At 65.8% G+C, this 56883-nt stretch carries 55 protein-coding genes and 1 tRNA gene (2 of these 56 running past the window's edge); 18 read left to right on the forward strand and 38 right to left on the reverse strand.

Features of this window, described 5'->3' with window-relative positions; translation table 11 throughout:
- Nucleotides 1-104, reverse strand: partial view of an ROK family glucokinase gene (locus tag NGB94_RS07385; RefSeq protein ID WP_418910619.1) — the 5' portion only. It extends 967 nt beyond the left edge of the window; 104 of the gene's 1071 nt are visible here — the first part of the coding sequence; its start codon is at nt 102-104; its stop codon lies beyond the left edge, outside the window.
- A gap of 140 nt (nt 105-244) precedes the next feature.
- Here NGB94_RS07385 and NGB94_RS07390 point away from each other — a divergent pair, with 140 nt between their 5' ends.
- Entirely contained in the window at nt 245-2053 is a 1809-nt protein-coding gene (locus tag NGB94_RS07390; protein ID WP_325789965.1) for an AMP-dependent synthetase/ligase, read from the forward strand.
- An 82-nt stretch (nt 2054-2135) separates the two neighbouring features.
- Here NGB94_RS07390 and NGB94_RS07395 read toward each other — a convergent pair whose 3' ends face one another.
- Both NGB94_RS07395 and NGB94_RS07400 read right to left on the reverse strand, forming a co-directional pair.
- Complete coding sequence (locus NGB94_RS07395; RefSeq protein ID WP_325789966.1) at nt 2136-3563, reverse strand: mycothione reductase; 1428 nt, start codon at nt 3561-3563, stop codon at nt 2136-2138.
- Between the two features lie 53 nt (nt 3564-3616).
- Nucleotides 3617-7015: a pyruvate carboxylase gene (locus NGB94_RS07400; RefSeq protein ID WP_325789967.1), complete on the reverse strand. Its 3399-nt coding sequence runs from the start codon at nt 7013-7015 to the stop codon at nt 3617-3619.
- Nucleotides 7016-7260: 245 nt separating this feature from the next.
- Here NGB94_RS07400 and NGB94_RS07405 point away from each other — a divergent pair, with 245 nt between their 5' ends.
- Nucleotides 7261-8103: a ParA family protein gene (locus tag NGB94_RS07405; protein WP_325789968.1), complete on the forward strand. Its 843-nt coding sequence runs from the start codon at nt 7261-7263 to the stop codon at nt 8101-8103.
- A 63-nt stretch (nt 8104-8166) separates the two neighbouring features.
- On the opposite strand, the gene NGB94_RS07410 is transcribed toward NGB94_RS07405, so the two are convergent.
- The 6 genes from NGB94_RS07410 to NGB94_RS07435 all read right to left on the reverse strand — a co-directional run bounded on the left by NGB94_RS07410 (nt 8167) and on the right by NGB94_RS07435 (nt 11890).
- Nucleotides 8167-8757, reverse strand: coding sequence for a MerR family transcriptional regulator (locus NGB94_RS07410; protein WP_055241833.1), 591 nt, complete (start codon nt 8755-8757; stop codon nt 8167-8169).
- A 232-nt stretch (nt 8758-8989) separates the two neighbouring features.
- Nucleotides 8990-9487: a bifunctional nuclease family protein gene (locus NGB94_RS07415; protein ID WP_325789969.1), complete on the reverse strand. Its 498-nt coding sequence runs from the start codon at nt 9485-9487 to the stop codon at nt 8990-8992.
- Between the two features lie 5 nt (nt 9488-9492).
- Entirely contained in the window at nt 9493-10248 is a 756-nt protein-coding gene (locus NGB94_RS07420; protein WP_325789970.1) for a MerR family transcriptional regulator, read from the reverse strand.
- 12 nt (nt 10249-10260) lie between these two features.
- Nucleotides 10261-10731, reverse strand: a complete 471-nt coding sequence (locus tag NGB94_RS07425) for an FHA domain-containing protein (RefSeq protein ID WP_325789971.1) — start codon at nt 10729-10731, stop codon at nt 10261-10263.
- A gap of 205 nt (nt 10732-10936) precedes the next feature.
- On the reverse strand, nt 10937-11320 hold the full coding sequence (locus NGB94_RS07430) for a VOC family protein (RefSeq protein WP_325789972.1): 384 nt from the start codon (nt 11318-11320) through the stop codon (nt 10937-10939).
- Nucleotides 11321-11389: 69 nt separating this feature from the next.
- Complete coding sequence (locus NGB94_RS07435; RefSeq protein ID WP_325789973.1) at nt 11390-11890, reverse strand: helix-turn-helix domain-containing protein; 501 nt, start codon at nt 11888-11890, stop codon at nt 11390-11392.
- A 148-nt stretch (nt 11891-12038) separates the two neighbouring features.
- On the opposite strand from NGB94_RS07435, the gene NGB94_RS07440 reads away from it, so the two are divergent.
- The gene (locus NGB94_RS07440; RefSeq protein ID WP_418910621.1) at nt 12039-12776 is read left to right on the forward strand and encodes a thioesterase family protein; all 738 of its coding nucleotides are present in this window, start codon (nt 12039-12041) and stop codon (nt 12774-12776) included.
- Between the two features lie 31 nt (nt 12777-12807).
- Here NGB94_RS07440 and NGB94_RS07445 read toward each other — a convergent pair whose 3' ends face one another.
- From NGB94_RS07445 to NGB94_RS07460, 4 genes are all read right to left on the reverse strand, one after another.
- Entirely contained in the window at nt 12808-14295 is a 1488-nt protein-coding gene (locus tag NGB94_RS07445; protein WP_325789975.1) for an FAD-dependent monooxygenase, read from the reverse strand.
- Between the two features lie 79 nt (nt 14296-14374).
- Nucleotides 14375-15457 carry a PQQ-dependent sugar dehydrogenase gene (locus tag NGB94_RS07450; RefSeq protein ID WP_325789976.1) on the reverse strand — a complete coding sequence of 361 codons (1083 nt, stop codon included), beginning with the start codon at nt 15455-15457 and terminating at the stop codon, nt 14375-14377.
- 70 nt (nt 15458-15527) lie between these two features.
- Entirely contained in the window at nt 15528-16394 is an 867-nt protein-coding gene (locus tag NGB94_RS07455; RefSeq protein WP_325789977.1) for a hypothetical protein, read from the reverse strand.
- Between the two features lie 215 nt (nt 16395-16609).
- Complete coding sequence (locus NGB94_RS07460; RefSeq protein ID WP_325789978.1) at nt 16610-17374, reverse strand: SDR family oxidoreductase; 765 nt, start codon at nt 17372-17374, stop codon at nt 16610-16612.
- A gap of 208 nt (nt 17375-17582) precedes the next feature.
- On the opposite strand from NGB94_RS07460, the gene NGB94_RS07465 reads away from it, so the two are divergent.
- Complete coding sequence (locus NGB94_RS07465; RefSeq protein WP_325789979.1) at nt 17583-18095, forward strand: alpha/beta fold hydrolase; 513 nt, start codon at nt 17583-17585, stop codon at nt 18093-18095.
- 6 nt (nt 18096-18101) lie between these two features.
- Here the strand turns inward: NGB94_RS07465 and NGB94_RS07470 are convergent, their stop codons facing one another.
- Nucleotides 18102-18662: a small multidrug efflux protein gene (locus NGB94_RS07470; RefSeq protein WP_325789980.1), complete on the reverse strand. Its 561-nt coding sequence runs from the start codon at nt 18660-18662 to the stop codon at nt 18102-18104.
- 245 nt (nt 18663-18907) lie between these two features.
- On the opposite strand from NGB94_RS07470, the gene bsh reads away from it, so the two are divergent.
- Both bsh and NGB94_RS07480 read left to right on the forward strand, forming a co-directional pair.
- On the forward strand, nt 18908-19855 hold the full coding sequence (gene bsh, locus NGB94_RS07475) for a choloylglycine hydrolase (protein WP_325789981.1): 948 nt from the start codon (nt 18908-18910) through the stop codon (nt 19853-19855).
- A 131-nt stretch (nt 19856-19986) separates the two neighbouring features.
- Nucleotides 19987-20622 carry a hypothetical protein gene (locus NGB94_RS07480; protein ID WP_325789982.1) on the forward strand — a complete coding sequence of 212 codons (636 nt, stop codon included), beginning with the start codon at nt 19987-19989 and terminating at the stop codon, nt 20620-20622.
- A gap of 25 nt (nt 20623-20647) precedes the next feature.
- Here NGB94_RS07480 and NGB94_RS07485 read toward each other — a convergent pair whose 3' ends face one another.
- From NGB94_RS07485 to NGB94_RS07495, 3 genes are all read right to left on the reverse strand, one after another.
- Entirely contained in the window at nt 20648-21415 is a 768-nt protein-coding gene (locus NGB94_RS07485; RefSeq protein WP_325789983.1) for a MerR family transcriptional regulator, read from the reverse strand.
- A gap of 73 nt (nt 21416-21488) precedes the next feature.
- The gene (locus NGB94_RS07490) at nt 21489-22775 is read right to left on the reverse strand and encodes a glutaminase (RefSeq protein WP_325789984.1); all 1287 of its coding nucleotides are present in this window, start codon (nt 22773-22775) and stop codon (nt 21489-21491) included.
- Between the two features lie 34 nt (nt 22776-22809).
- Entirely contained in the window at nt 22810-23199 is a 390-nt protein-coding gene (locus NGB94_RS07495) for a GNAT family N-acetyltransferase (protein ID WP_325789985.1), read from the reverse strand.
- Between the two features lie 144 nt (nt 23200-23343).
- Between NGB94_RS07495 and NGB94_RS07500 the strand changes: the two genes are divergently transcribed.
- Both NGB94_RS07500 and NGB94_RS07505 read left to right on the forward strand, forming a co-directional pair.
- Nucleotides 23344-23817 carry a MarR family winged helix-turn-helix transcriptional regulator gene (locus NGB94_RS07500; RefSeq protein ID WP_325789986.1) on the forward strand — a complete coding sequence of 158 codons (474 nt, stop codon included), beginning with the start codon at nt 23344-23346 and terminating at the stop codon, nt 23815-23817.
- Nucleotides 23818-23907: 90 nt separating this feature from the next.
- Nucleotides 23908-25038 (forward strand): NAD(P)-binding domain-containing protein, encoded by a 1131-nt coding sequence (locus NGB94_RS07505; protein WP_325789987.1) that lies wholly within the window; start codon nt 23908-23910, stop codon nt 25036-25038.
- 181 nt (nt 25039-25219) lie between these two features.
- Here the strand turns inward: NGB94_RS07505 and NGB94_RS07510 are convergent, their stop codons facing one another.
- The 10 genes from NGB94_RS07510 to NGB94_RS07555 all read right to left on the reverse strand — a co-directional run bounded on the left by NGB94_RS07510 (nt 25220) and on the right by NGB94_RS07555 (nt 35585).
- Nucleotides 25220-27061 carry an ATP-binding protein gene (locus tag NGB94_RS07510; protein WP_325789988.1) on the reverse strand — a complete coding sequence of 614 codons (1842 nt, stop codon included), beginning with the start codon at nt 27059-27061 and terminating at the stop codon, nt 25220-25222.
- Between the two features lie 327 nt (nt 27062-27388).
- Complete coding sequence (locus NGB94_RS07515; protein WP_325789989.1) at nt 27389-28135, reverse strand: SDR family oxidoreductase; 747 nt, start codon at nt 28133-28135, stop codon at nt 27389-27391.
- Nucleotides 28136-28288: 153 nt separating this feature from the next.
- Nucleotides 28289-28362 (reverse strand) — tRNA-Pro (locus tag NGB94_RS07520).
- A gap of 128 nt (nt 28363-28490) precedes the next feature.
- On the reverse strand, nt 28491-30035 hold the full coding sequence (der, locus tag NGB94_RS07525; RefSeq protein WP_325789990.1) for a ribosome biogenesis GTPase Der: 1545 nt from the start codon (nt 30033-30035) through the stop codon (nt 28491-28493).
- 184 nt (nt 30036-30219) lie between these two features.
- Nucleotides 30220-30918: a (d)CMP kinase gene (cmk, locus tag NGB94_RS07530; RefSeq protein ID WP_325789991.1), complete on the reverse strand. Its 699-nt coding sequence runs from the start codon at nt 30916-30918 to the stop codon at nt 30220-30222.
- The gene (locus NGB94_RS07535) at nt 30918-32027 is read right to left on the reverse strand and encodes a prephenate dehydrogenase (RefSeq protein WP_325789992.1); all 1110 of its coding nucleotides are present in this window, start codon (nt 32025-32027) and stop codon (nt 30918-30920) included. The genes cmk and NGB94_RS07535 overlap by 1 nt, the downstream gene beginning before the upstream one ends.
- A 4-nt stretch (nt 32028-32031) precedes the next feature.
- Nucleotides 32032-33171, reverse strand: a complete 1140-nt coding sequence (locus NGB94_RS07540; protein WP_325789993.1) for a pseudouridine synthase — start codon at nt 33169-33171, stop codon at nt 32032-32034.
- Nucleotides 33172-33195: 24 nt separating this feature from the next.
- The gene (gene scpB / locus NGB94_RS07545) at nt 33196-33852 is read right to left on the reverse strand and encodes an SMC-Scp complex subunit ScpB (protein ID WP_325789994.1); all 657 of its coding nucleotides are present in this window, start codon (nt 33850-33852) and stop codon (nt 33196-33198) included.
- Nucleotides 33821-34708, reverse strand: a complete 888-nt coding sequence (locus NGB94_RS07550) for a segregation and condensation protein A (protein ID WP_325789995.1) — start codon at nt 34706-34708, stop codon at nt 33821-33823. Before NGB94_RS07550 ends, scpB begins: the two co-directional genes overlap by 32 nt.
- Nucleotides 34686-35585: a ParA family protein gene (locus tag NGB94_RS07555; RefSeq protein ID WP_055241876.1), complete on the reverse strand. Its 900-nt coding sequence runs from the start codon at nt 35583-35585 to the stop codon at nt 34686-34688. The genes NGB94_RS07550 and NGB94_RS07555 overlap by 23 nt, the downstream gene beginning before the upstream one ends.
- Before the next feature lie 347 nt (nt 35586-35932).
- Between NGB94_RS07555 and NGB94_RS07560 the strand changes: the two genes are divergently transcribed.
- Nucleotides 35933-37423, forward strand: a complete 1491-nt coding sequence (locus NGB94_RS07560; protein ID WP_325790028.1) for a sodium:solute symporter — start codon at nt 35933-35935, stop codon at nt 37421-37423.
- A 73-nt stretch (nt 37424-37496) separates the two neighbouring features.
- On the opposite strand, the gene NGB94_RS07565 is transcribed toward NGB94_RS07560, so the two are convergent.
- Nucleotides 37497-38897, reverse strand: coding sequence for a cation:dicarboxylate symporter family transporter (locus NGB94_RS07565; RefSeq protein ID WP_325789996.1), 1401 nt, complete (start codon nt 38895-38897; stop codon nt 37497-37499).
- Between the two features lie 198 nt (nt 38898-39095).
- Between NGB94_RS07565 and NGB94_RS07570 the strand changes: the two genes are divergently transcribed.
- Both NGB94_RS07570 and NGB94_RS07575 read left to right on the forward strand, forming a co-directional pair.
- Entirely contained in the window at nt 39096-40754 is a 1659-nt protein-coding gene (locus NGB94_RS07570; protein ID WP_325789997.1) for a sensor histidine kinase, read from the forward strand.
- The gene (locus tag NGB94_RS07575; protein WP_325789998.1) at nt 40751-41446 is read left to right on the forward strand and encodes a response regulator; all 696 of its coding nucleotides are present in this window, start codon (nt 40751-40753) and stop codon (nt 41444-41446) included. Before NGB94_RS07570 ends, NGB94_RS07575 begins: the two co-directional genes overlap by 4 nt.
- Here the strand turns inward: NGB94_RS07575 and NGB94_RS07580 are convergent.
- A complete protein-coding gene (locus tag NGB94_RS07580) occupies nt 41443-43353 on the reverse strand; it encodes an AMP-binding protein (RefSeq protein ID WP_325789999.1) in 1911 nt (636 codons plus the stop codon). The genes NGB94_RS07575 and NGB94_RS07580 overlap by 4 nt on opposite strands.
- 214 nt (nt 43354-43567) lie before the next feature.
- Between NGB94_RS07580 and NGB94_RS07585 the strand changes: the two genes are divergently transcribed.
- From NGB94_RS07585 to NGB94_RS07600, 4 genes are all read left to right on the forward strand, one after another.
- The gene (locus tag NGB94_RS07585; protein ID WP_325790000.1) at nt 43568-44215 is read left to right on the forward strand and encodes a GntR family transcriptional regulator; all 648 of its coding nucleotides are present in this window, start codon (nt 43568-43570) and stop codon (nt 44213-44215) included.
- 26 nt (nt 44216-44241) lie between these two features.
- On the forward strand, nt 44242-45759 hold the full coding sequence (locus NGB94_RS07590; protein ID WP_325790001.1) for an MmgE/PrpD family protein: 1518 nt from the start codon (nt 44242-44244) through the stop codon (nt 45757-45759).
- On the forward strand, nt 45760-46674 hold the full coding sequence (prpB, locus tag NGB94_RS07595; protein ID WP_325790002.1) for a methylisocitrate lyase: 915 nt from the start codon (nt 45760-45762) through the stop codon (nt 46672-46674).
- Nucleotides 46675-46759: 85 nt separating this feature from the next.
- A complete protein-coding gene (locus NGB94_RS07600) occupies nt 46760-47896 on the forward strand; it encodes a bifunctional 2-methylcitrate synthase/citrate synthase (protein ID WP_325790003.1) in 1137 nt (378 codons plus the stop codon).
- 66 nt (nt 47897-47962) lie between these two features.
- Here the strand turns inward: NGB94_RS07600 and NGB94_RS07605 are convergent, their stop codons facing one another.
- The gene (locus NGB94_RS07605) at nt 47963-48181 is read right to left on the reverse strand and encodes a hypothetical protein (protein ID WP_325790031.1); all 219 of its coding nucleotides are present in this window, start codon (nt 48179-48181) and stop codon (nt 47963-47965) included.
- A 23-nt stretch (nt 48182-48204) separates the two neighbouring features.
- Between NGB94_RS07605 and NGB94_RS07610 the strand changes: the two genes are divergently transcribed.
- Entirely contained in the window at nt 48205-48420 is a 216-nt protein-coding gene (locus tag NGB94_RS07610; protein ID WP_325790029.1) for a hypothetical protein, read from the forward strand.
- Here NGB94_RS07610 and NGB94_RS07615 read toward each other — a convergent pair.
- Nucleotides 48365-48676, reverse strand: a complete 312-nt coding sequence (locus tag NGB94_RS07615; protein ID WP_325790030.1) for a rhodanese-like domain-containing protein — start codon at nt 48674-48676, stop codon at nt 48365-48367. The genes NGB94_RS07610 and NGB94_RS07615 overlap by 56 nt on opposite strands.
- Before the next feature lie 89 nt (nt 48677-48765).
- Here NGB94_RS07615 and trxA point away from each other — a divergent pair, with 89 nt between their 5' ends.
- Nucleotides 48766-49128, forward strand: coding sequence for a thioredoxin (gene trxA / locus NGB94_RS07620; RefSeq protein ID WP_325790004.1), 363 nt, complete (start codon nt 48766-48768; stop codon nt 49126-49128).
- A gap of 23 nt (nt 49129-49151) precedes the next feature.
- The gene (locus NGB94_RS07625) at nt 49152-49721 is read left to right on the forward strand and encodes a hypothetical protein (protein ID WP_325790005.1); all 570 of its coding nucleotides are present in this window, start codon (nt 49152-49154) and stop codon (nt 49719-49721) included.
- A 13-nt stretch (nt 49722-49734) separates the two neighbouring features.
- Here NGB94_RS07625 and NGB94_RS07630 read toward each other — a convergent pair whose 3' ends face one another.
- From NGB94_RS07630 to NGB94_RS07660, 7 genes are all read right to left on the reverse strand, one after another.
- The gene (locus NGB94_RS07630; RefSeq protein ID WP_325790006.1) at nt 49735-50241 is read right to left on the reverse strand and encodes an 8-oxo-dGTP diphosphatase; all 507 of its coding nucleotides are present in this window, start codon (nt 50239-50241) and stop codon (nt 49735-49737) included.
- Nucleotides 50238-51131 carry a site-specific tyrosine recombinase XerD gene (gene xerD / locus NGB94_RS07635; protein ID WP_418910622.1) on the reverse strand — a complete coding sequence of 298 codons (894 nt, stop codon included), beginning with the start codon at nt 51129-51131 and terminating at the stop codon, nt 50238-50240. Before xerD ends, NGB94_RS07630 begins: the two co-directional genes overlap by 4 nt.
- A 260-nt stretch (nt 51132-51391) precedes the next feature.
- Nucleotides 51392-52060, reverse strand: coding sequence for an NUDIX hydrolase (locus NGB94_RS07640; RefSeq protein ID WP_325790008.1), 669 nt, complete (start codon nt 52058-52060; stop codon nt 51392-51394).
- Between the two features lie 4 nt (nt 52061-52064).
- Nucleotides 52065-53759 carry a CTP synthase gene (locus NGB94_RS07645; protein ID WP_325790009.1) on the reverse strand — a complete coding sequence of 565 codons (1695 nt, stop codon included), beginning with the start codon at nt 53757-53759 and terminating at the stop codon, nt 52065-52067.
- Between the two features lie 18 nt (nt 53760-53777).
- On the reverse strand, nt 53778-55502 hold the full coding sequence (gene recN, locus NGB94_RS07650) for a DNA repair protein RecN (RefSeq protein ID WP_325790010.1): 1725 nt from the start codon (nt 55500-55502) through the stop codon (nt 53778-53780).
- A complete protein-coding gene (locus tag NGB94_RS07655) occupies nt 55499-56443 on the reverse strand; it encodes an NAD kinase (protein ID WP_325790011.1) in 945 nt (314 codons plus the stop codon). Before NGB94_RS07655 ends, recN begins: the two co-directional genes overlap by 4 nt.
- A gap of 25 nt (nt 56444-56468) precedes the next feature.
- On the reverse strand, nt 56469-56883 hold the 3' portion of the coding sequence (locus NGB94_RS07660; RefSeq protein ID WP_325790012.1) for a TlyA family RNA methyltransferase. It continues 458 nt past the right edge of the window; 415 of the gene's 873 nt are visible here — the last part of the coding sequence; its start codon lies beyond the right edge, outside the window; its stop codon occupies nt 56469-56471.

The following is a 56883-nucleotide window of genomic DNA, read 5'->3' on the forward strand; positions in this document are numbered from 1 at the left end:
GAGGAGAGACGCGTGGTCCGCCGCGGACGCAGCGGGTCGGTGGTCCGGCGGGACCACCGGGCGGCAGGAGGAAGGGGAACAGGAGCTGGGTTAAGGGAGGGCATCAAAGACCCATTGTAGGCAAAGGGCAACCCCCGGACACGCAAGCGTTATGGATTCGAAAGTTACCCGCCAGTATAAAATGTGATCTAGGTTATAGGCTTAGGGGCAACCCGCCGTCCAAACAGATATCAAAGGAGCTATCGTGCGCGAATACAGCGTTCCAGTCCTGGTGGAAACCGCACCGGAGACGAACACTACGGACCTGCTTCTGGAACAGGCAGCCAAGCCTTCCAATCCGGCCCTTTTCGCCGTGCGTTCCACCGGTGATGACTGGCAGAAAATCACCGCCACGGAGTTCCTGGCTGACGTCTCCCGCATTGCCAAAGGCCTCATCGCCAGCGGAATCGGGCAGGGCGACCGCGTTGGCATCATGGCACGCACCCGCTACGAATGGACGCTGGTTGATTTCGCGATCTGGTTCGCCGGAGGCGTTTCGGTGCCGGTGTACGAGACCTCCTCCCCCGCGCAGGTTGCCTGGATCCTCGGCGACTCCGAGGCCGTCGGCGTAGTGGTCGAAGCAGCCCGGCATGAAAACGTGGTCCGCCAGGCCGGCGCGGACGAGGATCTCTCCGCAGTGAAGAACGTCTGGCAGATCGACGGCGGCGGACTGGACCAGCTCCGGAAGGCCGGAGCCTCCGTGACGGACGAAGAACTTGAAGCCCGCCGTTCCGCCGCAAACCTGGCGGACACCGCGACCATCATCTACACCTCCGGCACCACCGGAAAACCCAAGGGCTGCGAGCTGACCCACGGCAACTTCGTAAACCTCTCCCGCAACTCCACGGCAGCGCTGCCCGAAGTTGCCAAGGAGGGCGCACAGACCATCATGTTCCTGCCCCTGGCACATGTTTTCGCCCGGTTCATTTCGGTGCTTGCCGTGGCCGCCGGTTCCACCGTGGCCCACACCCCGGATGTGAAGAACCTGCTCCCGGATCTGCAGAGCTACAAGCCCACCTTCCTGCTGGTGGTTCCCCGCGTCTTCGAGAAGGTCTACAACTCCTCGATGCTGAAGGCCGAAGACGGCGGCAAGGGCAAAATCTTCCATGCCGGTGCCAAGACCGCCATTGAATGGTCCAAGGCCCACGAGGCCGGCAAGGTTCCGCTCGGCCTGAAGCTGCGGCACGCCCTTTTCGACAAACTGCTGTTCTCCAAGATCCGCACTGCCATGGGCGGCCGGGTCCAGTACGCAATCTCCGGCGGGGCTCCGCTGGGTGACCGGCTGGGACACTTCTTCCATGGCATCGGCGTTATGGTCCTGGAAGGCTACGGCCTGACGGAAACCACCGCTCCGATCAGTGTGAACACACCTCAGCTGATCAAGATCGGCACCGTCGGCGCACCCCTGCCGGGCAACGCGGTGAAGATCGCGGACGACGGCGAGATCCTCACGAAGGGCATCAGCGTGATGAAGGGCTACTTCAAGCGCCCGGACCTGACCGAGGAAAACTTCGCGGACGGCTGGTTCCGAACGGGCGACATCGGCCAGCTTGATTCCGACGGTTTCCTGAAGATCACGGGCCGCAAGAAGGAAATCATCGTTACCGCCAGCGGCAAGAACGTCATCCCGGCCATGCTGGAGGATTCGATCCGTGCAGACGCGATCGTCTCCCAGTGCGTCGTTGTCGGCGACCAGCGTCCGTTCATTTCCGCCCTCATCACCATTGACGAAGAGGCGCTTCCCGGCTGGCTGGAACGCCACGGCATGCCGGCAACCACCACGGTGGCCGAAGCAGCGCAGTCCCAGCAGCTGCAGGACGAGCTTCAGGCGCTGGTGGACCGCGCCAACAAGGCCGTGTCCCAGGCCGAGGCCATCAAGGTCTTCCGGGTGGTCACCACTGATTTCACCGAGTCAAGCGGCCACCTCACGCCGTCCCTGAAGATCAAGCGTGCCCAGGTGCTCAAGGACTTCTCCGACGTGGTCGAGGAGATCTATTCCGGCCAGAAGGTCTAGCCTTCCCTGCCGGCCGGCAGACAGCAGAGGCGGGAGTCCCGGATTCGTTCCGGGGCTCCCGCCTCTTTTGCGTTCACCGTCTTCAGGGACGGAGCGGGGTGTCCTGGGGATCAGTGCCCAGGGACAGGAGCGCGTTCTCCACCACCTCGGTGAGAGCCGGATGGATCCAGTACTGGCCGCGGGCCATGGTGGCCGCGTCAAGGTCGAAGGCCATCGCCTGGATCAGCGGCTGAATCAGCATGGAGGCTTCATGGCCCATGATGTGGGCACCCAAGAGCCGGCCGGTGGTGCGGTCGGCGAGCAGCTTCACGAAACCGGTGCTGTCTTCCATGGCCCAGCCGTACGCCGTCGAGCCGTACTCCTGGACAGCCATGACCAGGTCCATGCCGTTGGCCAGCGCATAGTCCCGCGCCTGCGCTTCGGTCAGGCCTACGGAGGCGATCTGCGGGTGGCTGAAAACGGCGGAAGGCACAAAACGGTGCGAGGACGCCTGCAGGTCGTCGGGATGGACGAGGTTGTGGGCCACGGTGCGCGCTTCGAGGTTCGCGACATGCTTGAGCTGGTCGGCGCCGCTTACGTCGCCCAGTGCCCAGAGACCGGGCACGGGCTTTCCGCCGCCGAGCACCCGCTGGTATTCGTCCACTGCGAGTCGGCCGTCTGCTTCAACGTCCAGGCCGGCCGCTTCCGGATCAAGGCGGTCCGTGTTCGGTACCCGGCCGGTGGCAACCAGGACCAGGTCGACGTCGAGCTCCGAGCGGCCGGAGGGACCGTTCAGGACGGCGCGGACTGATCCGTCCGTGTTCTCAGCCAGCGACTCGAGCTGCGTGTTCAGCCGGACGTCCCATTGTCCCGAAGCCGCCGCGGTGAAGCGCTCGGAAACGGTTTCGTCCTGCGCCCGGAGCAGCGCCCCGGAACGCACGGCCATGGTCACTTCGGATCCGAAGGCAGAGAAGACGAAGCCGAACTCGGCGGCAATGTACCCGCCGCCCAGGATCAGGACGCGGCCGGGGAGATCGTCCACGCGCATGACGGTGTCCGACGTATGTACCTGCGGCAGCGTAATGCCGGGGATGTCCGGCAGGACCGGACGGGAGCCGGCGGCGACCACGATCTGGTCGGCCGTGATTTCCTGCCCGGAAGCAGTCTCCAGCCGGTGCGGGGAGGTGAAGCGGACGTATTCGTTGTACAGGGTTACGTTCTCAAGCTCTTCCGCGCGGTAACGCCGGCCGCCTTCGGAGATGGCGTCGATCCGGCTGAAGATCCGGTCCCGGATCTCCCTCCAGCGCACTTTCTCCACCCGCTGGTCAACTCCCAGCCTGCCGGCCTCGGCTGCGGAGGCAGCCAGCTGTGCCGGGTAGACAAACATTTTGGTGGGGATGCAGCCGACGTTCAGGCACGTTCCTCCGAAGGTTCCGCCGTCAATGACGGCGACCTTTCGGTTGTCCCAGTCGGGAGTGATGAGGGAGTTGCCGGAGCCCGAGCCGATGATGGCGAGATCGTAATGAGTCACTCTGCCAGTCTATCGGCGCGGGCTCCGGCAACCTGTTTATGTTCTCTGCTGCCTTAAGCCTGTTCGATGACTACCAGCAGGTCGCCGCCGTCCACCTGCTGCACCCCGCTGACGGCCAGGCGCTTGACCGTTCCGGCGACCGGCGCCGTAATTGACGCTTCCATCTTCATGGCCTCGATGGTGGCGACTGTCTCTCCGGCACCTACCTGGGCGCCTTCCTCGACGGTGACGGTCACTGCGCCGGCGAACGGGGCGGCAACGTGTCCCGGCTGGGCAGGGTCTGCCCGTTCGGACACCCTGGCGTCCGTGGTGACGCTGCGGTCGCGGACCATGACCGGCCGCATCTGGCCGTTCAGGGTGGTCATCACGGTGCGCATGCCCTTTTCATCCGGCTCTGACACCGCTTCCAGGGTGGCTATCAGCCGTACGCCCTTTTCGAGCTCCACGACGTGCTCAACTCCCGGGCGCAGCCCGAAGAGGTAGTCACGGGTGTCCAGGACGGACAGGTCTCCGTAGGTTTCGCGGACGGTGGCGAACTCGCGGGCCGGCCCGGCGAAGAGCAGCCGGTTCAGCGTTTCGCGCCGGGTGGCGGAGTCGCCGTGAAGGCCCTGCTGGTCAACATCTGTCAGTTCCACCTGGCGGGGTTTCGGCTTCCGGCCCTGCAGCGCCTTGGTGCGGAAAGGCTCCGGCCATCCTCCGGGCGGATCGCCCAGCTCACCGCTGAGGAAGCCGATCACTGAATCGGGGATGTCATAGTTCTGCGGGTTCTCTTCGAAATTTTCCGGAGAGACATTGCTTCCCACGAGCTGCAGCGCGAGGTCCCCGACCACCTTGGAGGATGGGGTGACCTTGACCAGCCGGCCCAGGATCCGGTCCGCTGCGGTGTACATGTCCTCGATCGCTTCGAAGCGCTCCCCCAGGCCCAGGGCAATAGCCTGCTGGCGAAGGTTGGAGAGCTGCCCGCCGGGAATCTCGTGGCGGTAGACGCGTCCGGTGGGTCCGGCCAGGCCTGATTCGAAGGGTGCATACACCCGGCGCACGGCTTCCCAGTACGGTTCGAGTGAGCTTACGGCGGCGAGGTCCAGCCCGGTGTCCCGCTCGGTGTGCGCCAGGGCGGCCACCAGCGAGGATGCCGAGGGCTGGCTGGTGGTCCCGGCCAGGGTTGCGCTTGCTACGTCGACGGCGTCGACTCCTGCTTCCGCCGCGGCGAGCAGGGTGGCGAGCTGGCCGCCTGCCGTGTCGTGGGTGTGCAGGTGGACCGGCAGGTCGAACCGTTCGCGCAGGGCTGCGACCAGCTTCGCGGCGGCAGCAGGACGAAGGAGGCCCGCCATGTCCTTGATGGCGAGGATGTGCGCACCGGCGTCAACCATCTGCTGGGCCAGGTCCAGGTAGTAGTCCAGCGTGTAGAGCTTCTCTTCCGGGTCGAGCATGTCCGCCGTGTAGCAGAGCGCCACCTCGGCGACAGCCGTGCCCGTCCGGCGGACGGCTTCGATGGCCGGGGCCATCTGGGCGACGTCGTTCAGCGCATCGAAGATCCGGAAAATATCGACGCCGGCGACAGCAGCCTCTTCAACGAAGGCATCGGTGACCTCGGTGGGGTACGGCGTGTACCCCACCGTGTTGCGGCCGCGCAGCAGCATCTGGATGCAGATGTTCGGCAGTGCCTGCCGCAGCGTGTCCAGCCGCTCCCACGGGTCTTCGCCGAGGAAGCGGAGTGCGACGTCGTACGTGGCACCTCCCCAGGCCTCCACCGACAGCAGCTCAGGCGTCAGTGCCGCGACGGCGGGCGCCGCCCCCGCCAGGTCGCGGGTGCGGACACGGGTGGCCAGCAGGGACTGGTGCGCGTCGCGGAAGGTGGTGTCGGTGACCGCCAGGGCCTGCTGCGCCCGCAGCGCGGCGGCGAACTTCTCCGGACCAAGCTCCAGGAGCCGCTGGCGGGATCCCGGTTTCGGGTCGGGCAGGTCCGCAGGCAGTTTTTCCCGGGGATCGATCTGCGCCGGCAGCTCACCGTTGGGCTTGTGCACGGTGACGTCTGCAAGCCAGTTCAGCAGCTTGGTTCCGCGGTCGGCAGGACCGCGTGCGTTGAGCAGTTCCGGACGTTCTTCGATGAAGGAGGTGGCGACGTCCCCGGCCACGAAGTCGGGGTCCTCCAACACTGCCTGCAGGAAGGAGATGTTGCTGGAGACCCCGCGGATGCGGAACTCCGCCAGTGCCCGCCGCGCGCGGTTTACTGCCGCCGGGTAATTCCGGCCGCGGCAGGTGAGCTTCACCAGCATCGAGTCGAAGTGCGGGCTGATGTCGGCACCGGCGTAGACGGTACCGCCGTCCAGCCGCACGCCGGCGCCGCCCGCAGACCGGTAGGCGCTGATCTTCCCGACGTCGGGGCGGAAACCGTTGGCCGGGTCCTCGGTGGTGATGCGGCACTGCAGGGCGGCTCCGCGGATCTGCAGCTGGTCCTGTACCAGTCCCAGGTCTGCCAGGTTCTCTCCGGCGGCGATGCGCATCTGGGACTGCACCAGGTCCACGTCGGTGATCTCTTCCGTCACCGTGTGCTCTACCTGGATGCGCGGGTTCATCTCGATGAACACGTGCTGTCCGGCGCGCTCCCCGATGGTATCGACGAGGAACTCCACGGTTCCGGCATTTACGTAGTTGAGGGACTTGGCGAAGGTGACGGCGTCGCGGTACAGGGCCTGGCGGATGTCCTCGTCCAGGTTCGGTGCGGGCGCGATCTCAATGACCTTCTGGTGCCTGCGCTGCAGGGAGCAGTCACGTTCGAAGAGATGGATCACGTTGCCTTCGTTATCCGCCAGGACCTGCACTTCAATGTGGCGCGGACGCAGTACTGCCTGTTCCAGGAAGACTGTGGGATCCCCGAATGCCGAGTCGGCTTCCCGCATGGCGGCCTGCAGCGCCTCGGGCAGGTCATGCGCGGTGTCGACCCGCCTCATCCCGCGGCCGCCGCCGCCGGCAACGGCCTTGACGAAGATGGGGAACCCGATCTCCTCCGCCTCGGCGAGCAGCGCGTCGGCGTCGGCGCTGGGAGCCGTTGAGCGAAGTACCGGGATGCCTGCCTCGCGGGCGGCGTTCAGCGCGTGGACCTTGTGTCCGGCCAGTTCGAGGACGTCCGCATCCGGGCCAATGAACGTGATCCCGGCAGCCTTCGCGGCCCGCGCCAGCTGCGGGTTCTCCGAGAGGAAACCGTAACCCGGGTAAATGGCGTCGCAGCCGGCTTCCTTGGCAACCCGAATGATCTCCTCCACGTTCAGGTACGCCCGTACGGGGTGCCCCTCGCTGCCGATCAGGTAGGCTTCGTCGGCTTTTTGCCGGTGAATGGAATTGCGGTCCTCGTAGGGAAAGACTGCGACTGTCTTGGCACCAAGTTCGTAGGCCGCGCGGAACGCACGGATGGCAATTTCGCCGCGGTTGGCTACCAGGATCTTCGAGAACATTGCACTCCTGCGTCGTTGCGTCGGGTGGAGCGGACCGTTTGGCGTTACGTCTTTAGTCTCTGCACGGCCCGCACATACGGCAAGCGGGTAATTCACATCACATCGAACATAGTTCAGTGCACGGCGCAGATGTGCAAACCCGCGCCTGCCCGGCCTGTCGGGTTGCGTCACATAGAATGAGTACGGTTCCCCGGCACGGACCCGGCGCCCGTGATCCCTCGACACGTTAGGTTTTGGTTCAACAAGTGCAAGTAGTGAGCATCAGCAGCCTGAAGGGCGGCGTCGGCAAGACCTCCGTAACGCTGGGGCTGGCCTCAGCTGCCCTGGCCGCCGGAATTCCTACCCTGGTAGTGGATCTCGATCCGCATGCCGATGCCACCACCGGGCTGGCTGTTTCCCCGGGGGACAACCTCGGAATCGGGGATATGCTCCGAAGCGCCCGCCGCGCTGACCTGGCCGCCAACGTGGTGCCCAGCGGCTGGGTCGAGACGGCCCGGAAGCAGCCCGGCAGCGACCCCCAGCGACGGCCTGTCCTCGACGTCGCGATGGGCTCCGCCTACTCCGGCATCTACGACCGCCCGGACCTCGGCAAGCGGGACCTGCGCCGCCTCTCGACGCTGCTGGGCAAGATCAGCGGCTATGGCCTGGTGCTGATCGACTGCCCTCCGTCGCTGAACGGACTGACCCGGATGGCGTGGAGCGCCAGCAACCGGGTGCTGCTGGTAGCTGAGCCCGGCCTCTTCTCCGTCGCCGGCACCGAACGCACCATGCGCGCACTGGATTTGTTCCGGCAGGAATTCGCACCGAATCTTGCTCCGGCCGGAATCGTGGCCAACCGGGTTCGGCCGACCTCCAACGAGCACACGTTCCGGCTCGCCGAAATGAAGCAGATGTTCGGGGACCTGCTCATGGAGCCGAATATTGCCGAGCACGCCAACTGGCAGCAGATCCAGGGTGCTGCCCACTCGGTCCACCACTGGCCCGGCGACTCGGCCAAGCAGGCGGCTGGCTCCTTCGACGCCCTGCTCAAGAACCTCGTGCAGACCGGCAGCATGCGCAACCGGGTGATGCGCCGTCCGGCAGGCTAAAACACCGGACAGCCAAAAGGCCGCCTCCCCCAGGGGAAGCGGCCTTTTGCGTAAGACGTGGAATTAGCTGATCTTGCGGGCCGCCCGGCGGCGGCTGAGTTCGTCCTCCGGGTAGGAGTGGTCGTCAGCGTGTTCGCTGGGAAGCTGGGCCAGGCTGCCCTCGACCTCCCGCCAGACACGGCCGACGGCGATGCCGAACACACCCTGCCCGCCTTGTACGAGGTCGATCACCTCGTCTGCGGAGGTGCATTCGTAGACGCTGGCGCCGTCGCTCATCAGGGTGATCTGGGCCAGGTCTTCGACGCCGCGCTCACGCAGGTGCTCGACGGCGGTGCGGATCTGCTGGAGCGATACGCCGGTATCCAGGAGGCGCTTGACGACCTTCAGGACGAGGATGTCGCGGAAACTGTACAGGCGCTGCGTCCCGGAACCGGAGGCGCCGCGGACAGCGGGTTCCACCAGTCCGGTGCGTGCCCAGTAGTCGAGCTGGCGGTACGTAATGCCCGCAGCCTTGCAGGCAGTGGGGCCGCGGTAGCCGGCATCTTCATCGAGAACCGGCAGGTCTTCGGTGAACAGCAGTCCCTGGGCACTTGCCGGCAGAACCTTTCCGGGTGCTACGGCGCGGTGTTCGCCGGCATCGCCTTTCGGACTCACTGTTCCTCCTAGTAATGGTCCCCGCGAAGTCTATAGCCGCCAGATTACCGAAGCGGAGACGGACCCTCAGTGTCCTGCTGGACCTGGTTCCTGCAGGCACTGATGCCGGCGGTCCCACTAGTGTGTCTCCGGTAACCCATTGGCGCAATGGGAACTCTATGCTTCGACGTTAGATCCGTGTGCAGGCAAGGTCAAAGATGCGGCCGGTATTTTTTGGAGCGTGTCGAATTCGTCAGCGCTCAAAATCCTCGGGTTCGACGTCGGCGAGGAACTCGCGGAACTGCCGCAGCTCCTGCTCGGCGTTCTCCGCTTCGTCTTCGTCCTCGTCCGCATCCGACTCGGTAATGCGCACGCCCGCCTCTTCCAGGACGGTCTCGGCGCACATGATGGGGCAGGGAACGCGCAGTGCGACGGCGATCGCGTCGGAGGCGCGGGACCCCACCCGCGTTCCGTCGTCGAACACCAGTTCAGCGTGGAAGACCGTGTCCTCCACGGAGACCAGGCGGACTTCGGTGACGCGGCGGCCCAGTGCCTTGATGACTGCGGCCAGCAGGTCATGGGTCATGGGGCGCGGCGGGACTATTCCCTGCTGCACAAAGGCGATGGCACTGGCTTCCGGGGCACCGATCCAAATGGGCAGGTGCCGCTCTCCCTCGGTTTCCTTCAGCAGGACCAGGGGCTGGTTGGACGGGAGTTCGATCCGAACGCCCACCACTTCGACTTCCTGCATCAGCTTCAGCTCTCCATCCGGGCTATTTGTCCGTGGACCAGGGCGCTGTGCAGGCTCAGGCAGAGGTCGCTGATCTCCCGGGCCGTCTCGGCGGCCCGCGCCTGCGAGGCAACATCCCGACGTGAGACAACGGGGGCGATGGCCCGTTCCACCAGTCCGATCTCCCGGTCCGCTGCCGCCCGGAACGGCCGCAGGTGCCTCGGTTCGATGCCGTGGGCTTCGAGCTGGCGGCACGCCTTCGCGACCTTCAAGGCGTGTTCATCATACTGCTGGGCCGGGGCGCTGATAAGCCCGAAGCTGATGAGGCTGCGGACCAGTTCGGCTGAAGCACCGGACTCCGCCACGAGCTCATCAAAGGAAAGCAGGCGTGCCCGGGACCGGGCTGCCAGCTCCTCGGCCAGCTGGTCCGAGACTGCACGCGGAGCCAGCGTGATGCCTCCGGGCAGGGATTCGGGCCGCTCGCCGCGGTCCACGGCATCCAGGTAGTCCTTGATAACCTTCAGCGGCAGGTACTGGTCCCGCTGCAGAGCGAGGACGAAACGCAGCCGTTCAACGTCCTGGGAGCTGTACTTCCGGTAACCGGCGGCCGTGCGCTGCGGGGACACCAGGCCTTTCTCTTCCAGGAACCTGATCTTGGAGGCACTGATGCCGGGAAACTCACCGCTCAGGTCCGCGAGGACCTGGCCGATATTGAGTACACGCGGGCGCGCGCGCTCCGCGGCAGTGCCGAGGGCACGCCGCGCAGCTTCTGGTCCTGGCATCCGCGTCCGCCTTTAGGCCGTGCCGGCAGCCGGACGTGCAGCGTAGAAGGTGAGCCGGAACTTGCCGATCTGCACTTCGTTCCCGGTGCGGAGCAGCAGGTTGTCCACGCGGTCATTGTTGACGTACGTGCCGTTCAAACTCATGGAGTCCACCACCCGGAATCCTTCAGGGGTACGGCGGAACTCAACGTGCTTGCGGGAGACGGTGACATCGTCCAGGAACACGTCGGCGTTGGGGTGGCGCCCCGCCGTCGTGACGTCCTGGTCGAGCAGGAACCGGGCTCCGGCGTTGGGACCGGTGTGGGCGATCAGCAGTGCGGAACCGGACGGCAGCGCCGCAACCGCAGCACGTTCGTCCGCGCTCAGTTTCGGCTCAATCGACGTGGCATCGGAGATAGGCGGAAGGCTGATCGACGTCGTGTCCTCCGCACTGAAGCCACGCTGATCATCCGCTCGTGCGGCGTTGTTTTCCTCGCCCGCCATGGTGTTTCCTCCCCAAAAAGAACCGGCCAACCCGCCGATGCGGCGACTGGCCATGTTTACACTCACTTACCGTTCGTGCCTTACCGGCTGTCTTAGCCTACCTGCTATGAAGCGTCTGCGGCACAGCGGATTCCCCCGAAGCCGCACTGAGCCTCTGCGGGACTCCGCTTTGCCCGCCAATCGCGGCTGACGTGGGCGGACCCGGTCAGACCCACTGCACAAGCTGGATGATGAGACCGTTCGGATCCCTGTACTGGGCATAGCGTTCACCCCAGGGCTCGGTCTCCGGAGGGGTAACGACGTCGGCACCCCCGGCTGCCAGCTGTCCGTGGCGCTCGTCCAGATCATCGACTACCAGCAGCAGGAGGAGGCCGTCTCGCGCGCGGCCGGCAATCTCCGCGGGCTTGAAGGTAGGAAGGCCCGTGCGCAGGAAAACGATGTTCGGCCCGCCATCGGGATGTTTCAGGGAAATGAACCCTTCGTCCTGCATTTCGGTAAGGAACCCGAAGTTCCGAGCAAGGAAGGCAGCCGAGGCAGCCGGATCGGGGACATTCAGGGAAATGCCGAATGCGAGTATTCCGCCGGTCATGATCCGCTCCTTCTGTTCCGGGACACACCAACGATCACACAGCCGCCGGAATTTGGTAAGGCAGTGAGGCTATTCGCGGGACCCGCGCGCAAGCCAGTCCCGGTTCACGCGGACCGCCAGCCCCTCCAGCGGTACGCGGGCACCGGAGACGTCCCGGGGACTAAGGTCGACTCGTTTCCCGCCCGGACGGTCCACTACATCAAGCGGGCCGGCGCTGCCCGGCTGAAGGTGCTTGTCCCCCCACTGCATCAGGGCAAGCACCACGGGAAAAAGATCCCGGCCCATTTCGGTGAGAATGTACTCGCTGCGGGTACGGGCACCGGGTTCCCGGTACGGCCGCTTCTCGAAGATCCCGGCATTGACCAGCTGCTTGAGCCGGGATGCCGCGACGGCATCGGTGATGCCGACGCGCGCGGCGAAGTCGTCAAAGCGCGTGGTGCCGTAGAACGCCTCCCGCAGCAGGAGCATGGCAGAGCGGGAGCCAATGACGTCCATGGCCCTGGCCACCGAACACGACTCCGCCTGCCAGCCGGACCGGTCGGACAACGGACCTTCAAGATGCAGCACCATAACTCCACCCTAGCCGCTGGCTTCACATAGGCATAGGCAGCCTGTAGGGTCTGGCTATGTTTAATCAAGGCAGTCCACTGGCTCCCGCCCTGAACCTTCCCCGGCGCTCACCGTCTCCGGCTTCCTGGAGAGGGCGCTCGGCGGACAGCTGCCTGCTCCGGGAAACCTCTGGGGCTTTGGCGGTTTGCACGGCGGACTGGCCCTCGCAGCTGCGGCTGCCCGCATTACCGGCACACAGCCGGGCATCCTGCGAAGCATCACCGGCAGGTTCGACAGCGCAATCCGCACACCTTTCCACATCACGGCGGAACCGGTTCGCAGCGGAGGCGCCATCTCTACCGCACGGGCCCGCATGGCTTCGGAGGATCAGACACACGCCGCTGCCTGGGCGATTCTGAGTACCGGAGCTCCGCTGAAGGCCCCCGTTCTCGCTCCCCCGCCTCCAGTCGTGCCGCATTGGAAGGACTGTGCAGTTTTCACCGTCCCGCCGGCCTTCGTGCCTTTCGCAGCTTCTACGGAAATCCGGCCGGTTGGAACCACCCGTCCGTTCGGCGGCCACGCAGAAGCACGGCTGTGTGCCTGGATCAGGCTGCTTGACGACGACGCGGCACCGGCCCCTGCCCGGCTCATCTTCCTCGCGGATGCACTGGCACCGTCCTACTCTGCCGTCCTCACCGAACTGGCACCCATGCCCACTCTGGAACTCTCGGTTAACCTGAGCGGCCATCCTGCCGGCAGCTCCCCCTGGGTCCTGCTCTCGGCACGGACGTCGGCAGCATCCCCGGAGGGCTGGATTACGGAGGACATCGACCTCTGGGACGAGGACGGCATTCTTTTGGCAGCCGCGCGGCAGCTTCGCATTCTCCGCACTCCGCGGAAGCCCTGATCCCCGGCGTCGCCGGCAGACCGCAGCCGGTTCAGTTCAAATCAGCCAGCTGGACCATGCTCGGCAGACTTGCCGGCCCGAACCAGGTCTCCAGGGCATCCACGAGGTCGGCCTGGCTTGCTGCGGAGATCCCGCCGTCGTCGTCGGGTGCGCCCTCCAGCCAGACGATGTGCCCGTCCGGGCGCAGCAGCAGCGACGGGGTCTGCGGATCGGATTCCGGTTCGATGATCTGGTCCACCCGGTCCTCCCAGCCTTCAAGGAACAGCTCCCCCGTCCGGTCCAGCAGGACTCCGCGCCCGGTGTGCATCCGCTCATAGAGTGTGCCCTGCCCCAGCCGGATGTCCCGCTGCCGGCGGCCGACGGGGTCCGGACCCGGTCCGAAGTCGTAGCGCACGTCCAGTGCCGTGATTTTGCCGATGAGGTGCCGGTTCACGGCGTCGAACTCCATGAGTTCCGTGAGCAGCTTCCGCACGGCCTGGGGCCCGGGTTCGGTGGAAACCAGCTCGGACTGGGCGCGGGTGACGTTCAGGACGTCGGCTGCCACCGGATGCCGTTCGGTGAAGTAGGTGTCCAGCAGCTCATCCGGCGCCCACCCGTTGACGGCAGCGGCGAGTTTCCAGCCAAGGTTGAGGGCGTCCTGCAGGCCCAGGTTCAGCCCCTGTCCGCCAAACGGCGGATGGACGTGTGCAGCGTCTCCCGCCAGGAATACCCGCCCCGCACGGTAGGCCTCGGCGAGCCGCACAGCGTCGCCGAAACGGGAGATCCAGCGAGGCGAATGGGCACCGAAGTCCGTGCCGGCGTAGGTGCGCAGCTGCTGCCTGAGTTCCTCCAGGTCCGGCGGCACGGTGCGGTCTTCGGCAACGCCGGCAGCCGGAACCACTACCCGGAAGGCGCCTCCTTCAACGGGCCCGGCACCAAAGTCGCGGTGGGTTTCACGAACCCGGGCGGAGACCGCTGCCACTTCGTCCGCCGCGGCCGTAAACTCGACTTCGCCCAGCAGGAACTCGCGCCGGCTCGGCTCGCCCGGAAAACCGATCCCGGCCAGGGAACGGACAGTGCTGCGGCCGCCGTCGCAGCCCACCAGATACCGGGCACGGAGCTCGCTACCGTCGGCCAGTGTCGCCAGGACGCCGGTTTCGTCCTGTGCCAGGCCGGTAACTTCGCTGCCGCGGCGGATGTCGACGCCAAGTTCGAGGGCCCGCCGGGTCAGCAGGGTCTCGGTCTCTGTCTGCGGTATCCCCAGGACGTAGGGATGGGTGGTGTCCAGTTTCGGTGCGCTCCGGAGGATCCCGGCGAAGAACCCGTCCAGCGGATACCGTGTGCCCGCGGCAGCGAACTGCTCCCCCAGCCCGCGCTGGTCCATGATTTCGATGCTGCGGGAATGCAGCCCCAGGGCACGGATGATGGTGTTTGGCTCCGGCTCCCGGTCCAGGACCACCACGTCCACGCCGTGCAGGCGCAGTTCGCTGGCCAGGAAAATCCCGGTCGGTCCGGCTCCGGCAACGATTACCTCGGGCACGGGTATCCCCCTCGAAGACTCTGGGCTGTGTTCAGGGGGAAGCGTACGTCCGAGCCGCGCAAATGTTGAGGGCAGCGGTTCAGGGCAGAAGCTCAAGGCGCAGAATGCGGTCATCTTCCGCGCCGGGAGTGCCCCTTCCGTCCGTGTTGCCGGTCAGGACCCAGAGGCTTCCGTCCGGGGCAGCGACAGCATCCCGGAGCCGGCCTTCGCCGGCCAGATGTTCGATGGCGCTGCCCGGCGCTTCCAGCGGCACTTCTCGCAGGCGCTCCCCGCGCAGGTTGGCGATGAACAGCATCTTCCCCAGCACGGCGATGCCGCTGGGGCTGGCGGCGGCGGGTTCCCACTGCTGCACGGGGTCGATGAACCCCGCCTGGTCCGCGATTCCCTCGGCGTCGGGCCAGCCGTAGTTGCCGCCGGCTTCAATCACGTTCAGTTCGTCCCAGGTGGCCTGGCCGAACTCGCTGGCGTAGAGCGTTCCTTCGCTGTCCCAGGCGATGCCCTGGGGATTGCGGTGGCCGTAGCTGTACACAGGAGACCCGGGGAACGGATTATCTTCGGGCACACCGCCGCCGGGCATCAGCCGGAGGATCTTGCCGGAGAGCGATCCCGTGTCCTGGGCGCTGTCACGGTTTCCGGCGTCGCCCGCCGTGGCGTAGAGCATCCCGTCCGGGCCGAACGCAATGCGGCCGCCGTTGTGCACCGGGCCTGCCGGAATGCCGGAGAGCACCACCTCGGGCCCGCCCAGCGCAAGCGACCCCGGAGAACCGGTGAGTTCGCGGCGCTCGATCCGGTTCTCGTTCCCGGCTGTCAGGTAGCTGTACAGGTAGCCGCCCTGCACGGCAATGCCCAGCAGCCCGCCTTCGCCGCGTCCCTGCGCGTCAATCATGCCCACCTCGCGGTGGCTCCCGGCACCATCCAGTTCCAGGATCCGGCCCGAATCCCGCTCACTGACCAGCGGTGTGCCGGCCAGGAACGCTATCGACCAGGGCGCCTGCAGCCCGGTAGCCAGGGTTTCCGGTTCAGAGAACTCCGCCGTGGACGCTGCCGGGCCCGGCGTCTGTACTGCCTGGTCGCTGCCTCCAGTGCAGGCGGCCAGGGCCAGCGCAGCCGCCGCGGCCGCCGAAACCGCCCTGCCTGAAGACCCGCGCTGTGCTGCTCCCATGACTGTTCGCTCCTCGTATGGTGTGAGCCGAAACTACCAGCTCACTCCGGAGGCTCCACGCCTGTTCGGGTCAGGAATCCCAGATGGGTCCAAAGGCAGGAATGCCGCGGCGTTCGAATTCGCTGACTACCCGCCCCGTGACGGCCTTGTTTGAAACGATGATGACGGCGTCGGCGCCGGAAGCCACGAAGGTTTCATAGGAGAGGTCAAAGACGTCCGGTTTGCACTGCTCGCTGGTGTTCCAGATGACTGCTTCCGGCTGTGCTTTCTCGACCTCCCCGACCAGGCCGTCACCGTACGTGGCACGCGGAGTTTTGGTGACCCAGACCAGCCGGGCGCCCTGGGTATCGGTAAGCAGGTGCCCAAGGGCCGGACCAATGCCGCTGCCGGTGGCGATATAAAGCACCCGGTTGAAAAGACGCTTGGCATTGGCGACGCCGACTGTCGGGATCCCGCGGACCCAGACGTGGGCGGGCGGATTCTCAATGAACTCACTCGTCCAGCCGCCGGCCCGTGAAATGACCATCCGGTAACCGTCCTCCCCAGGCGCGGCAGGGATGCAGGCGAAGGGATGCCAGCCCAGCAGCGGATGGCGGCTGATCGCGCGGGTGGTACCGACCGGCGGAACATACCCGTGGTTCAGCCGGACGATGATGGTGTGGTTCGACGGGCGTTCCGTGGTGACGGGGACCTTCCGCAGCAGCAGCCAGGGCCAGACCGCCAGTCCCGTGGAAACCACCAGCATCCAGAAAATCGGGGACGCGAGCAGCGCCTCCCCGAAGCCGCGTTCGGGTGTCTGCAGCTGGGCCAGGATCAGCGTGTTGGCCCAGCCGAGGATCAGGACGGTCCAGGTGCCGAACCGGTGGGACGCTTCAAAGACGTCGTGATGGCGGGTACGGAACCCGGGCGCGGCGAGGGCGCAGATGGTGAGGAGCACAAGGGCGACCGTTATCGCGATGGCCAGGGAAGCGTCGTCGTACCCTGCCTCCCCGTCCGCCCAGGCGGGCGCCAGCTCGGCGGCGGGGGGGCGGGTTCAACGGCGTCCGTGCCGCCCGCGGAAATCAGGTCTGTGTTCGTCACCAGTTCATAATGCTGGACACCGTCCAAATTGGTGAATTGTGACGGAGACCGCATGCGAGCAGGGAGGCACCCCTAGTCCGGGCTCATGCCGCCGGTAAGGTTCAGCACCGTGCCGTTCATGCTCGCCCCTCCGCCGGTGGCGAGGAAGACAGCGGCCCGTGCAACGTCCCCCAGCGTAGGGAGGGTACCGCTGGTGGTCAGCGATTCCAGGAACCGGGTGAACTCCTCCAGCTCCATCGGCAGGTCAGGTGTGCTGCCGATCGTCTCCCGGATCCGATGCGGACGCAGGCAGACCGTCCGGACTCCGGCTGCTCCGGTTTCCGCGGCCAGGGTACGGGTCAGTGCTTCGACTGCGGCGCAGGCGGCGGCGAAGCCCCCAACGCCGGCAAGGGCCAGCCTTGCCGGAGACGCTGAGAGCATCAGAATGGTTCCGCTGCCCTGCGGCACCATGTAGCCGGCAGCGGCCCGGGCGGTGAGGAACTGGGTACGCAGCCACGCGGCGGCGGGGGCCACGACGTCGTCCGCATCCATTTCCAGCAGCGGAACGCCCTGGACCCGGGGAACCGCCACCGCGTTCAGCATCACGTCGATCCTGCCCGCCAGGTCAGCCACCGCATTGGTGTGAGCGTCCACTTCCACCCGGTTATAGGCATCAACCCTGCTGGTGTGTGCTTCCCCTCCGAGAGCACGGACCTTCTCCGCGGTGGCATGTACGGAGGACTCACCATGCCCGGCGAGGAACAGCCGCGCTCCGCGGCGGGCGAATTCCCCTGCCACGGCCCCGCCGATCGCTCCCCCGGCCCCGTGAATGATCACGTTCAGCTGTTCTGCGGGCATGTCGGGCTCCTGTCCATGCAAGGCCGGAACCGGCAGGAGAACTCCCGTCGGAGGATGAACGCTAGCAGCGGCGGTTCCTCCCCGTCAGCAGGAGACGCATCTGCTTGGGCGTACACGGTCCGAATGCGGACAGTTTGGTCCACCCCTGTCGGCAGCCCTGCTGCTGCGGGAGAGTGGAGGGAGATCGACAGGAAGGCGGTGGCAGGCCGTGGAAGTTCTGTTTCTGCATGGAGCAGGCGGATGGACGGATGATCAGCCGATCGCGGACGAACTGCGTTCCCGGCTGCGGGTCCCGGTGGCGATGCCCCGCTTCCCTGATGAAGACATGACTGCCGGTTCCTGGCTGAGCGGTATCGATGAGGCAATGGAGCCGGAGACTGTGATTGTCGGGCATTCGTTCGGAGCGTCTATGGCCCTGCTACGTCTCGCAGCTGCGCATCCGGACCCCCTGCCCCGGGGAATGGTGTTGCTGGCGACTCCGTTCTGGGGCTCGGAGGGCTGGCAGGGAGAATATGCCCTGCCAGCGGATTTCACGCTGCCGCCGGGCCTGCCGGTATTCCTGCACCACTGCCGCGATGACGGCACAGTGCCCTTCGAACACCTTGAGCGGTTCGAAGGGCTGCTTCCCGGCGCGGTGATCCGCCGGCATAAGACCGGCGGACACCAGTTCGCTGACCGGATGGACGCAGTATCCCGGGATGTGGCTGCACTGGGTTCCTAGCCCCGGCTAGACACCGACGACGAATGTCAGTGCACTCCAGATCAGAACCGTCGAGATCGTGGTCCAGATAATGATGGCCGCGCCCTGCCACAGCAGGACCCAGCGGCGGGAAGTTCCGCCGGCTACGAGGATCGACGCGGTGAACTGGGTGGGGATGGCCAGTGGGCCAAGGATGCTTGCCCCGGGAACTCCGAAGCGGACAAGCCAGCGCTTGAAGCGGATGCGTCCCTTCGACTCCGGCTTGGCGGTACGGGCGGCAACCAGCGTCGCCGTGCCGCCTGCTGCGGCAGCCGCAGCCTCGGCCCGGGCGTCAACCCGGGTGGTGACGGCGGTCCGTGCCCGCGAGGTAACGAACACCACCAGCGCCACGCTGGCAAAGTTGCCGATGGCAGCCGCCACGGCCGCAAGTACGGGATTCAACCCGCCGACGACGCCGATTATTGCGCCTGCTTCACCCTCCAGAAAGGGGACGGCGGCGGCAAGCATCAGGATGAAGGGCTGAATGAACTCAGGCACCTGGCCTAGAAGCTCCTGAAAGTTGTGGACGAGTTCCTGGGTGGGGTTCATCGAACTGGTTCCTTGTCTCCTGTCCGAGGGCCTGTCCCTCGGGTAGAAGCATTAGAAACTGTGTTCCCGGAACAGGGTCAACCCCCTTAATGCGGCCGCTGGCCACCCGGTTTTCCGCGGCCCCGGCAGCTGATCTGTGAATGCGGCTCCGGGTTTGTCCAGGGCACCTGCCGCGGACCCGCATCACGGGCCTAACCTAAAGACCGCGGGAGGTTGAGGACCTCCCAGGAACAGGGAGCATCAACATGTGCACAGGCATCAGGTACACGGACGGCAGCGGCAACCTTTATCTCGCACGCAACCTGGACTGGACGAATGGTTACGGGGAACGGGTGGTGGTGACGCCAACCGGGTACAGCCCCAAGTCACCTTTTGGCGCTGTGCAGGAAATCAAGCACGCCGTCATCGGCATGGGAATCGTGGAGGAAGACACGCCGCTGTATTTCGACTGCGGCAACGACGCCGGCCTGGCCGTTGCGGGACTGAACTTCCCGGGATACGCCAGTTACGCACCGGACCAGGTCACAGGCGCGGTTAATGTTCCCGCGTTCGAGTTCCCGCTCTGGGTGGCTTCGCAGTTCGCCAGCGTGGACGAGGTCGAGGCAGCGCTGGGCAACGTCGCCATTGTGGACCGGCCCGTCAATGACAAGTATCCGAGTTCAATGCTGCACTGGATTATCGGCGACGCGAAGCGTGCCATCGTGGTGGAGTACACGAGCGCGGGCATGGAGGTTTTCCACGACGACGTCGATGTGCTCACCAACCAGCCCGGTTTCAACTGGCACCACGAGAACCTGCGCAACTACCTCAATCTGTCCCCCGAATTCCCCCGGGAAGTCGTTCTCAACCAGGCGCACCTGACCCCGTTCGGATCGGGATCGCTGATGCGCGGCATTCCCGGGGACTACTACTCGCCGTCTCGTTTCGTGCGGGCAGCCTACGTCCACGCGCACTATCCGCAGAAAACAACCGAGGCGGACAACGTGAGCCGCGCCTTCCACACGCTGCAGCAGGTTGCCATGGTGGAGGGCAGTGCAGCCATGGGAGACGGCGTCTTCGAGAAGACGGTTTACACCGGGCTCTTTTCCGCCAAGACCATGACCTACTACTGGAACACCTACGAAGACCCGGCGGTCCAGAGCACGGCGCTCGCAGATCACAAGCCCGACGGGCAGGACCTGGTCGTCATATAGCCCGGGGCTTTCGCTTCCGGACCGGCTGCAGGTGCCGGCCGGGCAGGGGTTGACCCTGTTCCGGGAACATAGTGTCTGCTGTCTGAATCAGGTCCCGCCCATCCAGGGCTGACTCGGTTTGGGAGGCTGGCATGTTGGAACAATTGAAGCCGGACGGCGCTGACACACTGCAGCCGTTTCGCTGGTGGCAGGCGTTTTCCCGGTCCCTTTTCGATCCCCGCGTCAAAGGCGTGGACGGACACCCCGAGACATGGTCCGTCGATGTCCGGCACGGAGGCGATGAAGACGGCGAGGTCTATGTGCACCTTTACCGCGACGGCAGGCGCAGGGCCAGTCTTCGGCCGCCTATCGCCTTCCCCCTTCCGGGAGGGACCATCCGCGTGGCTGTGAGCACCTACGGGCTGAGGCAGGCCGACTACCTCACCCACGACGGCGGCGTCCGCCAGCTGTCGCCCGACGCCTCGTCCGCCGAGGGGCTGCGCGCACACCTCGAGAAGACCCGCCCCGGGCTGAGCCGGCTTCTTGGGGCGGCGTCCGCACTGGTGCTCCTCGTGAGCCTCGCCCTTGGTGTGCCGCAGCTTCTGCAGTCGGTCACCGAGTTTCCGCCGCTGGCAGAGAGCCTAGGCACGTTCGCCAGCCCGATCCTGCTCCCCGCCTGGGCGAATACGTCGCTTCTGCTGGCCGGCCTGGCCGCCAGCACGGAACGGGCACTGCGGCTGCGCTACAACTGGCTCCTCGACGGAGGCCTGTTCGGCGGCGGGGACTAGTGCTGCGCGTTCCGTGGGCGCATGTTCAGCCCTGCTGCCCGGCCGTCCCTTCGCCGCCCTGCACGCGCGCGGCGCCCATCATCTCCTCCGCCAGCTTGTTGGCGCGGAACAGCACGTCCAGCTGGGCGTCGTTGTACAGCTCGGTCAGCGCATCCCCGAAAGTCTGCAGGCTGAGTTCACTACCTTTGGGCAAGTGAGCGGCCGGGTCCCGTAGCCAGGGATAGTTGGCGAGGTGCTTCACGATGATTCCGGCGACCCGCCCGGCCAGTTCCTGCCGGGTCTGCTCATCGGCATCGGCAGGAAGGTTGTCGATGTCCGGGCCGGTGTCGTCAGTATCATCCGCGGACATCTCCCGGATGTCCTCCAGGGCGTCATCATCGTAGAACCGGGTCATGATGTGGACGATCGAACGGTCGCTCTCCGACAAGCGGGAAGCCACCGCCTCGAACCCGGCAGGCACGTCCGCCGGAACCTGGTGCTGGATGATGGCCGCGATGTGCGCCCGCGCCTGCTCGAGAGATTCGATGCGTGCCCGCAGTTCGGCGTCCACCTCCCGCAGAAGTTCCGGCGATCCCTGGGCTGAGTCCGTGACGCTCCGCATCTGGGACAGCGGAATGCCCAGCTCTGCGAGCCGCCGTATCCGCAGCAGGCTCACCAGATGCCGCACTTCGTACTGCTTGTAGCCGTTGTAGCGCCGGTCCGGCTGTTCGAGCAGGCCCAGACGGTGATAGTGGCGGACGGTGTTCACCGTGGTACCCGCCAGGTCCGCCAGTTCACGTGTACTCCACGGCATCTCGAGCTCCTTTCCGCGTCCCGGCTGAGTCTACGGGTCCACGGCGAATATCCCGTCCGGTTTGTTCTCCCGGTTACGCGCCGACCCCCCGGGGGGCTTGCCCGGCATCCGCAATGACGGGAACACGGATGCCGTCGCCGCGGTCGGGATCCGGGATGACCATTTCCGGATCCACGAAATAGACCCCGCGGCCTTCGAGCATGAGCCGGCGCGCGAGTTCCAGCAGCATACGCCGTGCCACGTCGTCGATCGATGAAACCAGCGAGAAATCAACTACCACCGCACTCTCACCAATGTCATCTCCGACGAACTCCCGGACAATCCGCTCCGCTCCGGCAAAGCGGATGCCGCCCTGTGCCTGGAGAACCCGGACTGCGGATGTTCCCTCCCCAAGAACGTGGCTTGACCGTACGACTGCGAGTGCCGCCGGCGGAACCTCCATTACATGCAGGCCCATGTCAGAGGAGAACCGTTCAAACAGAGAAACACCGCGCACGCTGTTCCCGTGCCCGTCCAGCCGGGGCGAAAACGTGGCAATGCCAAGCTGGCCGGGAAGGGATCCAATCAGTCCTCCGGCCACACCGCTCTTGGCAGGAATGCCGACCTGGGTCGCCCAGTCCCCTGCGGCGTCGTACATTCCGCAGGTAGACATGACGCTGAGCACCTGCCGCACAACCCGGGCATCAACCACCCGTTCGCCTGTGACCGGGTTGACCCCCTGGTTGGCCAGCGTCGCGGCCATCACGGCGAGGTCCCGCGCCGTGACCAGCACTGAACACTGGCGGATGTACCCCTCAACAACGGAGCGCGGATCGGCGGTGAGGATGTTGTGGCTTCGCAGCATGTGCGCGCTGGCCAGGTTCCGGTGGGCATTCTCCATCTCCGAGATACAGACCGTTTCATCGACCTCCAGCCGGCGGCCGGCAAACGCCGACAGGCCCCGGACGACGCGGTCAACCCGCTCGGCCGGCAGCAGGTGCTCCGGACCCACGAGCGAGTGCGTGGTGATCGCGCCCGCGTTAATCATGGGATTGCGCGGCCGCCCGGTTTCGTGTTCCAGGGAGATCTCGTTGAACGCTTCTCCTGACGGTTCAACTCCGACCTTGGCAAGCACTGAATCAAAGCCGCGGTCTGAGAGCGCAAGCGCGTAGGCGAATGGCTTGGAGATTGACTGGATGGTGAATTCGACGTCGGCATCTCCTGCGCCGTAGACCTCGCCGTCGACCGTGGCGAAGACCGCTCCCAGGCGGTCTGGGTCGGCTTCGGCAAGTTCGGGAATGTAGCCCGCAAGTTCTCCCGAGCCGTCCGCCGCCAGGCCGCCCAGCACCTCCGTCAGGTAGTCGTGTACGACTGAACGCATTAGCGCTCCCCCTCCTGTGTTCGCAGACCGGCACTCACTCGCCGGACCGGGCGGACCGTGCCACCAGTGCGAAGTCTGCCGGAACCGGCAGCCGGAACACACCGCCGCTGCCCCGGAACTCGTCGCCGTGTTTCTTCAGGTGCCGGCCGAAGAGCGGGCAAACGGGAACGAGCACGAGATTCCTGCGGGTGACGTCCGCGAGGACTTCGCGCAGCAGCAGGCCAGCAAGGCCGCGACCGGCGAACTGTTCATCCACCTCGGTGTGGAAAACGATGCGTTCGTCTTTCGCGCCGGAAGGATCGAGGAAGTCGACTCTTCCCGCACGTACTCCGTCCACGGACACAAAGTAGGCCCCCAGGGGACCCTCTGGTGCGGCTGTGACGGTTACTGATGCTCCGGTGCTGTCAGTGAGTTCCTGCGTCATGGGACTGTCCTTCGCTGCGGGCTGCTGCTCTTCGCCGGCTGGAAGGACCGGTTCCAAGACACAGTACGCGGTTGGCATTCGGAATGTAGTTGACATATGAATCATCGCCTATATGATTCACATGTCAACTACTTAGGAGATTCGATGGATGCAGGGAAGCACAGGAAGCTCCCCACCAGCGGGGAGCTTGCCGTCTGGCGCGCCCATCACGAAGCTGTCGAAATCGCCAGGTCCCGCATCGAGTCGCGGATGCGCAGGGAATCCGGACTTTCGGACGGCGACTACCGGGTCCTCATCGCCCTCAGCGAGGCAGAGGGGAAGTCGATGCGCTCCTCGCAGCTGGCCGCGCATCTGGAGTGGGAACGCAGCCGGGTTTCCGGCCAGCTGGGTCGTATGGAGAAACGGGGCCTGCTGCGCCGTGAACCGAGCCCCGAGGATGCGCGCGGCTCGCTCGTCGTTCTCACCGAGGAGGGTGCCCGCGCCTACCGGGGCAGCACCATCCCCCACCTCGCCGCGATCAAGGAGATCTTTATCGATGCGTTCACACCGGAGCAGCTCGCCAGTCTGGAGGACGCTGCTGCGGCTTTGCGCACCCATCTGGGAATGCCGGCACGCTGACGGCTGCCGGGTCCGGCAGCCCTACGAAGGGAATGAACCCATGCATCCAGGCATTTACGCAGTGATACTCATAGCCCAGGAGGCCCCAGGATGCATACCCCTTCGCCGCAGCGCTCCACCGATGCGGGGAACCACACGGTCCGCCGGGCCGGCGTCGTCGTCATCGGCGCAGGCCAGGCAGGACTTTCGGCCGGCTACCATCTCAGCCGGCGCGGTTTTGCCAGCGCCCTGACCGAGGGCGATGCCGAGCGCAGCTTCGTGATGCTCGACGCCGGGGCGGCTCCCGGCGGCGCCTGGCTGCACCGCTGGGAATCGCTGACCATGGCGACCGTTAACGGGATCTTCGACCTCCCGGGGTTCCGGCAGAGTCCCCCGGAGCCCGGGACTCCTGCTCGGATTGCAGTGCCTGAATACTTCACCGCGTTCGAGGAACGGATGCAGCTTCCCATCCTCCGCCCCGTCAAGGTCTTCTCGGTGTCGCCCGCAGACGATGACCCCGACGGTGACCTCCTCATCGAGTCCGACGCCGGAACCTGGGCCGCGCGGGCGGTCATCAATGCCACGGGGACCTGGGACAACCCGACCCTGCCTGCCTACCCGGGGCGGGAAACGTTCACAGGACGCCAGCTGCACACCCGGGACTATTCCTCGCTGGAGGAGTTCGCCGGCCAGCGGGTCGCCGTCGTGGGCGGCGGGATCTCCGCCGTCCAGCAGCTTGAAGAGATTTCCCGGGTGGCAGAAGTTTTCTGGTACACCCGGCGGGAACCGGTCTTCCGCGAAGAGCCGTTCAGTCCGGAAGTCGGCAAGGACGTCGTTTCGCGGGTGGCTGCCGACGTCGAGGCGGGAAACCCCACCGGCAGCGTAGTTTCCTACACGGACCTGCTGTGGACGCCCTACGCCCTCGCGGCGAAGGAGCGTGGCGCCCTGCAGCGGCGGCCGATGTTCACAGGCATCGAGCCGGACGGCGTGCGGGAAGCAGACGGCTCACTGACCCGTGTCGACGCCATTCTCTGGGCGACGGGGTTCAAGCCCGCGCTGACCCACCTGGACCCGCTGCGGCTGCGCAACGAACGCGGCGGGATCGAGGTTCACGGTACCGTCGCCGCTGCTGATCCGAGGGTCCACCTGATCGGCTTCGGACCCTCGCAGTCGACAGTCGGCGCAAACCGTGCCGGGCGCGATGCGGTCCGGACGCTGGTCTCAAGCCTCCAACCCGCCTGAACCGCGGGGAAATGAGCCCGGCGTCGGGTTGCAAATTTGTGTGGAACCATCGGGTCCGTCTTCATACCGGTTGCTCGATTTATCTGTCTCCTTAGACCGCACTCACCGTGATTTGCGGCCCCAAGCTGGGATTGGGACATGGGTGCACGCAATCCTATCTATTTGCTCATATATGAGCACTTCAAAAAGGCGGCGCTTCATCCCTCGCAGGATTCACGGAGAACGGCTTGGTTTCCATCGGATCCAAATCGACAACTACAGGGGATGCCGTACTAAATGCAGGTCCAACGCAAATCGCTTGGTATCGCTTGAGGCCGGCAGCAACGTCTCGATACTCCGCACCTACCACGGATTCCACGTACTGGAGGCTCGTATCGTCAAGTGTGCGCAGAATTATGTAACTCTCGCACTGGGAAATAGCAGACTTGCTTATGACTGCGGTTCGTTGTGAGACGAGCACGAAATTAACACCATATTTACGGGCCTGCAAAATCATACGACAGCTCTGAGCTACGTAATCTGATTCTCCTCGTATGGCGAAATTCCATTCCGGTAAGAAGGAATGGGCTTCTTCGATTAGGATACTACGAGGCCTAGGTATTCCTGCCGCATATTCCCCGGTTGCGGCAACCATAGCCGCGTCGATAAATGACTGTGCCTGCCCCGCCAATGAATTATGAGCGCCTTGACCAGGTTGGGGCTCGAAAACTGACTCACCATCCGTCACCAGTCCATTTGCGCTGTCCCACGGAGCCAGTCCGTACCGGCTGGCATACTCGCCTGTCGCGTCCATGGCTACCGAGACACCTCCCACACTCAGAGTCTCGAGTATGCGCCTCGCGATCGTACTCTTTCCCATGCCCGACATTCCTAGAATTCCGAGGTGGTGCCCCCGCAGACTCGAGGCAGAGACTCCTATTGGAATCCGCGTCCCGGCGACTACACCAATCCGGTTGTAACCCTCTGGAAGCGCTGCGTCCAGTCCAGCCGCACTGAAGATCGGCACGAATGGTGATGGTAGCTGCTGGTCGACGACAATACCCGTGGTATCCAGAGCACCCAGTAGGCCAGCCCTAGCATTTCCAGCGATGGCGGCGGCACTATCCCAGTCTGACCGGCGAAGATCTAAGCCTAGAACCTGATAAAGGTAGCGCACTGATGTTTTAGGGTCTACCCAGTACACCGTATCGCCTCGCCTAAGTGAGCCGAAAGACCGCACATCTAACAAGACATCGGTCGAACCTTCGATAGCAAGCCCGAGGACCGGGCCTTCCTGGCTCTCGACCACTTGCATCTCCACAGGCTCGCCACTTGTTGAGGCGACCTCATTCCACGGCGATGAGGTTAAAGCAATCTGTATACGATTGCCAGATTTGTGTGCCAGATTCCCAACGACAACACCGTCAACCTGCCGTTGCCCCCGAACCTGGACCAGTTGTCCCGCATTGAGGCGTGTCCTTCCAGCTACCAGCAAGAGGTTTGGCTCTATGGCTGCTTCAACCAGGAAGAAACCACCAAGGGCTGGTCTCAGCGCGACGAAGAGTCGATACCAGTCCGGCACGCTAAGCGCAGTGGCAATGAGTACCCCGCTAGCGACGAGCCCGGTGGTGGAGAGAGTTCGTTCCGATGCGGCTCGCAGGAGTTCGATCGATACGGCGGCCAACCCGAGCCATGCCGGGCGTCCAAAGCGGGTAGCAAACCATTGCGCCACTTGACTCAGCCTGCCCTCGGGCGCAACTAACGTAATGACGGCGCTTACGATGACCAGTCCGGCGAATACGATGTAGAGAGCCCACAGAAATTCGACTCCTTGTTTGCTAGCAGCGATAGCCGCACCAAGACCGCCCACGCCATATAAAAGTGCTGCGACGGGTCCGGTGTAGTATGGCTCAGCAATCGCGGCGGTGATAACGGTCGTAGTGGCCGTCCAAAACCACCATTCCGTGAGCGGGTTGATTCCTGCGACGAACCCACATAGTAAAAGAACACCCACTGCCAAAATTGCCTGGCTGATCCGTACCATCGATAGAATACGGCGCCTTGTTGCTAAGTTTACTGCCCCAGCCATCCCCCGTGCCCTTCATCCTTTTAGGTAGGAAGATGATCATACTTTAGGCGTTAGCTCAAACTGGGGACTCACCGCCCAGTGCTGACAATGCCTGCCGATGACGATGATTCAAATAGCTCTATGGCCACGGTCAGGAGGGGTCGTCCTAGCCAACCGTCGAGCATCCTGACCTCACGGAGGCCATCTGAAGCTGCCACGCAACTTAATGATTCAACTCACAGTGACACGGTTTGTTGCGAACAGGTCATTGAACGACAAAAGCCTGATAGAACTTTCGTTCCATTAGGCAATCCCGCCGTCGGGGTAGATGACCTGACCGTTGATCCAGCGGGAAGGACCGGCCAGGAAGGCAGCCACCTCGGCAATGTCTTCGGGAGTGCCCAGGCGCTCCATCGGGGCAAGCTGGGCCATGAGGTCGATGGTCTCCTGGTCCTTGCCGTCCAGGAACAGCGGAGTGGCTGTGGGCCCGGGAGCGATCGCGTTGACGGTGATGTCCCTCCCCCTAAGTTCCCGTGCCAGCACCGGAGTCAGGGCCTCCACGGCAGCTTTGCTGGCAGCGTACGGCGCGTAGGTGGGATCCTGCAGGCGGGTCTGGCTGGACGAGACGTTTACCAGTGCACCCCCGCGGCGGAGACGCTGCGCTGCAAGCTGGGAGACCACGAAGCTCCCGCGGATATTGGTGCGGTGCATCCGGTCCAGCTCATCGAGGTCCAGGTCCACCACGGTCGAAAGGACCATGATCCCTGCGGTATTAATGACGACGTCGATGCCTCCAAAGGCAGCTTCAACGTCGTCGAAGAGCCGGGTCATGGCTACCGAGTCTGCAACGTCCCCGCCAACGGCGATGGCCCTGCCGCCGTCGGCGTTCACTTCCTTGACGACTTCCGCGGCCTTGTTGACGTTCCCCGCGTAGTGGACCGCGAGGGCGAAGCCGTCCGACGAAAGGCGCTTGGTGATGGCCCGTCCCATCCCTCCCGATCCACCGGTGACAAGTGCGACCCGAGGTTCCTCGGCGGTGGTCCCGGACATGCTGTGCTCCCATCGAAAAAGAACGATAGGTACATTGAGGCACGAAACGGACGCCCTGTCCCCCGATTCCCGCCAACTTATGGCCGGAACGGTCCAGACACACAAAAAAGCCCCGGCAGGACATAGTGTCCGCCGAGGCTTTTTCCGTTTCTGTCGGGTTGACAGGATTTGAACCTGCGACCCCTTGACCCCCAGTCAAGTGCGCTACCAAGCTGCGCCACAACCCGTTCCGATGATCCGTTGCTGCCGGTTTGTTTCCGGCCGAACCAACTCAAATACTCTACATCATGGTTGGCGTTTTCCCCGCATCGGCGGCGCCCCGGAGTTCACATTGGCTCCGGGGTCGCCGGCCGTGCTAGCGCTTGCTGGTCTTGCCGCGCTTCTCGCGCACGCGCATCGAAACCTCGATCGGGGTGCCTTCGAAGCCGAAGGTCTCCCGGAGGCGGCGGGTGATGAAGCGGCGGTAGCCGGGATCCAGGAAGCCGGTGGTGAACAGCACGAACTTCGGCGGCCGCGAGGACGCCTGCGTGCCGAACAGGATACGGGGCTGCTTGCCGCCGCGGACCGGGTGCGGGTGGGCTGCCACGAGCTCGCCCAGGAAAGCATTCAGCTTGCCGGTGGGGATGCGCTTGTCCCAGTTCTCCAGGGCCAGGTCCAGGGCAGGAACCAGCTTGTCCTTGTGCCAGCCGGTCTTGGCGGAGATATTGACGCTCGGAGCCCACTCAACGTGTGCCAGGTCGCGCTCGATCTCGGTCTTGAGGTAGCGGCGGCGCTCGTCGTCGAGCAGGTCCCACTTGTTGAACGCCAGCACCAGCGCGCGGCCGGAGTCGATGGCGAGCTGCAGGATGCGAACATCCTGTTCGGAGAGCACTTCGTCTACGGCGAGGAGCACGACGGCGACCTCAGCCTTTTCAAGCGCGGCCTGGGTCCGCAGGGAGGCGTAGAAGTCGGCGCCCTGGGCCATGTGCTGGCGGCGGCGGATGCCTGCGGTGTCCACGAAGCGCCAGGTGCGGCCGCCGAGTTCGATCAGTTCATCCACCGGGTCGCGGGTGGTGCCGGCGAGGTCGTCAACAACCACGCGGTCGCTTCCGGCCAGCTTGTTCAGCAGCGAGGACTTGCCCACGTTGGGGCGTCCGATCAGGGCGATGCGGCGCGGGCCGCCGCTGGACTCAAGTCCACCGTAGGCGGAGTACTCCGGGAGGACATCCAGGACGGCGTCGAGCATGTCCGCGGTGCCGCGGCCGTGAAGTGCCGACACCGGGTACGGCTCGCCGAAGCCCAGGCCCCACAGCACCGAGGCGTCGGCTTCGTTCTGGATATCGTCCACCTTGTTGGCGACGACGATCACCGGCTTGCCCTTGCTGCGCAGCATGCGCACCACGGCTTCGTCGGTTGCGGTGATGCCCACGGTGGCGTCGACTACCAGCATGACGGCGTCGGCGACGTCGACGGCGATTTCAGCCTGGTCGGCAACCCGGGCGTGGATGCCGCGGGCGTCGTGCTCCCAGCCGCCGGTGTCCACGAGGGTGAAGTTCACGCCGTTCCAGGTGGCCGGGTAGGACACACGGTCACGGGTGACGCCCGGGGTATCTTCAACCACGGCTTCACGGCGGCCGAGGATGCGGTTCACCAGCGTGGACTTGCCCACGTTCGGCCGGCCCACGATCGCGACGACGGGGTCCAGGCGCAGCGGCGCGTCCTCGTCGTACTCGTCGTAGCCGCCGGAGAGCAGCGCGGCGTCTTCTTCGTCGAGTTCGTAGTCCGAAAGGCCGGCGCGGAGCGTTTCGGCGCGCAGGTTGGCTTCGTCGTCGTCGAGGGCTGCGAGCCGCTCGTCGATCTGGTCCTCGCCTGCCGGGATGTACTCCTCGGAGTCGCCGTCAAAGGTCGGGTTGGCGTTCATAAACTATTGCTTTCTTTCCGTTGAGGCCGTCGGCGCAGCTGCGCACGGCCGTCTCCGGACGTTCAGCCCGGGTAAGTGTTTGGGGGTCCGGCACGGGAAAGTCCCATGCAGCCACCAGTCCATTGAAACACGGCAAGGCGCCGGGACCCCATTGGAGCCCCGGCTCAGTGCCTGCCGTTCGTGCTTAGTGTGTGCTGGAGAAAACCACATCCAGCACGGCCTGGACCGTTTCTTCGAAGTCCAGGTCGGAGGAATCCACCGTGATCACGCCGTCGGCTGCCTGCTGGAAGTTGACCACCGTCGAGTCCTTCACATCCCGCGTGAGAACCTGCTCGCGCAGGGCTGCAGCACTCTGCGAACCGCCCAGCTGCACGCCGCGGCGGCGCATCCGTGCTTCCTCGGAGGCAGTGAGCAGGATCCGCACCTCGGCCGTGGGGGCCACCACCGTGGTGATGTCCCGGCCTTCCGCCACGATCCGCAGTCCGGAATCCTTAATCAGCTGCTGCTGGCGGCGCACCAGTTCGGCGCGGGCACCAAGCGTGGTGGCCACGGCGGAAACGCTGGAAGAAACCTCGGGTTCGCGGATCGCCTGGGTGACGTCCTCTCCCCCAACCAGGACCCATTCGGCGTCCGGGGAAGTGCTCAGTTCAATGTCTGCGTTCCGGGTGGCCGCTTCAACGGCCACGGCGTCGGTCAGGTCGATGCCGGCCCGCATGCAGGCGATGGTGACGGCCCGGTACATGGCACCGGTGTCGAGGTAGCTGGCGCGCAGCCGGCGGGCGACTTCCCGGCTGATGCTGGACTTGCCGGAACCTGACGGCCCGTCGATTGCCACCACCAGCGGTTTGCCCAGCCGGAACTGTGCCGGGTCCTGCTCTGTCATCACTGAACTACCTTCCAGCCGCGCGTGGTCAGTTCGCTGACCAGGCCATGCACCTTGCTCGGCAGCACCGAGATTTCCACCCGTCCAACCTGGCGTCCGGAGGCGTGCTCCAGGCGAAGGTCTTCGAGGTTCACGCCAATCTCGCCGATTTCGGTGAGCAGGCGGGCAATGGTTCCGGGAACGTCGTCCACCAGCACGGTGAAGCTGACGAAGGACTGCGGCGGAGCGCCGTGCTTGCCCGGAATCCGTGCCTGGCCGGTGTTGCCTTCGGCAATGAGCTGCGCCATGTCCAGGCGCGCACCGTCAGCCGTCGGGTTTTCAAGCGTATTGATCAGCCGGTTCAGGTCTTCACGCACACCGTGCAGGATGCCTGCCAGCCGCGGGGCGTTGCCGCTGAGGATCTGCACCCACAGCTTCGGGTCGCTCGCAGCGATCCGGGTAACGTCGCGCAGCCCGTTGCCGGCAAGCGCCAGCGCCGAGGACGGGGTGTCCTGCAGACGGCTGGCCACCAGCGAGGACATCACCTGCGGCAGGTGGCTGATCAGTGCCACGGAGCCGTCATGGTCTTCGGCGTTCATGCGCGAGACCACGGCCCCGAGGTCGATCGCCAGCGCTTCGGCAGTCTTCACGGCCTCCGGTGAGCTCTCCTCCGCGGCGCAGATGACCCACGGCATGGAGGTGAACAGATTGCCCAGCGCCGCGACCGGCCCGGACTTTTCCCGTCCGGCCATCGGGTGCGTGCCCACGTACCGGTCCAGGTCAACGCCGGTGGCGCGCAGGTCCGCCAGCACGGCGGACTTGACGCTGGCAATATCGACGACGACGGCGCCGGGCCAGTCCCTGAGGGCCTGCGCTGCCAGGGACGCGGTCACGTCCGGCGGCGCGGCGACGACCACCAGCTGCGGCGCGAAGCCGGGCTCCGCTTCCTCGAGCAGGCGACCGGCCCCGATGTCCCTGGCCACGGCGGCCGTGGAGGGAGAAATGTCCGAGAGCACCACGTCGAGGCCGCGGGCGCGCAGGCCAAGGCCGATGCTCGCGCCGAGCAGTCCGGTGCCGATGACCAGCACCGGTCCGGACAGATGTGTGCCCCCGTTGGCCAGCACGGTCACGGCGTTAGAGTCCCACGACGGCCATCAGGTGGCCGACTTCGTGGCGTCCCAGGACACGGATGCTGCCCTGGCGCTGGTCGTTCAGGCGGATCGGCCCCATCTGGGTGCGGACCAGCCGCTCCACGGGGTGGCCGACGGCATCGAACATGCGGCGGACAATGCGGTTCCGGCCGGAGTGCAGCACTACCTCCACGAGGATGTGGCCGGGGGTTGAATCCACCAGGCGGAAGGAGTCCACCTTGGCGAAGCCGTCCTCGAGTTCCAGGCCTTCACGCATCTGCGCGCCGACGCCGTGGGCCATGGGACCGCGGACCTGCACCAGGTAGGTCTTGGGCACCTCGTAGGAGGGGTGGGTGAGGCGGTTGGCCAGCTCGCCGTCGTTGGTCAGCAGCAGCAGGCCTTCGGTGTTGGTGTCCAGGCGGCCAACGTGGAAGAGCCGCTCATGCTTGTTGGTGCTCTTGAGGTAGTCGCTGATGCACGGCCGGCCCTCGGGGTCTTCCATGGTGGAGACGACGCCGCGGGGCTTGTTGAAGACGTAGTACTTCTGGGTCTCGTCCAGCTGCAGGCGCATGCCGTCCACGTGGATGGCAACGGTCTTGGGGTCCACGCGCACGCCGAGCTCGGTGACGACCTCGCCGTCGACCTCCACGCGGCCTTCGGTGATCATTTCCTCGCAGACGCGGCGGGATGCGACGCCGGCGCTGGCCATGACCTTCTGCAGGCGGATGCCCTCGGGATCGTGGTGTTCGGAGATGACCGGCTTGCCCGGACGGCGCGTATGCGGCCGCTTGGTGACCGGGCCGAGGTTCTTGCCGAAGCGCTCGTTGCGGAAGGCACGCTCAGAGCCGCCCTTGCCCTTGGGCGCGCCGGTGCGGGGACCGCCGGGCTTGAAGCCGCCTTCCTTGGGAGCGCCGGACTTGAAGCCGCCGCTCTTAGGGGCGCCTGACTTGAAGCCGCCTTCCTTGGGGGCACCGGACTTGAAGCCGCCGCTCTTGGGCGCGCCTGCTGCGCCGCCGGAAGACCTGGGGCCGCCGGTGCGTCCGGACGCAGGCTTGGAGCCCTTGCCGAAGCCGCGGCTGCCGCCTGCTCCCCCGCCGCTGCGCGGATTACTGCGGCCTGAGCCGGAACGGGGTGCCTGTGTCATTGAGAAGTCCTTCGGGTGTAGCGGTTAGTAAGTAGTTTCTTCAAATTCCGGGAGGTTTTCCAGCCCGGGCAAGTGCGGTGCAATCTCCGGCAGTTCCTCTACGCTGCCCAGCCCCAGCTTTTCCAGGAAAAGCGGAGTCGTCACGTAGAGCAGTGAACCGGTTTCGGGTTCGGTGCCGGCTTCCGCCACCAGGCCCCGCTGGATCAGCGTGCGGACCACGGAGTCGACGTTGACTCCACGGATGGCCGAAATGCGTCCGCGGGAGATCGGCTGCCGGTAGGCAACCACTGCCAGGGTTTCCAGCGCTGCCTGGGAAAGCCGGGCGCTCTGCCCCTCAAGCACGAACTGCCCGACTACGTCGGCAAAGGCGGGGCGGGAGTAGATTCGCCAGCCGCCGGCAACTTCCCGGAGCTCGAAACCGCGCGGTTCAACGGCGCGCAGCCCGTCAGGTCCATCCCCAGTATAGCCGTCATACTCCCGGCGCAGATCGTCCAGCAGCTTTGCGGCGGCCGCGGTGCTGATGCCGAGCGCCCCGGCAAGGCCGGCAGCGCTGACCGGCTCGCTGGCGACCATCAGCACAGCCTCGGCGGCAGCACGGATTCCGCCCGGACGGTTCTCCACCCCGGCACCGTCCCGCGCGGAGGGGTCTTCAGTGCCCTGGTTCGATAGCTGCGGCTGCATCGGACTCCTCGTCGGCGTCGTATTCTTCGGTGAGGTTTTGGGCGGACCAGCCCTCGGTGCCGGCACCGGTCCAGGTGATTTTCAGCTCGCCCAGCGGCTCAGGCTGCTCAAAGGCGAGCACACCGTCCCGGAACATTTCCAGCAGGGCAAGGAAACGGCCGACGATTTCGAGCGGCGTTGCGTTCCGGGCAAGCTCCAGGAAGGTGAGCGGGCTGCTGTCCCTCAGCATGCCGCTGATAATCCGGGCCTGTTCACGGACACTGACCCGCGGCGCGTGCAGGTGGGCCAGGCCCACCTCCGTGGGCGGTCCCGGTTTGGGTTCAAGCGCCTTTTGGGCCAGCCGGCCAAACTCTTCGGCGCTGGTGCGCCAGATGAGTTCAGGCAGCATGGCTGCCAGATGGGGTTCCAGGGCGGTGTCGCGCGGGAAGCGCAGGCTTTCCTCCTCCAAGCGGCTGCCCATCAGGGAAGCCACCTGCTTGAAGGCGCGGTACTGGAGCAGCCGGGCGAAGAGCAGGTCCCGTGCTTCAAGGAGCGCAATGTCGTCGTCGTCTTCAACATCCCCGGCCGGAAGCAGGCGTGCCGCCTTCAGGTCCAGGAGGGTGGCGGCGATGACCAGGAACTCGCTGGCTTCGTCCAGCGCCCAGCCCTGTCCGGAGGCCGTCAGGGCGCGGATGTAGGCGATGAATTCATCGGTGACCGTGGCCAGGGCGATTTCGGTGATGTCCAGCTCATGCTTGGTGATTAGCCCGAGCAGCACGTCAAACGGCCCGCGGAAGTTCTCCAGCCGGACCTCAAATCCGGTGCCGCCGGCCTCGGATGTGTCCCCAGCGAGGCTAGGGTGCGCCGCCGCGGGCAATCAGTTCCTTGGCGAGACGTCGGTAGGACTCCGCACCGGCGTGGTTGCCGGCGTAGGAGGTGATGGGTTCGGCGGCCACGGTGGCATCGGCGAACTTGATGGTGCGCTTGATGACCGTTTCGAAGACCTTGTCCCCGAATGCCTCCACCAGGCGGCCGATGACCTCGCGGCTGTGCAGGGTCCGGGCGTCGTACATCGTGGCCAGCACGCCGTCTACCTGCAGTCCCGGGTTCAGGCGGTCCTGGACCTTCTCGATGGTCTCTACCAGCAGAGCGACGGCGCGCAGGGCGAAGAATTCGCAGATCAGCGGAATGATCACGCCGTGCGCGGCGGTGAGCGCGTTGACGGTCAGCAGGCCAAGGGACGGCTGGCAGTCGATGAGAATGACGTCGTAGTCGTCCGACACGCGGCGCAGCGCCCGCTCCAGCACCTGCTCGCGGGCCACTTCGTTGACCAGCTGCACTTCGGCGGCGGAGAGATCGATATTTGCCGGCAGCAGGTCGATGTTCTCGACGTGGGTTTCCTGGATGGCGTCGCGGATATCCACCTTGCGGTCCATCAGCACGTTGTAGACGGTGACGTCCAGCTCATGCGGATTCGTGCCCAGGCCGGCGGAAAGGGCGCCCTGCGGGTCGAAGTCCACCAGCAGCACCTTGCGGCCGGCTTCCGCCAGCGCGGCCCCGAGGTTGATGGTCGACGTCGTTTTGCCGACCCCGCCCTTCTGGTTAACCATGGCGATGATGCGGGCCGGGCCGTGGGAAGTCAGGACCGGCGGCTCGGGGAACTCAGTCAGCGGACGGCCGGTAGGGCCCATGGCTTCATCGGCTGCGCCCTGCGTTGCGTCCTGCAGAGTTGTGGAACTCTGTTCGCTGCTCACGTATAAATCCACGCTTCCGTCTCTAGCTGTCCTGCCGGCTGTCCTTTCCAAGGTTACAACTGTGCAACACGGATACCGCGAATCCGGTGCCGTAACGCCTGCGAGCCTTGACGCTCAACCTTAGGTCGAACGTTGCCCGGACTCCCCTGCCGGCGGCCTTTATGCAGAATGACTTTCGGCGAAACCATTGACGCATTTTCGGATCGGCGGTTAGCGTCTAGGTAAACAGATGTTGACTGTGAGGCAATATTTGGACGGACGTCCATGTCAAACCCCAGTCCCGCCAACTGACAGGACCAAATGTGGAATACCTAAACGCCGCGATAGTCGTGGCCTATCTCGTGGGCATGCTTGCCTTCGGCTGGTGGGGGAAATCCCGCACCAGGAATGAAAGCGATTATCTGGTGGCCGGAAGGCGCCTCGGACCCCTCTTCTATACGGGCACCATGGCGGCCGTTGTCCTGGGCGGTGCCTCCACTGTGGGCGGCGTTGGCCTGGGCTACCAGTACGGCGTCTCCGGGATGTGGCTCGTGGTCGCGATCGGCGCCGGGGTCCTGCTGCTGAGCCTGCTGTTTGCCTCCAAGCTGCAGAAGCTGAAGATCTACACCGTCTCCCAGATGCTCTCCCTGCGCTACGGCGCCGGCTCCACCCGGATGTCCTCGGTAGTGATGCTGGCATACACCCTGATGCTCTGTGCCACGTCTACGGGCGCCTACGCCACCATCTTCGTAGTGCTCTTTGGCTGGGAGCGGTGGCTGGCAATCGCCGTGGGCGGCGCCGTCGTACTCATCTACTCCACGATCGGCGGCATGTGGTCCATCACCCTGGCGGACATGGCGCAGTTCATCATCAAGACCATCGGCGTTTTCGCCCTGATGCTGCCCTTCACCTTCGCCAACGCCGGCGGCATCGACGGAATCCGCGAACGGGTGGACGCTGAATTCTTCAGCATCACGGGCATCGGCGCGCAGAGCATCATTACGTACTTCGTGGTCTACACGCTCGGCCTCCTGATCGGCCAGGACATCTGGCAGCGCGTCTTCACCGCCCGCACCCCGCTGATCGCCCGCTGGGGCGGTACCGCGGCAGGCATCTACTGCATCCTCTACGGTGTTGCCGGAGCCCTGATCGGCATGGCCGCTTCCGTGGTCCTGCCGAGCATCGAGTCCAAGGACGACGTCTACGCCGACGTCGCCATGAATATCCTGCCCGTGGGCCTTGGCGGACTGGTCCTTGCAGCTGCCGTCGCCGCGATGATGTCCACCGCCTCCGGCTCCCTCATCGCCGCCGCCACGGTGGCGCGCACCGACGTCGTCCCCTACGTCCGCAGCTGGTTCGGCGCTTCGAAGACTCCCGAATCCCCCGCAGCCACCAGCGGCAACCCGGAGCACGACGTCGCCCGCAGCCAGGCCTGGGTCCTGGGCCTGGGCGTTGTGACCATCCTGCTGGCCATCGTGGTCCAGGACGTGGTCGCGGCCCTGACGATCGCCTACGACATCCTGGTTGGCGGGCTGCTGGTAGCCATCCTCGGCGGACTGTTCTGGAAGCGGGGCACCGGCTTCGGCGCCGCCGCCTCCATGGTCGCGGGCACGGTGGCAACGCTGTCAACCATGATCTACCTGGAGCTCACCGGAGACGCACCCTATGACGGCGTGTATGCCAACGAGCCGATCTACTTCGGCCTCATCGCCTCCGCGGCGGTGTACCTGGTGGTCTCGCTGCTGACACCGCGGACAGACCCTGCCGTCATGTCCGCCTGGGAGGACCGCCTGGCAGGCCGCAGCGGCCAGGAAGCCCCGGAAGCAGACCGGAACGTGCCGGAGTCCTCGCGCGCCTAGCCGGAACAGAAAAGAACGCTCCCGCGGACTTCGCGGGAGCGTTCTTTTCTGTGTGCGCTGTGTTCGGTGAAGCCTAGACGCGGCCGCCGGCGGACGGAACAGCGCGTTCCACGTCTTCGGACTCAGCCGTGGGTTCCGGCTCCCCGGAACCGGCGTCCACGTTCATGCTGGCTTCGTCGAACGGCAGCTCCTTGTCCAGGACCCGGCGGACCTGATCCTTGTCAATCTCCTTGGTCCACGTGCCGATCAGGACGGTGGCAACGGCGTTGCCGGTGAAGTTGGTCAGGGCACGGGCTTCGGACATGAAGCGGTCGATGCCCACGATCAGGCCAACACCCTCGATCAGGTCCGGACGGTGGGACTGCAGGCCGCCGGCCAGGGTCGCAAGGCCGGCGCCGGTAACACCGGCAGCACCCTTGGACGCGATGATCATGAAGACCAGCAGGGAGATCTGCTCACCGAGTTCCAGCGGCTTGCCCATGGCGGAGGCTACGAACAGCGCGGCCATGGTCAGGTAGATGGCGGTGCCGTCCAGGTTGAACGAGTAGCCGGTGGGTACGGTGACACCGACAACCGGCTTGGATACGCCCAGGTGTTCCATCTTGGCGATCAGCCGCGGCAGTGCGACCTCGGAGGATGAGGTGGAGAAAATCAGCAGGTACTCCCGGCCCAGGTACCGCATCAGCTTGAAGATGTTGAAGCCGGTCACGATCTTCATGAGGCCGCCCAGGATGACGGCAATGAACAGCACACAGGTCAGGTAGAACGCGATCATCAGCGTGGCCATGCTGACGATGGCCTGCACGCCGGTTTCGCCCACGACTGCGGCGATGGCACCGAAGGCGCCGATCGGAGCCAGCCACATGATCATCATCAGGATGCGGAAGACCAGCACCTGGATGTAGCCGATGCCCTTGAGGATCGGAGCGCCGCCCTTGCCCATCTTCTGCAGCGCGAAACCGACGAGCAGCGCCACGAAGAGGGTCTGCAGGATCGACTCACCGGTCAGCGAGGCCAGCAGTGTGGTGGGAATGATGCCCAGCAGGAATGCAGTGGTTCCGCCGTCCTCTTCCGGGGCAGCCGGTGCCGCGGCACCGGAGGACTGCAGGTCGAGGCCCTCGCCGGGATGGATGAAGTTGCCCACCACCAGGCCAATGGCCAGGGCGAAGGTGGACATCACAATGAAGTAGCCCAGCGCCAGTCCGCCGACCTTGCCCACCGTTGCGGCCTTGGCAATGGATCCGATGCCCAGCACGATGGTGCAGAAAATCACCGGCGCGATCATCATCTTGATGAGCCCGATGAAGGCGGTGCCGAGCGGCTTCATCGACTTGCCCACCTCGGGTGCCACAAGCCCGATGACGGCGCCAAGCACCACAGCGGCAATCACGGCTATGTAGAGGACGTGGGTCCGATCCTTCTTTTTGGCTTTGACCGGTGGCTGTTCGCCGCCGGGTATGGTGGCAGAGGCCATCGCATGCTCCTAGCTTCGTTGATAGCTGGGCCCCGGCGGCGAAAGCGCGGACGGAACCGGAAGTAATCCGGATACATCCTCCCCGCGCAATGTGACGGTGGTCACTGTTGTGTTCATACTGTTCACGGACGTCTCCGGCATCCGCCCGCCGGCTGCCGGACTAAACCAACCCGCGCGGTGCCGCGCCGAAGGAGTTCCTTGCGCAAGTGGAGCCTGGCCAGCCGGCTGCTCATTGGCCAGCTGGCGTTCATCCTGTGCCTGTCCGCCGGGCTGTCCTGGGCGCTGTACGTCCAGGCCGAGCAGCACAGCTACGACGAAACCGCAGACCGGATGCTCTCCGTAGCGGAAACAATCGCGGCGGACCCGTTTGTGCTGGACGCTGTCACCGGGGAGGACCCCAGCGGCACCCTGCAGCCCTACGCCGCCGAGGTGATGCAGTCGGCGCACGTCGACTTCCTCACGATCATGGCTCCGGACCGGACACGTTTTACGCACCGTTCCGAGTCCCAGATCGGCAAGCCCTACGTCGGTTCCGTGGACCAGGCACTTGCCGGGAACTCCTTTACGGAGGTGTACACGGGCACCCTGGGCCCGTCAGTCCGCGCTATCGTCCCGGTGCAGGATGAGGCCGGGGAGATCCGGGCGCTGGTCGCAGCCGGCCTGACCGTTGACCGGGTGGGGATCATCCGCGATGCGGAGCTTCCGGGCCTGTTCATCATCACCATTGCGGCCCTGGCCTGGGGAAGCCTTGCGTCGCTGCTGCTCAGCCGGTACCTGCGGCGGACCACGCAGGACCGCCGCCCCGATGAGCTGGCCGACCTTTTTGCCTTCCACGATGCGGCCCTGCACTCCCTGCGGGAGGGGCTGCTGCTGATCAACAACGACGGCGCCCTGGTCCTCTACAACGACCAGGCCGCCGAGCTGCTGGGGCTGCCAAAAGGTGCAGCCGGTCCGGCGGACGTCCGCGGGCTGGGACTGCCCGGCACCCTTTCCGATCTGCTGCACAGCGGGCGTACCGCCGTCGACGAATTCCACTTCACCGAACAGCGCATCCTGGTCATCAACCAGTCCCCTGCCGTGGCCGCCGGTCCGGCGGGCGGGAGCCGCGGCAGGAAGACCGGCGGCCCCAAGCGGCTGGGAACGGTCACCACGCTGCGTGACCACACCGAGGTGGAGGCACTGACCGGACAGCTGCAGTCCATGCGCACCCTCACCGATGCACTTCAGGCACAGGCCCACGAACACGCCAACCGCCTGCATACCGTCGTCTCATTGATCGAACTTGACCGCCCCGCGGAGGCGCTGGAGTTCGCCACCCGGGACCTGGTGCAGTCCCAGCAGCTGGCAGACGACGTCGTCGGGGCCGTTGGCGAACCTGCGCTGGCCGCACTGCTGGCCGGGAAGAAGGCCCAGGCCCGGGAGCGCGGGATCGCCCTGGACCTGCGGCTCGAAGCGGTGACCGAAGACGGCTCCGGCCCCGCCCTGCTGGATTCCGGTGAACTCGTGACCATCGTTGGGAACCTCGTTGACAACGCCCTGGATGCGGTCCAGGGGCTGCCCGATCCCAGGGTTACCGTGCATCTGTCGGTGGAGGACGACGGCGTACGCCGCGGTTTCAGGCTCTGCGTCCAGGACAGCGGTCCGGGGATCCCGGCGGAATCGCAGGACCGGATATTTGAGCAGGGTTACAGCACCAAGGAAGCCGCACTGCCCGGGGCCGGGCGCGGAATCGGACTCGCCCTGGTGAACCAGGCGGTGCTCCGGCTCGGCGGAACCCTGCGGCTGGACCATGCCGCGGAGACCGGCGGGGCCCGGTTCACCGTACTGCTGCCGCTGCCCGAAGGAGCCCGACCGTGAGCGCCGCCCGCCGGATCAGCGTCCTCGTCGTGGAGGACGAGCCCGTCGTGGCGGAAGCACACGCGGAGTACGTACGCCGCACCGAGGGCTTCGTCCTGGCCGGCGTCGCCCATACCGCAGCACAGGCACTGGGGTTCCTGCAGGGGCCCGGGCCGGAGGTGGACCTGGTGCTGCTGGACATGAACCTGCCGGACCTGCACGGGCTGGATCTGCTGCGCCGCATCCGCGGAGCGGGAATCCCCGCCGACGTCATCGCCATCACTGCGGTGCGTGAGCTGCCGGTGGTGCGCCAGGCAATGTCTGCGGGGATCGCCCAGTACCTGATCAAGCCGTTCACCTTTGCGGCCTTCAGCACCAAACTCGCGGCTTACCGCGAGTTCCACGCCAATCTGGCAGGACAGGGTGCATCCGCAACCCAGTCCGAGGTCGACCGCGCGCTGGCTGCCCTGCGCCCGGCCGTCCCCGCGGTGCTGCCCAAGGGACTGTCTCCGGAAACGCTGGAAGCGGTCTCGGAGACCCTGAAACAGGCCGGAGCGCCCATGTCTGCCTCGGAGGTCTCCGCTGCGCTGTCCATGTCCCGCATCACCGTGCGGCGCTACTTGGAACACCTCACCGCCCAGCGCACCGTCCTCCGGTCCCCGCGCTACGGCTCCCCCGGCCGGCCGGAGCTCGAGTACGCCTGGCGTCGCTAGGAAGTTGCCGGACGCAGCAGCGGCATCAGGTCATCGAGCACCGAGCGGTCCTCAATCGTTGACGGCACGGTGAAGTCGTCGCCGTCGGCAATCTGGCGCATGGTCTTGCGCAGGATCTTTCCTGAACGCGTCTTGGGCAGCGCCTCCACCACCCGGACTTCACGAAAGTCAGCCACCGGGCCGATCCGGGTGCGCACCAGGTCCGCGAGCGCAGCCTGGATTTCCTCCTCGGCAGTCTCGGAACCCGCCTTGAGCACCACGTACCCGCAGGGCCGCTGGCCCTTGAGGCTGTCCTTCACCCCGATGACCGCGCATTCGGCGACGGCGGGGTGTGAGGCCACGACCTGTTCGATTGCTCCGGTGGAAAGCCGGTGCCCTGCCACATTGATGACATCGTCAGTCCTCCCCATGACGAACACATAACCGTCTTCATCCACATACCCCGAGTCACCCGTGGCATAGCTGCCCTCGAACGCTTCAAGGTAGGAGGCGCGGTAGCGGTCGTCGCTGCCCCACAGCGTCGCCAGGGTGCCCGGCGGGAGAGGCAGGTCCAGGACAATGTTCCCCTCGGTCCCGGGAGACACCTCTGCCCCCGCGCCGTCGACTATCCGGACGCGGAAACCCGGCACCGGGAACGTCGGCGATCCCGCTTTCAGCGGCTGCGCCTCCAGCCCCATTGGATTGGCACAGATAGCCCATCCGGTTTCGGTCTGCCACCAGTGATCCACCACCGGAATGCCCAGCGACTCCGAGGCCCACCGGTAGGTCTCGGGGTCCAGCCGCTCCCCCGCCGCAAACAGGGTCCGGAGCCGGGAGAGGTCGTAGCCTTCCGTAAGCACCGCCTCCGGATCGGCACGCCGGATCGCCCGCAGCGCCGTCGGAGCGGTGAACAGCACGTCGACACCGTGTTCAGCGGCCACCCGCCAGAAGGCTCCGGCGTCGGGAGTTCCTACCGGTTTGCCTTCATAGAGGACCGTGGCAGCGCCGGCGATAAGCGGCCCGTACACGATGTAGGAATGCCCCACCACCCAGCCGACGTCGGAGGCCGTCCACATCGTCTGGCCGGGACCAACGTCGTATATGCCGGCCATGGACCAGGCCAGGGCGACTGCGTGTCCGCCGTTGTCCCGCACCACGCCCTTGGGTGAACCCGTGGTCCCGGAGGTATAGAGGATGTAGAGGGGGTCAGTGGCGGCTACGCTGACCGGTCCCTGCGGCTGCGCCGTGGAGGCCAGTTCCGCCCAGTCCAGCCAGGCGGTTCCGCCGGTACCGTTGAACTCCGCTGCCGTGTGGTCAAACCCCTCCCGGTTTGCGACGACGACGGCGCGGACCGGGTGCGCTGCTTCCTCCAGTGCCTGTGCAACGGCGGGCAGGTACTCGACCCGCCGCTTGGGTTCCAGGCCGCCGCTGGCAGTCACCACCACGTCCGGGCGTGCGTCGTCGATCCGTGCAGCCAGTTCGGTGGCGGCAAACCCGCCGAACACCACGGAATGCACCGCACCCAGCCGGGCGCAGGCCAGCATGGCGATTACTGCCTCCGGGATCATCGGCAGGTAGATCACCACCCGGTCCCCGGCACGGATGCCCTGTGCATGGAGGACGCCGGCAAAGTTCTCCACCTCGGCCAGCAGCTCCGCGAAGGTGTACGTTCGGCTGAGCCCCAGCATTGCTGAGTCATACACCAGCGCCGTGTCTCCACCCCTGCCGGCAAGGACATGCCGGTCCAGGGCGTTGTAGCTGGTGTTCATCGCTCCGTCGGGGAACCAGCGGTACAACGGGGCAGCGGAGCCATCCAGTGCCTTGCGGGGAGTAACGTCCCAGTCCACGAGCTCGGCTGCCTTGAGCCAGAACGCTTCCGGGTCCGTGACGCTCGCGGCATAGGTTTCGGCGTAGCCGGCAGTTCCCATGAATCCTCCTTGATTCGCGGCTGGATGACCTGGACGCAGTGTGCTGGGGCGCAACGGTGCGTACCGGCCATCGTAGGGGACGAACACGGCCGTGAGAACCCCATCCGTGTATACAGAACCTCGCAGATACTCCGGGAAATAGGAGATCTGCTTCACGATCCCGCGTTCTGTGTATACACTGAGGCGAGCAACAGAGATCGTGGAGAGGGCTACCATGCGGGCCAGCGACAAGGCCTACGCCATGCTGCGGGAGGACATCGTCGAGTGGCGCCTGCCCCCGGGAACCGTGCTTGGCGAAGTCGAGCAGTCCCAGCGGCTGGGCGTTTCCCGCACACCCCTGCGCGAAGCCCTCGCCCGGCTCACCGCGGACGGTCTCGCCGCACCGCACAACGGGCGCGGCGTCGTCGTTACCCCCATTTCCCCGGAAACCGTCGGGGCCCTCTTCGAACTGCGGCAGGCACTTGAGTGCCAGGCGGCTTCCCTCGCTGCTGTCCGGGGCCGGCCCGAAACCTTCCGGGCACTGCGGGCCGACTTTGAAGCCGCTGCAGCCCGGCTCGATGCCGATCCCGGCGAAGATCCCGCCCGGCGCGGGTACTACGCCCTCGTGGCACGGCTCGATGCCGGGATCGATGAAGCTGCGGCCAACCCCTACCTCGCCCAGGCCCTCGTGAATGTCCGCCTTCATCTGGCCCGCGTACGGCGCCTTGCCAAGGACAATCCGGCGAGGCTGCGGGAAACCGCTGGCGAGCATGCCACCATTGCCGCAGCCATTGCCGCCGGTGACCCGGCCCTGGCTGCCGCTGCCACCAGGGTCCACCTGCACAAGAGCCTTGAACACTTCACCACCGTCAACCACCCCTGAGCTGAACCACCCGAGAGGACCGCGCCTTGAAAACGCATAACGTACGTGTATACCGCAGTGAGGAAAACCTGCCCCGCGAGGAACAGCTGGCCTGGAAGATCGCCGCTGTAGCCGCCGACCCCGTGGATGTCACCGCCGACGTCGCTGACATGGTCATCAACCGCATTATCGACAACGCCTCGGTGGCCGTGGCGTCCCTGAACCGCGGTCCGATCGTTGCCGCGCGGGCACAGGCGCTCTCGTTCACGCCGTCCTCCGGCGGCTCCGGCGCTTCCGTCTTCGGAGTGCAGGAGAAGACCTCCCCCGAGTGGGCCGCCTGGGCCAACGGCGTGGCCGTGCGTGAACTGGACTACCACGACACCTTCCTGGCCGCCGAGTACTCCCACCCGGGTGACAACATTCCCCCGATCCTCGCGGCGGCGCAGCACACCGGTGCTTCCGGGGCAGACCTGCTCCGCGGCATCGCCACCGGCTACGAAATCCAGGTGGACCTGGCCAAGGCAATCTGCCTGCACAAGCACAAGATCGACCACGTCGCGCACCTCGGCCCGTCCGCAGCCGCCGGCATCGGCACCCTGCTGGGCCTGGATACCGAAACCATCTTCCAGGCCGTCGGCCAGGCGCTTCACACCACCACCGCCACGCGGCAGTCCCGAAAGGGCGAAATCTCCACCTGGAAGGCGCACGCACCCGCGTTCGCCGGCAAGATGGCCGTGGAGGCCGTGGACCGTGCCATGCGCGGGCAGACCTCTCCCACCCCCATCTATGAAGGCGAAGACGGCGTGATTGCCTGGCTGCTGGACGGGCCCGACGCCGCCTACTCAGTACCGCTGCCGGCGCCGGGTGAAGCGAAGCGCGCCATCCTGGACACCTACACCAAGGAACATTCCGCCGAGTACCAGGCCCAGGCGTGGATCGACCTGGCCCGGAAGATCCACCGGGAGCACCCCGAAGCCGCAGACCCGGCCAACGTCGTCTCGGTGCTGATCTCCACGTCGCACCACACCCACTACGTGATCGGCTCCGGCGCCAACGACCCGCAGAAGTACGATCCCACGGCCTCGCGTGAAACCCTGGACCACTCCATTCCGTACATCTTCACCGTCGCCCTGCAGGACGGCGCCTGGCACCACGTGGACTCCTACGCCCCGGAGCGTGCAGGCCGTCCGGACACCGTGGAACTGTGGCACAAGGTCACCACCGTGGAGGATCCGGAATGGACCCGCCGTTACCACTCCATCGACATCGCCGAGAAGGCCTTCGGCGGGCGCGTGGACATCACGCTGGCCGACGGCACCGTGATCACCGACGAGATAGCCGTCGCGGATGCCCATCCGCTGGGGGCCCGGCCATTCGTCCGCGCCGACTACATCAACAAGTTCCGCACGCTTGCCGCGGGCCTGGTATCGGAAGAGGAAATGGACCGTTTCATCGCGGCTGCCGAACGCCTGCCCGAACTCGCTGCCGGGGAACTTGGCCAGCTCAACATCACCGCCGCAGCCGGCGTCATCGACCCCGCTGCCGCACCGAAGGGACTGTTCTAAATGCTGTACTCCTCCACTACCCCCGAGCAGAAGCGCATCGCGATGCGCGAGGGCCTGGCCTCCGGCACCCTGCAGCAGTACCCGGGCGCATTCAACCCGCTCTCCGCCCGGCTGATTGAAGAAAAGGGCTTCAACGGCGTCTATATCTCCGGAGCTGTGCTGGCCAATGACCTCGGCCTGCCGGACATCGGGCTGACCACACTCACCGAGGTTGCCACCCGCGCCGGCCAGATCGCCCGGATGACCGACCTGCCGGCCATCGTCGACGCCGACACCGGCTTCGGCGAACCGATGAACGTGGCGCGCACCATCCAGGAACTTGAAAACGCCGGCCTGGCCGGCTGCCACATCGAGGACCAGTTCAACCCCAAGCGCTGCGGACACCTGGACGGCAAGAACGTGGTGGACCTGGACACCGCCACCAAGCGGATCCGCGCAGCCGCCGACGCCCGCAGGGATCCGAACTTCCTGATCATGGCCCGGACCGACATCCGCGCCGTGGAGGGCCTGGAAGCCGCCCAGGACCGGGCCCGCGCCCTGGTCGAGGCCGGCGCTGACGCGATCTTCCCCGAAGCCATGAAGACGGTGGAGGAATTCGCCGCCATCCGTGCCGCCGTCGACGTCCCGATCCTGGCCAACATGACCGAGTTCGGCAAGAGCGAGCTGTTCACCTATGACCAGCTTGCTGCCGCGGGCGTGAACATGGTCATTTACCCGGTGACCCTGCTCCGCAGTGCCATGGGTGCTGCCGAGCGGACGCTGGAGACCATCAAGGCCGACGGCACGCAGGCCGCCAGCGTTCCCAGCATGCTCACACGTGCACGCCTGTACGATCTGGTGGATTATGAGGCGTACAACCGCTTCGATACCTCGGTATTCAACTTCCAGGTCCCCGGCACCCCGGCGTCGGCCTGACCTGGCCGTCTCCGCTTCGGCACACGCACAAAAGAAGGCACCGCCCCACCCCGAATCTGCGCATCACGACGAAGGAGTCCCAGACATGACCGACACCACGATTCACAAGGGCCTGGCCGGAGTGCTGGTGGACACCACCCGCATCTCCAAGGTCAACCCGGAAACCAACTCACTGCTCTACCGCGGCTACCCCGTCCAGGAGCTTGCCGCCAGGTGCTCGTTCGAGGAAGTTGCCTACCTGCTCTGGAACGGGGAGCTGCCCACAGCTGATGAACTCGCTGAGTTTACCGGCGCCGAACGGTCGCAGCGGGCGCTCACCCCGGAGCTGAAAGCAGTAATCGACGCCCTGCCGGTCACCTGTCATCCGATGGACGTCTGCCGCACGGCAGCGTCTGTTCTGGGCGCCCAGCATGAGGCCGCCCACGACTCCAGTGCCGAGGCCAACCTTGCGAAGTCCGTGAGCCTCTTCGCTGCCATGCCTGCTGTCGTTGCCTACGACCAGCGTCGGCGGCGCGGACAGGAACTGGTGGAACCCAGGGAAGACCTGGGCTACTCCGCGAACTTCCTCTGGATGACCTTTGGTGAGGAAGCCGCGCCGGAGGTCGTGGACGCGTTCAACGTGTCGATGATCCTTTACGCCGAGCACTCCTTCAACGCGTCCACGTTTACGGCACGGGTCATCACCTCCACGCTGGCCGACCTGCATTCGGCCGTGACCGGCGCCATCGGCGCCCTGAAAGGGCCGCTGCACGGCGGTGCCAACGAGGCAGTGATGCACACGTTCGAAGAGATCACCGCAGCCACCGCGGAGGACGCCGAGTCCGCCGCCTACGCCGCGGCCTGGCTGGATGAAGCACTGGCGGAGAAGAAGAAGATCATGGGCTTCGGCCACAGGGTCTACAAGAACGGTGACTCCCGCGTTCCCACCATGAAGGCCTCCCTGGACGCCATGATCAAGCATTATGACCGTCCGGACCTTGGCGAGCTGTACACGGCACTGGAGACGGCCATGGCGGAGCGGAAGAACATCCTGCCAAACCTGGACTATCCGGCCGGGCCGGTTTACCACCTGATGGGCTTTGACACGCCCACCTTCACGCCGCTGTTCGTCGCAGCGCGGATCACCGGCTGGACGGCGCACATCATGGAGCAGCTGGAAGCCAACTCGCTGATCCGGCCGCTGAGCGAATACAACGGTCCGGAAGAGCGGCACCTGGCCTAACACGCCGCTTTCGGAACAGATAAATGCCCGCCGCAGGTTCCTCCTGCGGCGGGCATTCGTCTTTGCCTAGGAGATCCGGGGACCGGGTTTCCCCGCGGCTGGACCGGGGGAACCGACCCGGGCGAAGAGTTTGCCGGAGACCTCCTGCTGGGCCAGCCTGCGCAGCGCCAGCAGAACCGGCTCGATCAGGACAGTGCCCAGGACGACGTACCGCATGGCTTCTGCCGGGGAGTCGAGGGGTACGCCGTGGACTTCGCGGGACGCGACGCCGTGACCGCAGGGCACGGAAAGCGCCCGGCGCCGTCGGCATTTGGCACGAAACGTTCGTGGCGGACCAGGCCGAGTCGATGTACGTCGGCATGCCTGTCACCGGGCTCGCTGCGGCGACCGGGATCCGCGAAGTTCCCGCGGGCAGCCGTGCCGCCGGGAGGCTCGCTGCGGACGCCGGTGCGGGACAGGACACCCGCCCTACTCCGCGGCCGGCCGAAACGTTACCGGATACCCCGCCCGGTACCACTCGGTAATCCCGCCCATAACGTTGACCGCCTCATAGCCGCGCTCTGCCAGCAGTTTTACGGCCTTCATGCTGCGGCCGCCGGAGCCGCACAGGACGTATACCGGGCGGCCTGACGGAACTTCCCCGAGCCGCCCGGCGAGCTGTGACAGGGGAAGGTTGAGGCTGCCCGGGATGCTCGCCTCCAAAAACTCCTCCGCCTCCCGGACATCGAGCAGGGCAGCATCCCGCACTGCCGCAAGGTCTTCCACCCACACACTGCGCATCACGCTGCACAACCTTTCCTTTCCTGCGTCGGAGGCAAGACGCCCCGGAGCCTTTGTCAAGCATACCCCCTGGGGTATATCCTCGGAATATGGCTTCCATCAATATCACCGAGAAGAACTTCACTGAAACCATCGAGGGCAACGGCATCGTGCTCGTCGACTTCTGGGCCGCCTGGTGCGGCCCGTGCCGGATGTTCGCGCCGGTCTTCGAGAAGGCGGCAGCCCAGCATCCGGAGGTTGTCTTTGCCAAGGTCGATACCGAAGCGGAGCAGGGACTCTCCAGGGCTGCCGGCATCACCTCCATCCCCACCCTGATGGCTTTCCGGGACGGAATCCTGGTGTTCTCCCAGGCCGGGGCGATGAACGCAGCAGGCCTGGAACAGCTCATTACCGCCGTCAAGGACCTGGACATGGACGATGTGCGCGCCAAGGTGGCAGCACAGGCGTCCTAGCGGCCGCAGGAGAGGGAAACGCCGTGACGTGTGAAAGCAGGGAAGAACAAGCCGCCAGCCGGGAGAACACCGGTCCGGGCCGCCGCAGCCGCGGCACTGCCGTGCTGCGGCAGCTTCGCTCATGGCCGCTGCGGCGTATGGTTTACGCCGGCGCGGCAACGGCCGGTGCGGCTGCCGTGCTCCTGAGCACGGACGGGATCCTGAACCCGGCATTGTGGTGGAATGCGGTGTTTGCCGCCGTTGGATCAGTCCTGGCCGGACTGCTCATCGGCAGCTACTTCCGGGCGCCCGCCGGCGCTGCGGCTACGCTCTGCGATACCCGGTGGCCGCTGCTTGGCCTGCTCGGACTCGCCTCCGCGGCCGCCGGCGCGGAAGGGCCGGCGGGCTACTTCTTCGCGGGAGTCTCCCCGGCCCTCCTGAACGGCGTGATTGCACCCGTGCTGGCCCTGCTTTCGCTGGCACTTTTGGCCTGGGCGCTGTTCTCGCGGCTCAAACTAGAGCGGCGGGCACTGGCTCCGGAGGCCGAACCCGCGTTGGCGTGCACCACGTGCCGTCCGCTTTTCCCGTCGCAAACGGGCACCGGAAGCTCATAGCCCTGCCGGCCGCTCAGGTGGAAGAGAAGACCACGCTGGCCACGCACTCATTGTCCGGCGCCAGCGTGATGACCGCGGCGAAATAGTCGCCGCCGAGCACGCGGGGCAGCCAGTGCGCGGAGTCCTCCCACATGTGAGGGTACGGAACAGAGTCGGCGGGGTACCAGGCGGGATCGATTTCCGACGACGGCGCGGGCTCCCCCAGCCAGTTCCAGCTCCGGTACACCACGGTGGACATGTCCCATTCGGGCCTGGCCGGGAAAACGAACTCGATGGTTCCCGCCGGCTCCAGGTCTGCTTCTGCGACGGTGACGCCGGATTCTTCGAAAACTTCGCGTACGGCGGCCTGTTCGGGGGTCTCCCCCGGCTCGACGTGTCCGCCGAGGGTCACGATGCGGCCGATGCCGAAGCCGGTCTTCTTCAGGCCGAGCAGGACTTCCTGCCCGCCGGCGCCGGTTTCGCGCATAAGGAAACACAGCACCACCGGAGTGGCACGCGGCTGCCTGGCTGCCGGGTTCACAGTGCCCGCGGATGGGCCGCGGCGTAAACCTCGCGCAGCGTATCGGCGGTGACCAGCGTGTAGACCTGCGTGGTGGTCACGGAGGCGTGGCCAAGGAGTTCCTGGACAACGCGCACGTCGGCGCCGCCTTCGAGCAGGTGCGTGGCAAAGGAGTGCCGCAGGGTGTGCGGGGAGACGTCCCGGTCGATTTTGGCCCGTTCTGCAGCGGACTTGAGGATCGTCCAGGCGCTCTGGCGGCTCAGCCGGCCTCCGCGTGCATTGAGGAACAGCGCCGGGGTCCCCTTGCCCGTGGCGGCGGCGGCGGGCCGGCCGCGTACGAGGTATTCATCCAGTGCCCGCGCCGCGTAGGAACCCAGCGGCACCAGGCGTTCCTTGGAGCCTTTGCCGAACAGCCGGACGACGTCGGGTCCGTTGGCCGGGATGCGCTCCAGGGAAAGGTCGTCGATGTCCAGTCCCACGGCTTCGCTGATGCGGGCACCGGTTGAGTAGAGGAACTCCAGCAGTGCCCGGTCGCGCAGCCCGGTGGGGGTATCCAGCGGAACGGCTTCAAGGATGCGGGTTACTTCATCCACGCTGATCGCCTTGGGCAGGCGTTTGCCGGGCAGCGGAGGGTGGACGTCGCACGCGGGATCCTGCTCGGTCAGTCCTTCCAGTGCCCAGAACTTGTGCAGCCCGCGCACGGCCACGATAGTCCGGGCAGCCGAACGCACGCTCAAGGCCGCGGCGCCGTCGGACCCCTCGGCGATGGACCGGGCAAAGGCGGTGACATCGTGGCGGGTGATGTCCGTAATCGCAGTGCGGCCGGAAGCGTCCAGGAAGCGGGCGTAGCGCAGCAGGTCACGCCGGTAGGCGTCCACGGTATTGCGGGCCAGTCCGCGCTCGACGGCCATGTGCTGCAGATAGGCGGCGATCGCACGGCCAACCGCGGTGGAGCGCAGTTCATCCTCTGCTGACCGGGAACTGCGGGCTGCCGGCGCGGATTTCTTCTCCGGCGACTGCGCTGCCTGCTCGAGGTCGGCGCGGCTGAGGACCAGCGTGGGGTTCAGCTGGGCGGAGAGGTCCAGCTCAATGGTGTCATTGTGCCGGGGAACGGACGGGGCGCCGTCCGTTCCGGTGCCGGCTGGGGGAACGTTTGACGGCATTGGGTCCCCTATCGGACGGAACCGTTGGGCCAGGCGTGATGCTCTGAGTGGTGTTCCGGCCACGGCGCGTCGCCCGGACGCAGGCCGGCGTAGCCGGTGCTGCGCGCCGCAGCGGCTGCCAGGACTGCCGCAGCAGCCGAGGGGCTGTGCATCCGGCCTTCCAGGACTGCCGTAACGGCGTCGTCCAGATCCACCCACAGCATCTTGATTTCGGCTTCCTCGTGGAAACGTTCATGGCGCTCTGCCTCAGGAACATCATGCAGTCCCCGTGCCAGGTAGATGCGCAGCTCTTCGCGCGAGGAGCCGGGGGAAAGGAACAGGTCGGTCAGGACGTTCCAGTCCTCAGCGACCAGGTCCGCTTCCTCAGCCAGCTCACGAACGGCGGCGGTGAGGTAGTCCTCGCCTTCGACGTCCAGGAGGCCGGCCGGGATTTCCCACAGCGTCATCCGCACCGGATGCCGGTACTGGTTGATGAGCAGGATCTGGCCCTGCTCGTTCATGGCCAGGATAGCCACGGCACCGGGGTGCCGGATGAAGTCGCGGACCAGGGGCTCGCCGTCGTCGGTCAGGGTGAACTTTTCGCTCACCACGTCCCAAATGGGACCGCTGTAGGCTACGGATGATTCCAGCAGCCGTCGCGGACTCTGTTCGTCGGCGAACCCCCGGTCTTCGCTCATTGCCTTACGCCTCCGCGCCCTGGTGGGCCAGTGCGGCCTTGATCAGGCCGGCGAACAGCGGGTGAGGGCGGGTGGGCCGCGAGCTCAGTTCCGGATGCGCCTGGGTGGAGACGTAGTACGGGTGTACTTCTTCGGGCAGTTCAACGAACTCCACCAGCTGGCCGTCCGGGGACGTGCCGGAGAAGACCAGGCCGGCTTCGGCGATCTGCTCACGGTAGGCGTTGTTCACCTCGTAGCGGTGGCGGTGGCGTTCGGCGACGGCGGTCTTGCCGTAGGTCTTGGCCACAACCGAGCCCTCGTCGAGCTTGGCGTCCCAGAGACCCAGGCGCATGGTGCCACCCATGTCGCCCTGGCCTGCAACGATATCCTTCTGCTCGGCCATGGTCGCAATAACCGGGTACTTGGTGTCCGGCTCGAACTCGCTCGAGGATGCGCCTTCCAGGCCAACCACGTTGCGGGCGTATTCGATGACCATGCTCTGCAGGCCAAGGCACAGGCCAAGGGTCGGCATCTTGTTCTCGCGGGCGAACTTCAGCGCGCCCAGCTTGCCTTCGAGGCCGCGGATGCCGAAGCCGCCGGGGACGCAGATGGCGTCCACGCCGTCGAGCGCCTTGCGGGCACCCTCTTCGGTAGCGCAGTCATCGGAGGGGACCCAGCGGATCTTGACCTTGGTGTTGTTGGCGAAGCCGCCGGCACGCAGGGCCTCGGTCACCGACAGGTAGGCGTCCGGCAGGTCGATGTACTTGCCAACCAGTGCCACCTCAAGGTGGTGCTTCGGGTTGTGGACGGCCTCGAGCAGGCGGTCCCACTTGGTCCAGTCGACATCCTTGAACTTCAGTCCCAGGTGCTGGACGATGTACGCGTCCAGGTTCTGGGAGTGCAGGGTCTTGGGGATGTCGTAGATGCTCGGAGCGTCCGGGCAGCCGATAACGGCATCGACGTCCACGTCGCACATGCGGCCGATCTTGTCCCGCATGGAGTCCGGCACGGGCCGGTCGGAGCGGATGACGATCGCGTCCGGCTGGATGCCGATGGAACGCAGGGCTGCCACCGAGTGCTGGGTCGGCTTGGTCTTCAGTTCCTGGGACGGGCCGATGTACGGCACCAGGGAAACATGCAGGAAGAAGACGTTGTTGCGCCCTACGTCCTGGCGGACCTGGCGGGCCGCTTCGAGGAACGGCTGGGACTCGATGTCGCCGACAGTGCCGCCGATTTCGGTGATGATGACGTCCGGAGCCTTCTTCGCCTCGGAGGGCAGGCGCATCCGGCGCTTGATCTCGTCGGTGATGTGGGGAATGACCTGGACGGTGTCACCGAGGTATTCGCCGCGGCGTTCCTTGGCGATGACGGTGGAGTACACCTGGCCGGTGGTCACGTTGGCGGACCCGTCGAGGCTCTCATCGAGGAAGCGCTCATAGTGGCCGATGTCGAGGTCGGTCTCGGCGCCGTCGTCGGTCACGAAGACTTCACCGTGCTGGAAGGGGTTCATTGTGCCCGGATCCACATTCAAGTAGGGATCGAGCTTCTGCATGGTCACCGAGAGGCCGCGTGCCCGAAGCAGGTGGCCGAGGCTGGAAGCCGTCAGTCCCTTACCGAGGGAAGAAGCCACACCGCCGGTGACGAAGATGTGTTTGGTCGTAGAAGACGACTTGGGAAACCTTGAATTTGATCGCTGCACCACGGAATTCGAGCCTATCACCTTTTGTTGGTTGGGGTATTACTCACCGGGGACGGCAGCCGTCGCCAGCAGTTCCTCGGCGTGGGCACGGGCCGACTCCGAGTCCTCGTGGCCCGCAAGCATCCGGGCCAGTTCCCTGATCCGGGCTTCGCGGTCCAGCACGACGACGTCGCTGGCAGTTACGCCGGTTCCGTCGCCTGCGGAGGAAGAGGTTTTAATCACGCGGATATGGTGGCCCGCGAAGGCCGCCACCTGGGGCAGGTGGGTGACCACAATCACCTGGACGTGCCTGGCCAGCATCGCCAGCCGGCGTCCAATTTCGATCGCCGCCTTGCCGCCGACACCGGCGTCCACTTCGTCGAAGACGAACGTCGGCACGGGGTCGACTTCGGCAAGCACCACTTCGATGGCGAGCATGACCCGGGAAAGCTCGCCGCCCGAGGCCCCCTTGCCCAGCGGGCGGGGCGGTGCCCCGGGATGCGGGGCGAGCAGGAACTCAATCGCGTCAGCCCCGTGCGGGCCGAGCTCCCCGGTCGGCTCGACGTTGATCACCAGCCGTGCGTCCGGCATGGCCAGCGCAGTCAGCTCTGCGCTGACACGCTCCCCCAGCTCGGCCGCGGCTTCGGTCCGGAGTTTGGTCAGGCCGGCCGCCTCATCCCTGAGCCTTCCCTCCAGTTCAGTCAGCTCGGCTTCCAGCGATTCGATGCGGTTGCCGTCGTCGCCCAGGTCCGCCAGGCGCGCGCGGCTGGTTTCGGCCCATTCCAAGACCTCGTCGATGCTCGGTGCGTACTTGCGCACCAGGGTGGCCAGTTCAGCCCGCCGGGATTCAACCTCGGCCAGCCGGCCGGGCCCGTCGGAGTCCAGGGAAGCACTGTAGCTGGAGAGCTCCGCGGCGATGTCCGCGAGGATGTAGCCGACTTCGGCGAGCCGGCCGGCTGCTGCAGCCAGGGCGGGATCGTGCTCCCCGGCCAGCTCCAGCTGCCGCTTCGCCGCATCAACCAGCGAGGTTGCGTCTGATCCGTCGGAGAAATCACCGGCGACCAGGGCCGAGTGAGCGCCAACTGAGGCGGTGCGCAGTTCTTCGATATTGCCCAGGCGCATGGCCTCGGTCTTCAGGTTCTCGTCCTCGGCCGGTTCGGGAGCAACGGCGTCGATCTCTTCCAGCGAGGCGGCCAGGTATTCGGCCTCCCGCAGGCGTTCACGGGCGGTCTCACGCAATTCAGTCAGTTCCGCCGCGGCAGCACGCCAGCGGTCATAGCCGTCGCGGTACGCGCCCAACGCGGTGGACAGGGTTTCCCCGGCATATTTATCCAGGGCTTCACGCTGGGCAGTCGTGCTCTTGAGCCGCAGCTGGTCCGTCTGGCCGTGGACGGCCACCAGGTGGCTGCCCACCTCTGCCAGCACGCCCACCGGCGCGGAACGTCCGCCCAGGTGCGCACGGCTTCGGCCGTCAGCGTTGACGGTACGGGCCACCAGCAGCTCAGTGCCGCCGTCGTACTCCTCCAGCTCGGCACCCGCGTCCGCGGCGCGCACGACGGCGGGGCTGTCCGGAGAGAGCCGCACCACGGCTTCCGCCAGGGCTGACTTGGCGCCGGTCCGCACCGCACCGGCATCCGACCGGGCGCCCAGGAGCAGACCGAGGGCGGTGATGACCATGGTCTTGCCCGCGCCGGTCTCACCGGTGACCACGGTAAAACCGGATCCCAGGGTCAGCGTTGCATCGGTGATGACGCCCAGGTCCCGGATGCGGATTTCTTCGATCACGGGAGCACTCCTCCGCTTTCGGCAGTATCTGCTGGGTGGTTTACGGGGCCCCGCCATCCCTGGGTAGGCAGCTGGAACTTCCGGACCAGGCGTTCGGAGAACGGGGTCTGGTGGGTGCGTGCCAGCCGCACGGGCACGGTGGACCGGGTGACTTCAACGCGGGACCCCGGAGGCAGGTCCAGGCTGCGCCGTCCATCGCACCACAGCAGGCCGTTGGCCGCATTCCGGGTCAGGATTTCCACGGCCAGGATCGAATCCGGCGCCACCACAAGGGGACGGGAGAACACGGCGTGGGCGCTGATGGGAGTGATGAGCAGAGCTTCGACTTCCGGCCAGACCACCGGTCCCCCGGCGGAGAACGCGTAGGCGGTGGAGCCGGTGGGGGTGGCCATGACCACGCCGTCGCAGCCGAAGGATGAAATCGGGCGGCCGTCCACTTCCATGACCACTTCGAGCATGCGCTGGCGGTCTGCCTTTTCAACAGCTGCTTCGTTCAGGGCCCAGGTGTGGGCCAGCAGCGTGCTGTCCAGCCAGACCTTGACGTCGATGGTGAGGCGTTCCTCCACGGTGTAGGCACGGTCGACGACCCAGCCCACAGTCTTTTCCAGGTCCTCACGTTCGCTTTCGGCCAGGAACCCCACATGTCCAAGGTTCACGCCCAGCAGCGGTACCTCGGTGTCCCGTACGAGTTCCGCGGCGCGCAGGATGGTTCCGTCTCCGCCAAGGACCATGCCCAGGTCAACGTCACTGAGCTGGACGTCTTCGTTGAGGATCTCCGTGGGGACGGTGAGCTGCCCGTACTCGCCCTGGATGTCCTCAAGGTCCTTGCGCCGCATCACCGGTACGAGGCCCGCCGCGTGCAGCTGGGTGCAGACTTCCTGGGCCGCAGCCATGGCGGCCTTCCGGCCGGTGTGCGCGAGCACCAGTATCCGTCTGCTCATCTTGTTCCAGTCCTCTTCTGCTCCCTTACGGAGCAAGTGTGTTGCCGTCCCGCCAGTCTTCTACGCCCTCCGGCGCATCCGCAAACGCGGCGGGTCCGCCGAAGACCTCGTTGACCAGTACGGATGCCGCGGCCGCGCGTTCCACGGTGCCGCGGACTTCTTCCGCGGGTACCGTCATCCACATAAAGAATTCCACATTCCCGTTCTGGCCGGGCAAAGGGCTGCGGGCGATTCCGCTTATTTCCAGACCAGCATCAAGTGCCGCTCCGGCAACCCGTTCCACCGCAAGGCGGTGGCGGGCAGGGTCGGTGACGACGCCGGTGCGGTTCAGCAGCTCCCGTCCCACCTCGAACTGGGGTTTGGCCATCAGCAGCAGGCTGCCACCTGGGCGGGTTGCTGCGGCCAGGGGCGCGACGACCATGGTCAGGGAGATGAAGCTG

Source organism: Arthrobacter koreensis (assembly GCF_035792275.1).
Classification (GTDB): domain Bacteria; phylum Actinomycetota; class Actinomycetes; order Actinomycetales; family Micrococcaceae; genus Arthrobacter_B; species Arthrobacter_B koreensis_A.

Excerpts from the sequence above, each read along its gene's own strand:
- bsh (WP_325789981.1), top strand. The coding sequence starts at position 18,908 with ATGTGCACAGGCATCAGGTACACGGACGGCAGCGGCAACCTTTATCTC.
- NGB94_RS07490 (WP_325789984.1), bottom strand. The coding sequence starts at position 22,775 with ATGCGTTCAGTCGTACACGACTACCTGACGGAGGTGCTGGGCGGCCTG.
- NGB94_RS07460 (WP_325789978.1), bottom strand. The coding sequence starts at position 17,374 with ATGCCCGCAGAACAGCTGAACGTGATCATTCACGGGGCCGGGGGAGCG.
- cmk (WP_325789991.1), bottom strand. The coding sequence starts at position 30,918 with ATGACAGAGCAGGACCCGGCACAGTTCCGGCTGGGCAAACCGCTGGTG.
- der (WP_325789990.1), bottom strand. The coding sequence starts at position 30,035 with ATGAACGCCAACCCGACCTTTGACGGCGACTCCGAGGAGTACATCCCG.
- NGB94_RS07640 (WP_325790008.1), bottom strand. The coding sequence starts at position 52,060 with ATGAGCGAAGACCGGGGGTTCGCCGACGAACAGAGTCCGCGACGGCTG.
- NGB94_RS07560 (WP_325790028.1), top strand. The coding sequence starts at position 35,933 with ATGCTTGCCTTCGGCTGGTGGGGGAAATCCCGCACCAGGAATGAAAGC.
- NGB94_RS07435 (WP_325789973.1), bottom strand. The coding sequence starts at position 11,890 with ATGGTGCTGCATCTTGAAGGTCCGTTGTCCGACCGGTCCGGCTGGCAG.
- NGB94_RS07480 (WP_325789982.1), top strand. The coding sequence starts at position 19,987 with ATGTTGGAACAATTGAAGCCGGACGGCGCTGACACACTGCAGCCGTTT.
- NGB94_RS07565 (WP_325789996.1), bottom strand. The coding sequence starts at position 38,897 with ATGGCCTCTGCCACCATACCCGGCGGCGAACAGCCACCGGTCAAAGCC.
- trxA (WP_325790004.1), top strand. The coding sequence starts at position 48,766 with ATGGCTTCCATCAATATCACCGAGAAGAACTTCACTGAAACCATCGAG.
- NGB94_RS07450 (WP_325789976.1), bottom strand. The coding sequence starts at position 15,457 with ATGGGAGCAGCACAGCGCGGGTCTTCAGGCAGGGCGGTTTCGGCGGCC.
- NGB94_RS07430 (WP_325789972.1), bottom strand. The coding sequence starts at position 11,320 with ATGACCGGCGGAATACTCGCATTCGGCATTTCCCTGAATGTCCCCGAT.
- NGB94_RS07585 (WP_325790000.1), top strand. The coding sequence starts at position 43,568 with ATGCGGGCCAGCGACAAGGCCTACGCCATGCTGCGGGAGGACATCGTC.
- NGB94_RS07485 (WP_325789983.1), bottom strand. The coding sequence starts at position 21,415 with ATGCCGTGGAGTACACGTGAACTGGCGGACCTGGCGGGTACCACGGTG.
- NGB94_RS07415 (WP_325789969.1), bottom strand. The coding sequence starts at position 9,487 with ATGCAGGAAGTCGAAGTGGTGGGCGTTCGGATCGAACTCCCGTCCAAC.
- NGB94_RS07515 (WP_325789989.1), bottom strand. The coding sequence starts at position 28,135 with ATGTCCGGGACCACCGCCGAGGAACCTCGGGTCGCACTTGTCACCGGT.
- NGB94_RS07615 (WP_325790030.1), bottom strand. The coding sequence starts at position 48,676 with ATGCGCAGTGTGTGGGTGGAAGACCTTGCGGCAGTGCGGGATGCTGCC.
- NGB94_RS07505 (WP_325789987.1), top strand. The coding sequence starts at position 23,908 with ATGCATACCCCTTCGCCGCAGCGCTCCACCGATGCGGGGAACCACACG.
- NGB94_RS07400 (WP_325789967.1), bottom strand. The coding sequence starts at position 7,015 with ATGTTCTCGAAGATCCTGGTAGCCAACCGCGGCGAAATTGCCATCCGT.
- NGB94_RS07495 (WP_325789985.1), bottom strand. The coding sequence starts at position 23,199 with ATGACGCAGGAACTCACTGACAGCACCGGAGCATCAGTAACCGTCACA.
- prpB (WP_325790002.1), top strand. The coding sequence starts at position 45,760 with ATGCTGTACTCCTCCACTACCCCCGAGCAGAAGCGCATCGCGATGCGC.
- NGB94_RS07655 (WP_325790011.1), bottom strand. The coding sequence starts at position 56,443 with ATGAGCAGACGGATACTGGTGCTCGCGCACACCGGCCGGAAGGCCGCC.
- NGB94_RS07510 (WP_325789988.1), bottom strand. The coding sequence starts at position 27,061 with ATGGTACGGATCAGCCAGGCAATTTTGGCAGTGGGTGTTCTTTTACTA.
- NGB94_RS07470 (WP_325789980.1), bottom strand. The coding sequence starts at position 18,662 with ATGAACCCCACCCAGGAACTCGTCCACAACTTTCAGGAGCTTCTAGGC.
- scpB (WP_325789994.1), bottom strand. The coding sequence starts at position 33,852 with ATGCAGCCGCAGCTATCGAACCAGGGCACTGAAGACCCCTCCGCGCGG.
- NGB94_RS07500 (WP_325789986.1), top strand. The coding sequence starts at position 23,344 with ATGGATGCAGGGAAGCACAGGAAGCTCCCCACCAGCGGGGAGCTTGCC.
- xerD (WP_418910622.1), bottom strand. The coding sequence starts at position 51,131 with ATGGCCGTCGAGCGCGGACTGGCCCGCAATACCGTGGACGCCTACCGG.
- NGB94_RS07600 (WP_325790003.1), top strand. The coding sequence starts at position 46,760 with ATGACCGACACCACGATTCACAAGGGCCTGGCCGGAGTGCTGGTGGAC.
- NGB94_RS07540 (WP_325789993.1), bottom strand. The coding sequence starts at position 33,171 with ATGACACAGGCACCCCGTTCCGGCTCAGGCCGCAGTAATCCGCGCAGC.
- NGB94_RS07580 (WP_325789999.1), bottom strand. The coding sequence starts at position 43,353 with ATGGGAACTGCCGGCTACGCCGAAACCTATGCCGCGAGCGTCACGGAC.
- NGB94_RS07420 (WP_325789970.1), bottom strand. The coding sequence starts at position 10,248 with ATGCCAGGACCAGAAGCTGCGCGGCGTGCCCTCGGCACTGCCGCGGAG.
- NGB94_RS07425 (WP_325789971.1), bottom strand. The coding sequence starts at position 10,731 with ATGGCGGGCGAGGAAAACAACGCCGCACGAGCGGATGATCAGCGTGGC.